Below are 42,230 nucleotides of genomic sequence, written 5' to 3'. Positions count from 1 at the left end.
CKTCCGATTWAGCCACTTTGAGAAATATAATTGAATGCACCGTTTTGCTCTAAAAGAACAAAAGCTTCATCGCTATCGATTTCAACTTTATGGTCAACAAGTGCAGCATAAACAATATCACCACCGACTGGGTCGATTTTGATGTTTAGCTGATCAGTGTTAACTGTAATCAGATTTTGAGTCGCCGGTAATTGAACAGGCATGCTTGAATCAGCATCGGGTACATCGCCTATATTTGACGAAGGTACGTTATTCGTTTGAACAACCGATTGTGTTGCTGTCGGTTGTGGTGCTTTATCGTCTTGCCATGCTTGCCAAAGTAAAAAACTGACAAACAGTAGTGCGATAAGCATTAAATTGCGTTGAGATTCCATAGCCTATTTGTTACACCTGTCATTTTTAGGGGGGACGGGATCACTTCCGCCGGGATGTAAAGGGTGACATTTTAGTATGCGTTTCGCTGCAAGCCAACAACCTTTCGCAGTTCCATGCGTTTTTATTGCATCAATAGCATAAAACGAGCACGTTGGATGAAATCGGCAGCGAGGTCCCAGCATGGGGCTGATAAGAAGTTGGTAACCACGAACTACTTTAATGGCTAACCTTTGTAACGACGACTGAGTTTGCGCCATAACTTCTCTGTTAACTTATGTAATTCTGCATTTTCCATATCGACCACGCCATTTCGAACCAAGACAACAATATCAAGATTTGGGATGTCATGCTGATTTAAACGGAAATTTGTTCTGATTATTCGCTTAATACGGTTACGGTCGCTGGCATTTTTAACAAAACGTTTAGCAACTGTTAATCCAATACGAGGATGTTGTTCTGAATTAGGTATCGCGAGCAGAGTAATTTCAGCAGAAGATGCTTTGATAGGGTTTGAGAATACAGATTTAAATTGCGCGGGAGTTAACAGACGTAACTCCCGCGTAAAAGCATAGCTAGTCACTATGAATATCTACCGATTAAGCAGATAAACGAGCGCGACCTTTTGCACGACGACGTGCAATCACTTTACGGCCGCCTACAGTGGCCATACGTGCGCGGAAGCCGTGAGAACGCTTACGCTTCAGGTTGCTTGGTTGAAAAGTACGTTTACTCATTTTGGCAATCCGTATATTTAGTAGTTAATAAACCTTACATTCTTAAAATAAGAGGTAAGGGCAAAAAAGAGGCCGAATTGTAATCACTTTAATCACTACCGTCAACAAGGAAAGTAGCTATATGCACAATTTTTACCTAATTACTTTTCCGTTAAACTGCAAATATTCACCACAGGATGTGGATAACTCTGTGAATCAACACTACATGTTGTGGATCAAAGGTAGTTTAACCAGATCAAAGCGCGGCTATTATAGATCAAGAGTGATCGGTTAATAAAGCAGGATCTGCGAACAAATACGATTAATTGGATCGTTTTTGATCTTTAAAGATCACAGATATCCACATACAATGATCCGGCTGGGGATAAATATTTTATTATCGATAGCGATCATTGAGATCTAACGATAGAATACCCCTCCTTCAACAAACGATATTAAGGAATATTAAGTGGCGGTTTCACTTTGGCAACAATGTATCGGCAGGCTGCAAGACGAACTTTCTGCGCAGCAATTCAGTATGTGGATCCGTCCGCTACAAGCTGAAATGGATGGCGATACTTTGGTACTTTATGCACCTAATCGTTTTGTACTTGATTGGGTTCGAGATAAGTACATCAATATCATTAATCAATTTTTTACTGAACAGTTAGGTGGAAATGCCCCTAAACTGCGCTTTGATATTGGTAGCCGTCCGTCAGCAGTAAAAACACCTGCGCCAGTTAAGGCAGAAGTTAGACCGACGCAAAGTACTCAAACTAAGCAACGAGTCAGTACTGCATTTAATACTCAAGCTGAGCCGGTTGAGCATGCAAACCATCGCAGTAACATCAATCCGACTTATCAGTTTGATAATTTCGTTGAAGGTAAATCAAACCAATTAGGTAAAGCTGCTGCACTTCAAGTGGCAGAAAATCCTGGCGGTGCTTATAACCCGTTATTTTTATATGGCGGCACCGGTTTAGGTAAAACCCATTTACTTCATGCTGTGGGCAATGGAATTATCAAGAATAATCCCAATGCTAAAGTGGTTTACATGCACTCTGAGCGTTTTGTTCAGGACATGGTTAAAGCACTTCAAAATAATGCAATTGAAGACTTCAAACGTTATTACCGCAGTGTTGATGCGCTTTTTATTGATGACATTCAATTCTTTGCCAATAAAGATCGTTCTCAAGAAGAGTTCTTCCATACCTTTAATGCACTATTAGAGGGTAATCATCAGATCATTTTGACATCGGATAAATACCCGAAAGAAATTGACGGTGTAGAAGATCGTTTAAAATCTCGTTTTGGTTGGGGCCTAACGGTTGCTATTGAGCCACCTGAACTTGAAACCCGCGTGGCAATTTTAATGCGTAAAGCACAAGAGAGCGGCATTAACCTTCCTGATGAAGTGGCGTTCTTTATTGCTAAGCGCTTACGCTCAAATGTGCGCGAGCTTGAAGGTGCATTAAATCGAGTTATTGCAAATGCCAATTTTACTGGCAGGCCGATTACCATTGATTTTGTCCGTGAAGCATTACGTGATTTATTAGCGCTACAAGAAAAATTAGTGACCATTGATAATATTCAAAAGACCGTCGCTGAATACTACAAAATCAAAATGGCAGATATGCTATCTAAGCGTCGTTCTCGTAGTGTTGCGAGACCTCGTCAAGTCGCAATGGCATTATCAAAAGAACTGACAAACCAAAGCTTACCTGAAATTGGGGACGCCTTTGGCGGTCGTGATCATACTACCGTACTACACGCATGCAGAAAAATTGCTCAATTGCGTGAAGAAAGTCATGACATTAAAGAAGATTATGCTAACTTGATACGTACATTATCTTCTTAATATCAGGAAATTGAGACGAATGAAATTTTCAATTGATAGGGATGCCCTATTAAAACCACTTCAATTAGTGTGTGGCGCTGTAGAAAGACGTCATAACTTACCTATTTTATCAAATCTGCTTGTTGAAGTGAGTGAAGACTCACTTAAGTTGACAGGTACGGATTTAGAAGTTGAGCTTGTAGGGCAAGCGCCTATACAAGGTGAAATTGAAGTGGGTAGTACGACTGTTCCAGCTAAAAAGCTTTTAGATATCGTCAAGTCCCTTCCTGAACAAGTCGAAATCAAAATTGAACAACAAGAAAACAAATGGTTATTGCGCTCTGGCCGTAGCCGTTTTTCGTTAGCGACATTACCGTCGTCTGATTATCCAAATGTTGAAGCTTTTCAAGCCGAGATAGAGTTCAGCCTAAAGCAAGGCACACTTAAGTCGATTATTGATTCAACCCAATTCTCAATGGCAAACCAAGATGTACGTTATTACCTCAATGGTTTGTTATTTGAAACATCGGGGACTTCATTAAAAGCGATTGCCACCGATGGACATCGTTTAGCATTGAGCCATCGCGATATTGGTATCGAATTACCAGAAAAACAAGTCATCGTACCGCGTAAAGGTGTGGTTGAAATGTCGCGCTTGTTAGAAAGTGAAGACAAAGAGATTAATATTGCCATTGGTGATAGTGCTATTCGTGCGACAACAGATAATGCAGTATTTACCAGTAAGCTTGTAGATGGCCGTTTCCCTGATTATCGCCGCGTGTTACCTAAAGGTGGTAATAAGATTGTCGTGGCGAGCCGTAATCACTTAAAGCAAGCATTAACCCGTGCTTCTATTCTATCGAATGAGAAGTTTCGTGGTGTTCGTATTCAGCTTGAGCCCGGTTTATTACGCATTACTGCCAATAACCCAGAGCAAGAAGAAGCGGAAGAAATTATCGACGTTGAATACAATTCTGAGAATTTAGAAATTGGTTTCAATGTGAGTTATTTGCTAGATGTATTAAACAACTTAGCCAGTGACGATGTCAGAATCACGCTGATTGATGGAAATTCGAGTGCGTTGATAGAAAACCATGCAGAAGAAGATTCAATGTATGTCGTGATGCCTATGCGTTTATAGAACATATTTTAAAGAGTCGACTTACTGTAACTTCTGCAGTTACAGCGACAAGAAGGTGCTACATTAGGGCACCTTCTTTTGTTTTACCTCTTTGCTGATAGGTTTGAGAAATTACCACTCATGAGCTTAACCCGTCTTAATATTGCCCAGTTTCGAAATATCCTTTCGGCATCATTACAACCTGAGCCAGGTTTAAACCTGATTTATGGTGAAAATGGCAGTGGAAAGACCAGCATATTAGAGGCGATATACTTTTTGGGAATGGGGCGTTCTTTTCGAAGCCATTTATCTCAAAGAGTGATTAATGTTGAACAAGACAGTTTAACCTTGTTTGCCCAGCTGGAAATGGAATCTGGTGAAGCCAAATTAGGCCTACGACGTTTTCGAAATGGTGATATTGACGTTAAATTAAATAGCGACAAAGTGAAGCGTTTATCTGTTTTAGCAGAAACTTTACCTATTCAAGTTATCACCCCAGAAAGTTTTTCTTTGCTATTTGAAGGCCCAAAAGCGCGTCGACAATTTATTGATTGGGGCGCTTTTCATGCAGACGTAAATTTTTATCAAGCATGGGTGAATACGAGAAGAATTTTAAAGCAAAGAAATCAACTTCTTAGAGATGGTTCTTCTTATGCCACAATTCAATTTTGGGATAAGGAATTGGTGCGGTATGCTGAACAAGTTACTTCGATACGAAATCACTATGTAGACTCGTTAAATGAGCTACTTAAGGGTATAATCGAAGAGTTTTTACCACGAGTTGATATTAAGGTTTCTTTTACTCGTGGCTGGGATAGCAAAACGGATTTTGCAGAGTTACTCGAAACTCAATATCACAGAGATTTATCATCGGGAAATACAGGCAGTGGACCACACAAAGCTGATTTAAGATTACGTGTTGGCAACCTCCCTGTGCAGGATGCATTATCCCGAGGACAGTTAAAATTATTAGTCTGTGCACTGCGTATTGCACAAGGCAAATTGCTTCAAGAACAACAAAACAAGCATAGTATTTACCTTGTGGATGATCTTCCATCTGAGTTGGATGCACAACATAGGCAGCTATTGCTAAAACAGTTAACCGAAACCGGTGCACAAATTTTTGTCACAGCGATTGATCCTGTTGCAATAGTCGATTCGCTGGCAAGCCCGCCAAGTAAAATGTTTCATGTGGAACATGGGCAAGTCACGGTAGTTGAATAAAAACGAGAGAGAAATATGTCAGAGAATAGTTATGATTCTTCGAGTATTAAGGTTTTAAAAGGCCTTGATGCAGTTCGTAAGAGACCAGGGATGTACATCGGTGATACAGATGATGGTACGGGTCTTCATCACATGGTATTCGAAGTGGTCGATAACTCTATCGATGAAGCCTTAGCGGGTCACTGTAATGACATTACTATTACCATTCATGCTGACGGCTCAGTGTCTGTTACCGATGATGGTCGTGGTGTTCCAGTTGCTATCCATGAAGAAGAAGGGGTATCAGCTGCAGAAGTTATTATGACCGTACTTCATGCTGGTGGTAAGTTCGATGATAACTCATACAAAGTTTCTGGTGGTTTGCACGGTGTTGGTGTTTCAGTAGTCAACGCGTTATCAGAAAAACTGCAAATGACCATTCGTCGTGATGGCCACATTTATGAGCAGTTTTACACTATGGGTGTGCCAGATGCGCCAATCGCACCAGTAGGTGATACTGATAAAACCGGTACTCATATCCGTTTTTGGCCAAGCCCAGAAACCTTCTCAGATACCTTGTTCCATTTTGATATTCTTGCCAAGCGCGTACGTGAATTATCATTCTTGAACTCTGGTGTGGGTATCCGCTTAGTCGATGAGCGTGACGACCGTAACGAATTCTTTAAATACGATGGTGGTATCAGCGCATTCGTTGATTACCTAAACCGTAACAAAACACCAATCAATAAAGATGTGTTCCATTTCACCCAAGAGCGTGAAGACGGCATTACTGTTGAAGTCGCAATGCAATGGAATGATGGTTATCAAGAAAGCATTTTCTGTTTTACCAACAACATTCCACAACGTGATGGTGGTACTCATTTAGCGGGTTTCCGTGGTGCACTAACGCGTAACTTAAATAACTATATGGAGCGTGAAGGCTTCAATAAAAAAGGCAAAACCAATGCCACGGGTGACGATGCTCGTGAAGGGTTAACTGCTGTTATTTCAGTTAAAGTACCAGATCCTAAGTTCAGCTCACAAACCAAAGACAAACTGGTTTCTAGTGAGGTGAAAGGCGCGGTAGAACAAACAATGGGTGAGCAGTTAAATGATTACCTATTAGAAAACCCTGTTGATGCTAAGTTAATTGTTGGCAAAATTGTTGATGCTGCACGTGCCCGTGAAGCGGCTCGTAAAGCTCGTGAAATGACTCGTCGTAAAGGCGCATTAGATTTAGGTGGTTTGCCAGGTAAACTTGCAGATTGCCAAGAGAAAGACCCTGGTCTTTCTGAAATATACATAGTGGAAGGGGACTCTGCTGGCGGATCAGCCAAGCAGGGACGTAACCGTAAAAACCAAGCGATTCTTCCGCTTAAAGGTAAAATCTTAAACGTTGAAAAAGCACGTTTTGATAAAATGTTATCTTCGCAAGAAGTGGCAACGCTAATTACTGCACTAGGTTGTGGTATCGGTCGTGACGATTACGACCCAGAGAAAACCCGTTACCATAACATTATTATCATGACCGATGCCGACGTCGATGGCTCGCACATTCGTACCTTGCTATTGACCTTCTTCTTCCGTCAAATGCCTGAGTTGATTGAGCGCGGCTATATTTATATTGCACAGCCTCCTTTATTCAAAGTGAAAAAAGGTAAGCAAGAGCAGTACCTAAAAGATGAACCAGCATTAACTGAGTACCTAACTACTCAAGCGTTAGATGGCACACATATTTACCCGACTGCGGGTGCACCAGGTATGACTGGTGAACCTTTAGAGCGTTTAGTGAGCCAATATCGTGAAGTTGAAGCAATCATTGAGCGTTTAGCTAAACGTTACCCTGAGTCTATTACTAATCGTATGATCCATCATCCAGGTGTGAGCAATGAAATGCTATCAGATGAAGGTCAAATGAAGCAGTGGTGTGATGCATTCGTGGCAGACTTAATTGAACTTGAGTCTGACGGTGTTATCTACAGCATTGAGCCAGTATTAGATCCAGAGCGTAAAGCTTATCTACCTAGCTTAACGATTCGTAAGCACGGTATTGATACGAATTACTTGTTTAGTTATGACTTCTTCCAGTCAAACGACTACTCGCTGATTGCCAAGTTAGGTAAAGCGTTGGACGGTATGATTGAAGAAGGCGGTTACATCAAACGTGGTGAGCGTATGAAGGAAGTGGAAACTTTCTTAGAAGCGCTTGAATGGACGATGAGCGAAGCTAAGCGTGGTCTTTATATCCAACGTTATAAAGGATTGGGTGAGATGAACCCTGAGCAATTGTGGGAAACTACAATGGATCCTGAAACCCGTCGTATGTTACGTGTGACCATTGAAGATGCAGTAGGTGCTGACCAACTCTTTACCACTCTAATGGGTGATCAAGTAGAGCCACGTCGTGACTTTATTGAAACGAACGCGTTAAACGTAGCTAACTTAGATGTTTAATCTTAAAACAAGTTAGTTAATTAAAGTGGGCGCCTAATGATAGGTGCCCATTTTTGTTTTATGCTTTATAAAACCAAATATATCAAGTTGTTACCTGTAGTATAGGTATTTCCCATGTTCAAGAAACTGTTTAACAAGATGTTCAATGTTCGCACTAATCAAGAAGTCAGCGAAGCGAAAGCATTGAATCCGCAGCACAATGTTTTATCTAAGGGTAAAACGGTTCAAGCCTCCACTGTAAATACGCAAAAATCTACAGTCAGTAATGTAGCTAACAAAGCGGCTTCGTTGGCGATTACGGTTGACTCTTCAGCGCTGTTTTATAGTTTATTATTTCCTGTTAGCGACCAAGATACTGGCGCAATGGCTAATAACTTAGAGCGCAATGTGCTGGCAAAAATTGAACAAGCTTTCAGTTCGCCACAGCAAATTGCCGAAAAAGTATTAAAGTTGCCGAGCCGTATATCTGAGTTAGATAGAAAGTTGGCTGAGGATGATGTGGATACCAAAGCGCTATTGAACTTGATTGAACAAGATCCATTATTGAGTATTGAAGTTTTAAAACTCTGTAACTCAAGTGCATTTAAGCGCTCAGATAAAGATATTACCAACTTACAACAGGCGGTAGTGCAAATTGGACTTAAGCAGTTACAACTGTTTGTACGCACTAGCTTGATGAAAGAAATGATCAATATAAAGCCTATTTACTTTAGGCGTTTTGGTGCTGAAATTTGGCGTCATTCAATGCAAGTAGCTTTTCTTGCAAATGAGCTTTCAGAGCAAGATAGTGATACCGCCTTTTTCTTGGGCCTATTGCATGATGTTGGCAAAATTGCGATTTTTAAGATGATGATTGAAGCATTTCGTCTAGCTGAACCTGGTGAGCAACCTAGTTCGGTTTTGTTTAAACAAGTGATGACAACTAAGTCTTTAGTATTGAGTGCATTATTAGTGAAGCATTGGGAGGAGTTACCCACTCAGTTCGAACAAGCTTTAGCACAACTTGCAAATACTCATCATCGGCCGACAGATCCAATGGCGTTAGCTGTGTGGCGGGCAAATATTATTAGTGAATGTTCGATGTTAAAACAAGTTGATAAATTAACCGCAGAAGCACTGAGTCAATTATTAGCTCAAGTGGGTATTGATGAGGTAACTTTTGAAAAGCTGCACAAAAAGTTAATAACCCTTTAATTAAAAAATTAATCAGTATTCAAAATTTTGCATAAAAAAACGCGCCTTAAGGCGCGTTTTTAATAAAGCTTACTGGCTTATCAATGTCAGCTAGAGCTGTTACTGAAGTAGCGAAATGTCAGCGGCATGTAAGAACTGGTCACGTAAGCTATTGAGTAGCGCTAAGCGGTTATTCTTCAATGCTTGATCATCAGCCATTACCATTACATCTTCAAAGAAAGTATCAACACTTTCACGAAGGCTTGCTAATAATGCTAATGCTTCTTGATAGTTAGCTGCTGCAAATAAAGGTGCAAGTTGTGGTTGTAACTCGTCTAATTTCTCCGCTAATGCCTTTTCAGCACTTTCAACTAAAAGCCCTGAATCAATAGCTGAAGGGATTTCGCCTTCAACTTTAGCCAAGATGTTAGATACACGCTTATTAGCAGCAGCAAGTGCAGAGGCTTGCTCTAATGTTCTAAAGTGAGCAACGGCTTTAATGCGGCTTTCAAAGTCTGCTGGAGCAGTTGGTTTGCGAGCTAGCACGGCTAAGATGACGTCAACACCCACACCTTGATCTTGATACCAAGCACGGAAACGGCCCATAAAGAACTCAAGAACTTGTTCAGACACTTTATCGTTAGTCAGGTTTTCACCGTGTAATTCTTTTGCTTTAGCAATCAAATCAACTAAATCTAACGGTAAATTGTTTTCTAAACACAGACGCAAAATACCGATAGCAGCACGGCGAAGTGCGAATGGATCAGCAGCGCCTTTTGGTGCTTGGCCAATACCAAAAATACCCACTAAGGTATCTAACTTTTCAGCCAGCGCAACACAGATTGAAATCGGTGCTGTTGGTACAGTATCACCAGAAAACTTAGGCTTATATTGCTCTGCTAACGCAACAGCAACGGCTTCAGTTTCACCATCTAAGCGGGCGTAATGCATGCCCATAGTGCCTTGAAGGTCGGTAAACTCCATTACCATATTGGTCATCAAGTCAGACTTTGACAGTAAACCTGCGCGAGCAGCTTCTTCACTATTTGCACCTATGCTGGTGGCAATGTAACCAGCCATAGCAGAAATACGTTCAACACGGGCTTTAATTGTGCCTAATTGCTTTTGGAAAACAACAGACTCTAAGCTTGCTAAGCGTGTTTCTAATGACTCTTTCTTATCTGTTTCAAAGAAGAATTCAGCATCAGCAAGGCGAGGGCGAACCACTTTTTCGTTGCCGGAAATAATTTGCTGAGGATCTTTTGATTCAATGTTAGTCACGAAGATAAAGTTCGGTAATAACTGACCCGCTTTATCAAATACTGGGAAGTATTTTTGATCGCCCTTCATGGTATAAACCAAGGCTTCAGCTGGCACATCTAAGAACTTTTCTTCAAAGCTTGCAGTTAATACTACAGGCCATTCAACCAATGCTGTGACTTCTTCAAGTAATTCATCTTCAAGCTCTGCAACACCGCCAATTTCTTTGGCTGCAATTTCTGCATTTGCTTTAATGATATCTTTTCGACGTTGGTAATCAGCTAAAACTTTGCCCCGAGTTTCTAATTCAGTTAAGTAGTTGTCTGCATGATCTAGCTCGAAGGTATCAACGCCCATAAAGCGATGGCCACGAACCGTTCGGGCTGATTCAATACCTAATAATTCACCAGCAACTAACTCATCACCTAATAACATGGTTACGGTGTGAACAGGACGGATAAACTGTGTGGTATTGCTACCCCAGCGCATTGGCTTAGGGATAGGTAACTTATCAAGTGACTTTTGCGCCATAGCAGCAATTAAAGACTTAGTTTCAACACCAACCACTTTTGCTTGATGTAATAACCATTCGCCTTTATCTGTTTTAAGGCGGTCAGCTTGCTCGACGGTAATACCGTTACCACGAGCCCAGCCCATAGCGGCTTTAGTTGGGTTACCTTCAGCATCGAATGCTTGTGCAACAGCTGGACCACGTTTTTCTACCACTTTGTCAGCTTGAGCTACAGCTAATTGCTGAATACTAATCGCTAGGCGGCGAGGCGCGGCATACCAAGTGGCATCAGCAAAGGCTAGTTCTGCTTTGGTCAACTCTTCGGTAAAGTTAGCTAAAAAAGATTCAGCCAGTTTACGTAATGCTTTTGGTGGTAACTCTTCAGTACCCACTTCAATGAGTAAGTTTTCAACGTTCATATTTTACCTCTACTTACACATTGGGAAACCAAGCGCTTCGCGTGCTTGGTAATAAGATTCTGCAACACCTTTAGCCATAGTACGAACACGCAAGATATAACGTTGGCGCTCCGTAACTGATATAGCATGGCGAGCATCAAGTAAGTTAAATGCATGAGAGGCTTTCATTACTTGCTCGTAAGCAGGTAATGGTAAAGGCTTTTCAAGTGCTAATAATTTTTGGCAAGCTTTTTCACAATCATCAAATTGCTTAAATAGCACTTCAACATCAGCATGTTCAAAGTTGTAAGTTGATTGCTCAACTTCATTTTGATGGAAAATATCGCCGTACATGACTTTACCCATAGGGCCGTCAGTCCAAACAAGATCATAAACGCTATCAACTTCTTGGATGTACATCGCTAGACGTTCTAAACCATAGGTGATTTCACCCGTTACTGGTTTACACTCTAAGCCACCCACTTGCTGGAAGTAAGTGAATTGCGATACTTCCATACCGTTTAACCAGACTTCCCAACCTAAACCCCAAGCACCTAGTGTTGGCGATTCCCAGTTGTCTTCAACGAAACGTACATCATGTACGCCCATATCTACGCCTAAGGCTTCTAATGAGCCAAGATAAAGCTCTTGAATATTACTTGGAGAAGGCTTTAGCACGACTTGGAATTGGTAGTAATGCTGAAGACGGTTAGGGTTTTCACCGTAACGGCCATCGGTAGGTCGGCGACATGGTTGTACATAAGCACTGCTCATTGGCTCTGGGCCTAATGAACGTAAGAATGTCATTGGGTGAAATGTACCTGCACCCACTTCCATGTCCAATGGTTGAACGATTGCGCAACCTTGCTGCGCCCAGTATTCCTGCAGGGTCATAATGAAGCCCTGGAATGTCTTTACGTCGTGTTTCGTCGTCATGTCCGCTTATCTACTGATTGAGGCTGAAAATAGAAAATGGTTTTGATTATACCTTGTAGATTAATGCAGATGTAGGTTATTTTTTAACGTAGAGATTAAAATTTTAAATGGGCAATACAAATGGATCAGAAACGCTGTGCTTGGTTAAGCAACGACCCGCTTTATATTGATTATCATGATAACGTTTGGGGAAGGCCAGTTTATGATCCCATTGAACTATTTGAGAAGCTTTGTCTTGATGGTCAACAAGCGGGATTGTCTTGGATTACTATTTTAAAAAAGCAACATAATTACCAAGCCTTGTTTGCTAACTTCGACCCTAAAATCATTGCCACATTCGATGAAGCTAAAGTAGAGGAGTTATTACTTAACCCTGGGATTGTTAGAAACCGTTTAAAGGTGAATTCTATCATTCGAAATGCTAAAGCCTATTTGGCTTTTGTGGAACAAGGAAATAACTTTTCTGAATTCCTTTGGGAGTTTGTTGGTGGTAAACCTAAGATAAATCATTTCAAGTCTATGTCAGAAGTGCCTGCACAAACGCCTGAGTCTGAGGCTATGTCTAAAGCACTCAAAAAACTGGGCTTTAATTTTGTTGGACCGACAATTTGTTATGCATTTATGCAAGCTGTAGGTATGGTTAATGACCATTCAACAGACTGTTTTCGTTATGGAAAGTAATATTTATCAGGTTCGATATGTAAATAAAAAGGGATGTTCCACGTGGAACATCCCTTTTTTATACTCAACAAATAGGCTTAATTATTTAGTTGTTTCAAAGAAAAACGGTTTACGCTTAATTTCTTCACCATTTAACTGGTTCATGGTTTCGGCGTTATATAATTTACCGTTTGCCATGGTGTACGTCACTCTGTCAGTGACGCGAATATCAGTTAATGGATCACCATCAATAACAATAATGTCAGCTAATTTTCCTTCTTTAATTGAACCGATTTGATGGTCCATTCCAAAGGTTTTCGCTGGATTAATTGTGGCTGTTTTTAATACATCCATATTGCTCATTCCGCCTTGGGCGAACATCCACATTTCCCAATGTGCTGCTAAACCTTCACGCTGACCATGAGCGCCAATATTTGGATGAATACCAATTTCATTCAGTTCATTTGCAACGCGAGCAACATTAAAGTGGTTGTAATGGGCATCTGGTGCTTTGGTTCTACGCATAGAGCGAGCGTTAAGAATATCACTCGGCACGTACATACTTAAACGAGGATGAGCCCATACGTCAGTTTTGTCATACCAGTAATGCTCACCAGAAATACCACCATAAGCGACAACTAATGTTGGCGTATAGGCAACTTCAGTTTGGCTCCAGAACTGTTTGATATCACTGTAGATTGAACCTGCTGGAAGAGAATGTTCAATTGTCGTATGACCATCGGCAATCATTGATAAGTTGTGTTGCAGTAAGCTACCGCCTTCAGGCACAACCATCATTTCAAGTTCACGCGCAGCTTGGATTACTTGCTGACGTTGGTTACGACGTGGCTGGTTATAACTTTTCACACTAAAAGCACCGACTTTCTTTAAGCGATCTAAATGGAACTTGGCATCATCTAGTGAATCTACATGAGAAGTATACCCAGGTGCATTTGCGCCATACAAAATAGTACCAGTCGAGAATATACGTGGGCCAACGATGTTACCGGCTTTTTGCTGCTCAGAAGCCGCAAATATCTCAGTGGTATCATTTGATGGATCATGAATCGCTGTCACACCAAGCGATAAGCCAGAGTATAACTGCCAGTTTTGTTGAGGTATGATTTCATCATCAGCTTGACCACCATGTGCGTGAGCATCAAATAAACCCGGCATCAAAGTTTTACCTTTAATATCGATAACCTGTGCACCTTTCGGGATGGCTACGCTTGCATCACCGACACTAACAATTTTATTGTCAGTAACGATGACAACACCATTTTCAATGACTTGATCATTTTCCATGGTAATGATTTTTCCGCCAACAAAAGCGACTGTTCCACGTGGAACATCGGCTTTTTCTTTAAAGCCAATTGCTGTGACTGTCGGTTTTACTTCATCATCAGTTTTTGTATATTGAGTATCAACAGCTGCTTGGTATAAATCTGGGCCTAAGGTCCAGTAAAGCTCGTTACTCTTGTTGTTCCAACTTATACTTTCACCTGCGCGTACACTAAGTTGGGTTACTGGTAAATTAGTTGCTTTCGGGCTAATGCGTACAGTTTCACCATGTTTAGCGAATGGAGTTACATATACTCGGAAACGTTCAGAGAAAGCTAAGTGCTCACCATTTGGTGACACTCTAAATTCTGTAGCGTGCTCACTAGTGTAATGGGTACGCTTTTCGAAACCATCTAAGCTAATTGAAGATAGCTCAGGAGTTTCACCGTGATCCATAAAGTATACGCGTGAGTTATCTGCACCAAATTGTGGTTGATAACCATTAGCGGTAATTTTTATATTGTTCTTTTTCTTGACGTCGACTTTATATAACCCTGGCTCTTGTGACCAAGTTCGCGGTGTCATGTAACCGCCTTTAGCTTTGCGGTAAACAACAACTTTGCCATCAGGTGAAAAGGTCGGTTCTACATATTTACCTGGCTCTTTGGTTAATTCTTTACTGCGACCACCTTTGGCGCTAACGATACTAACAGTACCTTGGTCTTGGTCATTCCAAGTGGTAAAGACGATATTTTTACCATCACGTGACCATTGTGGGAAAAGTTCGTTTATATCATCATCAAGTCGAGTTAAACGTTTTTGTTTACCGTCTTCAATATCGCGGATCCAAAGTTTACCTAATGCTTCAAATACCACTTTCTCACCGTTAGGGGATACTTGTGCCATACGCAGCATTTTTACATCAAACTCATCTTGATCAAGGTTTTGAGTAAAACGAACAGAAGGTTGAACATCTAATTCCGTTTTAACAGAGAATGGAATATTTTCTACTTCTTTGTCTTTTACATTTAATTTATTGATTTTACCTTTGGCCCAAAATACGATTTCTTCGTTATCTTGTGTCCAAGACATCGTTGGGTATACACCATGAATAGCCCATGTTTCTTGCATATCACGGTCAAGGTTATCGTAAAGCTTAGTGTGTTTGCCTGATTTCAAATCTAATAAATACAGTGTCGACTGGAAACCATCACGCTTAATATAGGCTAGCTTAGTGCCATCAGGACTTGGTGTAGGTCGGATTGCACCGCCAGTCCCTTCAATTAATACTTCGATATCACCCGTTTGAGTATCGTAGCGTTTAATTTTATAAATTCCTTTTACAGAATCTTTTGAGTAGTGGAATGTTTTACCTGGTGTAGCATCTTGGCTGAAGTAAATATAACGACCATCTGGTGAGTAAGCGGGTTCACCTAAATCTTTTTGATCATTAGGTCTTTCTGTTAGTTTAACGCCTTCACCACCTGCGACATGATACATCCACACTTCACCAGCACCTAGGCTGCGACTTGCTGTAAAGTGTTTACGGGCAACGAGATATTGTGAATCTGGGCTCCAAGCTGGGCTGTTCAATAAACGAAACGTTTCAGAGGTTACAGCTCTTTGATTAGTGCCATCAGCATCCATTACCCATATATTATCACCGCCATTTTCATCAGAGGTAAAGGCAATTGATTTGCCATCTGGGCTATACACTGGCTGCATTTGCCACGCAATTCCCGAGACTATTTTTTTAGCTTCGCCACCGCTGATAGGCATTTGATAAATATCACCCAATAAGTCAAATACAATGGTTTTGCCGTCAGGAGAAACACTGACGTTCATCCAAGTACCTTCAGTAACATCAATTTGAAGTTTTTCTAAAGGCGCATTTGCAGGAGCATTTACTTGCCATTTTTCAGTTTCATCGGATGCGTTAACAGCTAATGAAGCACTCGCTAAGCTAAGCGCAATAGCAGTGTAGAGAGGTTTGATTTTTGAGGTAAACATGCACAGTCCATTTATGATTATCGTTATAGGGTAGAGTTACACTTTTATCAATCTAGTGTTGTTTGCGAGTTATAAAACTGATGATATTTATCGCATAAATTAAGCAAGAACTAAACAGTTTTTCTGTTTCAAATGATGACAGTACAAAAGCTATTTAGATTGTTCAGGATGAATAGAGAAGAGTGTTGATGGTTTAGCTTGCTGTCTAGAAATTGAAGAGGAGTTTTCTGAGTTTGATGAATATTAAATGGCAATTTTAACGGCTATTGATTATCAGCTTTTGTTAAATAGCTTTTGCAAATCGGATTTTTGTTAATAAGTTAGCTTATCGAATACGAACCGTATCTTCTACTTGAATTAGCCCTTCAGTGATAACTTTACAGGTAACACCACCTCGCCATTGGGGTAGCAATGCTTGCTCAAGACCAGGGTGTGCAATTTCCATTTTGGCACAAGGGTCGGTTTCGCCAGTGATAATTAAGCTAACATCATCACCAATTGAAATCACTTTACCGACATCATCAGCGCTAAACTGATAACCGTCGATTAAAATATTAGCTCGTCTCGTTAGCCAGTCTAAATCAGTATTGATTTCCTGACAGGCTTGTTGCCATTGTTCAACTGACATGACTGTGACTTGTCGTTTGCCTGGTCGGCCGAACACATCATTTTCTACACCACGAAGCAGGCTTACATTTGCACAAAAGACAGGATTCATTTTGCCTTTTTTAGCTGTTTTATAAGCAATTGCTTTTAGTGTAGACATGATTAGAGTCCTTTTTTTATCATATATTTATAAGGTGTTTGCTTAGTGTCGCTTGCAATAAGAGTATGATCCATAAATTCACAGAAGCTTGGAATATCTCTGGTTGTTGCTGGGTCATCAGCTGTAATAAGTAAAGTTTCACCTTCAGCCATTTTACGAACTGTTTTACGGATCATCATCACAGGTTCTGGACAACGTAAACCAAGGGCATCTAAATGATGTTCTGCAGTAGAAAATATTTCGCTCATACCAACTCTATATACGACTCACTATCAATAATTGCGCTAATTTTACTCTGGTTAAAACCTGTTGCAAGTGCTGAAACTGAGCTTTATTAGTATTTCGTGAACTAACACAGGATGTTCCACGTGAAACATTTATTTGAATGGGGCACTTTCCAAATAAAAAAGCCGCACTCTTCTAGGTGCGGCTTTCAATGTTAAGCGTTCTATTGAATCGCGATTAGCTTTCAACGCGCTCAAAAATCGTTGCGATGCCTTGGCCTAAGCCAATACACATAGTTGCAAGACCATACTTGGCGTCTTTAGCTTCCATTAAGTTGATCAAGGTAGTAGAAATACGTGTACCTGAACAGCCTAGTGGGTGACCCAATGCAATTGCTCCACCGTTTAAATTCACTTTCTCGTCAACAACATCTGTAAGACCTAGGTCTTTTACACATGGAAGCGACTGAGCTGCGAAAGCTTCGTTTAATTCAATCACGTCCATATCATCAACAGTTAGACCTGCACGTGCTAATGCTTTCTTAGTTGCTGGAACAGGGCCGTAACCCATGATTGCTGCATCACAACCGGCAACAGCCATTGAACGGATGCGAGCACGAATTGGTAGACCTAATGCTTTAGCTTTTTCTTCTTCCATAACTAACATTGCAGAAGCACCGTCAGATAACGCTGAAGAAGTACCAGCAGTCACAGTACCATTAGCAGGGTCGAACGCTGGGCGTAAACCTGATAGTGATTCGAGTGATGTTTCAGGACGAATGACTTCATCGTGAGTCACTTTAATTAATGCACCGTTAGCATCATGACCTTCAATTGGAACGATTTCACTATCAAAGCGACCTTCAACAGTTGCAGCATGGGCACGTTGATGTGAACGTACTGCAAATGCATCTTGTTGTTCACGGGTAATACCGTGCATTTTACCAAGCATTTCAGCGGTTAAGCCCATCATACCTGAGGCTTTAGCGACGTTACTTGCAAGACCTGGGTGGAAATCTACACCATGGTTCATTGGTACATGACCCATATGCTCAACACCACCAACGATAAAGGTATCGCCTTGGCCTGTCATAATGGCGCGGGTTGCCTGATGTAACGCATCCATTGATGAGCCACATAAACGGTTTACCGTAACAGCACCGGCTGTTTTTGGAATGCCTGCTAATAAAGCAGCGTTACGTGCGATATTAAAACCTTGTTCCAATGTTTGCTGCACACAGCCCCAAATAACATCTTCGATGTCATTTGGATCAAGCTTACTGTTGCGGCTTAATAATGATTTCATTAATTCAGCAGAAAGGGTTTCTGCGCGTACATTTCTAAATACTCCAGCCTTAGAGCGGCCCATTGGAGTACGAATGCAGTCGACGATTACAGCGTTTTTCATGATGTTATTCCTTTACTGCTAATTAGGCTGGGTAGTATGTGCCGTTAGTGGCTGCAAGCTCGCGCATTGCATCAGTCACTTGATATAAGCCGCCTAAGTGTGCAAATTTGTCTGCCATTGCAACAAAGTTAGCGACGCCCATAGTATCTAGATAACGGAATACACCGCCTCTAAATGGTGGGAAACCAATACCATAAACTAAGCCCATATCGCCTTCTGCAGGAGAAGCAATAATCCCTTCTTCTAAACAACGCACTGTTTCAATCACCATAGGGATCATACAACGAGCGATAATCTCGTCAGTTTCAAACTCTTTAAGTTCGCCAAACTCTTTACCCAATAATTCATAGCTTGTTGGATCTAAGTCTTTTTTAGGTTTACCACGACGGTCAACAGAGTAAGAGTAGAAACCTTTAGTATTCTTCTGACCAAAGCGTTCACTCTCAAACATGATATCGATAGCATCTTTACCATTTTTACCCATGCGATCTGGGAAGCCTTCAGCCATAACAGCTTGTGCATGGTGACCTGTATCTAGACCAACAACATCAAGTAAATAAGCCGGGCCCATTGGCCAACCGAACTGTTTCTCCATTACTTTATCTACTTTAGCAAAGTCAGCACCATCGGCTAACAAGCCGCTGAAACCAGCAAAGTATGGGAACAATACACGGTTAACAAAGAAGCCTGGACAATCGTTAACAACGATAGGGGTTTTGCCCATTTTACTTGCGTAAGCAACAACTGAAGCGATAGTTTCTTCTGATGAGTCTTCACCACGGATAACTTCAACCAAAGGCATTTTATGCACAGGGTTGAAGAAATGCATGCCACAGAAACGTTCAGGTTTCTTCATGCTCTTAGCTAGTAAGTTAATTGAAATGGTTGAAGTGTTTGACGCGATGATGGCGTCATCAGCCACATGCTGTTCAACTTCAGCAAGGACAGATGCTTTTACTTTTGGATGCTCAACAACGGCTTCAACGACGACGTCAGCATCTTTAACTGGGGCGTAATCTAAAGCTGGAGTGATGTTATTAAGAACCGCTGCCATTTTAGCTGGGGTAGAACGCCCACGTTTTACTTGGGCTGTAAGCAATTTAGCTGCTTCGCCTAGACCTAAATCTAATGCTGGCTGAGCAATGTCTTTCATGACAATTGGCGTGCCTTTACTTGCGCTTTGGTAAGCAATACCGCCGCCCATGATGCCCGCACCTAATACTGCAGCACTGTTCACTTGCTTAGCAAGTTTGCCGGCTTTTTTAGCTTTGCCTTTTACGAATTGGTCGTTTAAGAAAATACCAATCAGTGAAGTCGCAACTTCTGTTTTAGCCAGTTTGATGAAGGCTTGGTTTTCAACTTTAAGCGCTTCAGCGCGAGCTAGTGTTGCAGCTTGTTCAATAACATTCACTGCCATCATTGGAGCAGGGTAATGTTTACCAGCAACTTTAAACACCATGCCTTTAGCTGTAGCAAATGACATCATTGCTTCAACTTTTGGTAAGGTCAGTGGCTTAAGTTTACGGTCTCGACGAGACTGCCAATCAAGTTTTTCAGCGATGGCGTCTTTAAGCATTTGCAGTGCAGCAGCTTCAAGGTTTTCAGGAGCAACGACTGCGTCAATCGCGCCTACTTTTAATGCCGATTCAGGGCGTTGGTCTTTACCTGTGGTGATCCACTCAAGGGCGTTATCTGCACCAATTACACGAGGTAAACGAACTGTACCACCAAAACCTGGAATAAGACCTAACTTGGTTTCTGGTAAACCGATACGAGCATTGGTATCTGCGATACGTAAGTCAGTAGCAAGAATGGCTTCACAACCACCACCAAGTGCAAATCCGTTAACAGCAGAGGCTGTTGGGAAAGGTAAGTCTTCAAGTTTATCAAATACTGCACTCGCTTGTTCAACCCAAGCTAATAGTGTTGCATCGTCTAGTTCGAACAAACCTAGGAATTCAGTAATATCGGCACCAACAATATAGGTACTCTTACCTGATGTTAGTAATAAACCTTGAATGCTAGTGTTTTGCTTGATGCTTTCAAGAGCAGCATCTAATGAAGAGAGAGTTTCTTTATCGAATTTGTTAACTGAGCCAGGTGCATCGAAACACAACTTGGCAATGTTATCCTCTAATAACTCTACTTGAATTGTAGGACTTTGGTAGATCATTGCTTGCTTCCTTTTTGCTAAAAGCGACTTCCACATCACAATTACTGTGTTGTTATTTAGCTTTGATATCTAGCTTTTTATCACAGCAGCGACGGCCATCATTTGACCAGTTGCCAAACAGTGTGCGACGAAATGAGACAAATTACAACACTCAATTTAAACGTACGTTTAAATTTTTATCTGCTAGAGGCATTTTTGCCCTTTGTGATACACTTCACATGTTCTTAAACAAGAAAAATAACATCACAGGGATAGCAAAAATGGATCAGCTAGCTAATTTTTATCATGCGCACATTGCAGAATTAAATCGTCGGGTTGCCGAGATTGTCTCTCGAGAACAACTTGCTGGTTTAGTGATACATTCCGGTCAAGCTCATCGACAGTTTTTAGATGATTTAAGCTACCTGTTTAAAGTTAATCCTCAATTCAAAGCTTGGTTGCCTGTATTGGATAACCCTAATTGTTGGATTGTGGCCAATGGCACTGATAAGCCACAATTAATTTTTTATCGTCCAGTGGATTTTTGGCATAAAGTCAGCGATGAGCCTAGTGACTTTTGGGCTGAACACTTTGATATTAAATTATTAACCAAAGCTGACCGCGTTGCTGAGTTATTACCTAAAAATATTGCAGATTGGGCATATCTAGGTGAGCACCTTGATGTTGCTGAAGTATTAGGGATGACTAGGCGCAATCCTGATTCTGTTTTAAATTATTTGCATTACCACCGAGCCGATAAAACACAATATGAATTAGAGTGTCTTCGCCGTGCTAACCAAATTGCTGTTAAGGGACACCTTGCGGCTAAAAATGCTTTTTATAATGGTGGCAGCGAGTTTGAAATTCAGCAGCAATATTTATCGGCTATTGGTCAAACTGAAAATGAAGTGCCGTATGGCAATATTGTTGCCTTAAATCAAAATGCTGCCATTTTACATTACACAGCGCTTGAGCATCAGATCCCGTCACCACGATTATCTTTTTTGATAGATGCAGGTGCTAACTATAATGGTTATGCGTCTGACATTACCCGTACCTATTCATTTGAGAAAAATCGCTTTTATGAGCTGATTGTTGAAATGAACAAGATGCAGTTAGCGATTGTCGACTTAATGAAGCCAGGGGTTAAATATACCGATCTTCATTTAACCACTCATGTCAAATTAGCTGAATTAATGTTGGAATTTAATCTAGCTACTGGTGATGCTCAAGGTTTGGTTGAGCAGGGTATCACTAGCGTGTTCTTCCCACATGGTTTAGGCCATATGTTGGGGTTACAAGTTCATGATATGGGCGGGTTTTCACGTGATGAGCGTGGCACTCATATTCCAACACCTGATGGGCATCCATTTTTGCGATGCACTCGTGAAATACAAGCTAACCAAGTATTTACGATTGAACCTGGTATTTATATTATTGATTCATTATTAGGCGAGTTAAAAACCGATAAACGCCAATCGCAAGTAAATTGGGATACGGTTAATGAATTACGCCCATTTGGCGGTATTCGTATCGAAGATAATGTTATTGTTCATCAAGATCACAATGAAAATATGACACGAGAACTTGGCCTGATTGACTGAACAATACTTAATTCCTAATCAAACGCTGACGATTGAGGAAGACATTAAACACAGCCGCTTCATTACTGTACTATTTCATTGCAGTAGTGAAGCAGAGCTGAAGTGTGCACTTACTAACATAAAAATAACATATCCAGGTGCTAACCATTATTGTTATGCTTTTGTGGCGTCCGATCCTCAAAATAGTATCGCGATAGGCAGCAGCGATGATGGTGAACCTGCAGGTAGCGCGGGTCGACCTATGTTAGCCACATTACAAGGCTCAAGTATTGGTGAAATTGGTGCGATAGTGGTGCGCTATTTTGGTGGAACTAAACTTGGCGTCGGTGGTTTAGTTCGCGCATATTCTTCTGGAATAAAGTCAGGTTTAACTGAACTGACGACAATCACCAAGTATATACGTTACCCATCATCATTACTGTGCAGTTACCCTCAGCTTAATAATGTGGAATATCTGATAAATCAATTTGATGGCATTATTATCAATAAAAACTTTACTGATATGATAGAAATTGAGTTTGAAATTGCTAAAGCGTTTCATGATGACTTTAATCGTGAACTGGCGACTCAAACTCAAGGTCAACTTAAGGCAAAGTTTAACGTTTGATGGTGGGAAAAAGTATGCCAGAATATAAGGTTATATAACTGTGAAATTTACACGGTCTAAAACCAATGCCATGCAAACTAGTGCAATAATAAATGCAATATAAAACAATTATCAGAATAACCGGCCTGTTGATGGGATTATTTTCTATCACCATGTTGCCGCCAGCATTGGTTGCCATTCTTTATCAAGATGGTGGCGGAACTGCTTTTATTCAGGCATTTTGTGTTAGCTTATTTTTAGGTTTTTTATTGTGGTACCCGAACCGCAGACAAAAAGGCGATTTACGAACCCGTGAAGGCTTTTTGATTGTGGTGCTATTCTGGACCGTTCTAGGCTCCATTGGTGCTTTACCTTTTATTTTCTCCACCGAACCTAATCTCAGCTGGACTGACAGTTTTTTTGAATCCTTTTCTGCATTAACAACCACAGGTGCAACAGTGATTGTTGGCCTCGATGACTTACCTAAAGCTATTTTGTTTTACCGGCATCTACTGCAGTGGATGGGTGGTATGGGTATCATTGTACTTGCTGTAGCGATTTTACCGCTGTTAGGTATTGGTGGAATGCAGCTGTATAAAGCTGAAATTCCCGGCCCAGTGAAAGACAGTAAGATGAAGCCTAGAATTGCCGAAACGGCTAAAGCTCTTTGGTATATTTACCTGTTACTAACAGTCGCCTGTGCAACAGCATTTTATTTTGCAGGAATGGGGGCGTTTGATGCGATTTGTCATTCATTCTCAACCATTGCTATTGGTGGTTTTTCAACCCATGACGCCAGTATTGGCTATTTTGATAGTCCACTGATCAACGTCATTTGTGCGGTATTTTTGCTGATTGCTGCGGTGAACTTTAGTTTGCACTTTGCGGCTTTTAGTTGGCGCGGAATTAACTTTAAAGTGTACTTTCGCGATGCAGAGTTTAAGGCTTTAATTGGTATTCAGCTGGCATTAACAGCGATTTGTTTTGCGACTTTATATAGCTCAGGTATTTACGATACCCCAGAGCAAACCCTCGATTATGCTTTTTTCCAAGTGGTTTCTATTTCAACGACAGCTGGTTTTGGTACTGAAAGTTTTCATTCATGGCCATTATTTTTACCAATCTTACTGATCTTCTCTAGCTTTATTGGTGGTTGTGCTGGTTCTACTGGTGGTGGCATGAAAGTTATCCGCTTTGTATTACTGCTGCTACAAGGCTCGCGCGAGATGAAGCGACTTATTCATCCTAAAGCCATGTATTCTATTCGTATTGGTGGCTCGGCATTACCTGATCGTGTGATTGATGCCGTGTGGGGGTTCTTCTCTGCTTATGCGTTAGTGTTTGTGATTTGTATGGTGCTGTTAATGGCGATGGAGATGGATGCCATAACAGCATTTAGTGCGACTGCGGCAAGTATTAATAACTTGGGCCCTGGTTTAGGTGATGTTGCGAGCAACTATGCCAGTGTGACTGATGGCGCTAAATGGGTCTTAGTACTTGCAATGTTATTTGGTCGTCTCGAAGTGTTTACCTTATTAGTGCTGTTTACACCGACCTTTTGGAAAAACTAACCCAACCAATGTGTTAATGCCTAACTGGGAATGACCATTTACAAGGAATGAATATGTCGAATAATTTAATCATCTATTCAACTGTTGATGGGCAAACATTAGCAATATGTGAAAAGATTAAACAGCAACTAGAGTTAGCTGAACAGCAAGTTACCCTGAGCTCTCTTGAACAAGCAAATAGCTTAGTGTTAGACAGTTTTGATAAAATCTTAATTGGTGCAAGTATTCGTTATGGTAAGCACCGACCTGCGTTATTCGAATTTATTAATCAACATGCCGCGACATTAGATAAAGTGAACAGCGCTTTTTTTACCGTGAATGTGGTGGCCAGAAAGCCAGAAAAGAATACTCCTGAAACTAATCCTTATATGCAAAAGTTTTTAACCTTAACAAGCTGGAAGCCAAAGCTGTTGGGTGTGTTTGCGGGAAAAATTGATTACCCTAAATATCGAACCTTCGATAGAGTCATGATCCGCTTCATTATGTGGATGACCAAAGGGCCTACCGATACCAGTGGCACATACGAATTTACAGATTGGAATAAAGTAGATGAGTTTGCCAACGAATTTAAACAGCTATAAAGGTTGAAACTTTTAGATGGATTTAAAGCTAGGCTTTGAGTGACAGTCAAAGCCAGATAGATAGGTAAGCTGTATAGAACTGTATAACAGCCTTCTTTTATAGGTATTAGATTTAAAGCCGCTACTTAGCGCAATATAAACGATGCAAAATCGAAATCACTTCAGTCACTTCTTCATTCTTTAATGTGTAGTAAACATTTTGCGAGCTTTTACGTGTATTAACTAAATCCTGTGCGCGAATAACTGCAAGGTGTTGAGATAAAGCTGATTGACTCAGTGGCACTTTTTCGTTGAGTTCAGTCACACTGTGTTCTTTGTCGAGTAATAAGCACAAGATCATCAAACGATATGGGTTGGCAATAGCTTTTAACCATCTGGCTGCCATTTCCGCGTTACCTAACATCGAATCTACATCAATATTTTCAGACATCTATCTACCTTACCTGACTATATACATTAAATTTATTACCTAATTGGCATCATACTGCTGGCTTACACAGATCTCAATTTTATCGTTCAAATATATGAGTCATTTCTAATTTGTGATCAAAGAGCACGATTGCAATGGATTTTTTTGCCACAATGATTGCCTACCAGAGCAACCATCGGTGTAAAAATGGCAAAAACATTAGTGATTTATTACTCAAGAGGCGGTCATACGGCGCAAATTAGTCGTGCGATAGCTGAGCAGATTGTCCATAGTGGCCATCAGTGCGATGTGGTCAATATTCTTGATAATAATCATGCTGACATTGATTGGGCTAGTTATGACGCTATTGCGCTAGGTGCTTGTGTTCTTTACGGCTCTTACCATAAGTCAGTATTTGAATTTGTAACTCGCTACCAAGCAGAGTTAAGCAGTAAACCAAACAGCTTCTTTTGCGTTAATGTTGTTGCTCGTAAGCCAGAAAAACGCATTCCTGAGAACAATAAGTATCTGCAAAAGTTCATGGAACTTTCACCTTGGACACCACAAGATGTGAAGATTATTCCTGGTAAAGTAAATTACCCGTCTTGGACATGGTATGACAGCTTAGCCATTCGCTTAATCATGAAAATGACCGATGGACCAACAGACCCCACAAGCGTGATTGATTACACTGACTGGGATGATGTAAAAGTTTACGGCAATCATATTGTCAGCTTAGTTGAAGCTGAAGCAACTAGCTAAAACGCTTTATACAATATGTTCAGCAAAGAAAAAGGTGATGCTTTCAATGCATCACCTTTTTACTTTTTATCAACGAGAGTGGTTAACCGCAGCTGGTTAATATTTCCAAAAATTAGGCGCAAATAACACTGCTACAGTGATAATCTCAAGGCGGCCTAATAACATTCCAAATGCTAAAGCCCATTTAGCTACATCTGGTAAGCTTGAAAAATTCCCAGCAGGGCCAATAACAGGTCCTAATCCCGGTCCCACATTTGTGACTGCAGTAATGGCGCCACTAATGCTCGTTACTGGATCTAACCCCGTTAAAACTAGCGTCACTGCAATCAATAAAATCACGATAAAGAGCAACATAATGAAAGCCACTATCGAACGGATCACATCATTATCTATGGTGCGGTTGTTATAGCGCTTTTTGATTACAGCTTGTGGGTGAACTTGTTGAGTCAATTGCTGATGCATGACTTTAAGTGCTATTTGAAATCTGAAAATTTTAATCCCGCCAGAGGTAGAACCTGAGCAACTACCGACAAACATTAAAAATAAAAAAGTCAGGCTGGCAAATGCGCCCCATGCTTGATAATCCGTTAACCCATAGCCTGTCGTGGTGACAACTGAAACCACATTGAAGCTCGATAATCGTAAAGCATCCAAGTAGGCCATGTCAGATTTTAGCCATAGCCAAGTTCCGAGGCTGATTGAGACAAACACGATGAATTTGATAAAGCCTTTGACTTGTTCATCGTTCCAAACGTTAACCGAGCGTTGCTGAATAGATTGAACGAACATTAATAAAGGTAGGCCGCCAGCTGCCATGAACAATACCCCAATCCAATGGGCAGAAGGAGTAAACGCTGACATGGAGCTATCGGAGGTTGAATAACCGCCAGTTGAAAGGGTGGTCATGGCATGATTAATGGCTTCAAACCAATGCATACCCGATAAATGATAGGCCAGTGCGCACAGGACGGTTAACAACACATAAATCTTAAAAAGGTGCTTAGCCATGTGTTGGGTGCGAGGCGTTGCTTTATCGCTCCAGTCTGAAGATTCTGTTCTAAATAGGCGCATACCACCAACATTTAGAAATGGTAGAATTGCCACTGCCATGACTATAAAGCCGATACCACCTAGCCATTGAAGCAGTGACCGCCAGATTAAAATGCTATGGTCCATGTCATCGAGCCCCGATAACACAGTCGATCCTGTTGTAGTGATCCCTGACATGGTTTCAAAAAAGGCGTCGGTATAGTTAATGCCGTGATAAAGAGTAAAAGGCAGTGCGGCAAAAAAGCTGACGATTAACCATGTGATTGTGGTGAGCAAGAACATGTCACGAATATTGAGGTTAACTTTTTTGGTGCGCCCAGTTTGAATGCATAAAATGGCGACTAAACCACTGAATAAACCGGACATCATAAAGTCGCCAATGGTTTCTTCGTGATAAAAAAGTGCAAAAGCCATTGGCACCAGCATGAAACCGGTGAGAATAGATAGAAATATGCCAACAACAAACAGTAGCGGCTTGAAATTTAGCATGGGTAGCTAAAAGAAAAACGCACTCGGTTGGAACAGTTTTTCGACGTCGCCGATAAACTTCTTATTCACTAAGAATAGAATCACATGATCTCCTTCTTCGATAATGGTTTTATCGTGGCCCATGATCACTTCATCATTTCGCACAATTGCGCCAATAGTCGTCCCTGGTGGAAGTTTGATATCGCTGATTTGTTTACCAACAACTTTAGAGGTTGAAGAGTTTCCGTGTGCAATCGCTTCAATAGCTTCCGCCGCACCGCGTCGTAATGAATATACATTACAAATATCACCTTGGCGTATATGGGTCAGTAATGCAGAAATCGTTGTTTGCTGGGGAGAAATCGCGATATCAATATTGGCTTCTTGAACAATATCGACATAGGCTTCTCGTTGGATCAGCACCATGACCTTTTTGGCGCCCATACGTTTTGCCAGTAGGGCAGACATAATATTAGCTTCGTCATCATTAGTGACAGCAATAAAGACATCGGTTTGATCTATGTGTTCTTCAAGCAGTAATTCTTGGTCTGAGGCGTCACCATTAAAGACGGTGCAGTTCTCGAGCTTTTCAGACAAGCTTTCTGCTCGTTCCAAACTGTGCTCAATTAATTTGACTGAATGATTCTTTTGTAGTCGCTTAGCTAAGCCAAAGCCAATATTACCACCGCCTGCAATCATGATATTTCGGTATGAGTTATCCAGCTTTTGCATTTCACTCATTACAGCTCGAACGTGGCGTGTATCTGCAACGAAAAAGACTTCATCATCGGCTTCGATAATCGTTGTTCCTCGAGGCATAATCGCTTTGCCTTTACGGAAAATAGCTGCGACCCGGGTATCAATATTCGGCATATGCTCACGTAGCGCCGCCAGTGCATTACCGACTAACGGACCACCGTAATAAGCTTTCACTGCAACAAGGCTTAGTTTACCGCGAGCAAACTGTAGTACTTGTAACGCGCCAGGATATTGCACTAAACGCTCAATATAAGAGGTAACCAGTTGTTCTGGTGCGATAAGCTCATCAATAACAAAGCCACCACGGGTTTTGGCATCGCTACCTTTGACTTCAGTGTTGATGAACAGTTTTTCTTGAAGGTCTAAGTAGGCTTCAGAGCGGATACGAGCAATTTTAGTCGGCGTTCCAAATAGACTATAGGCAATATGACATGCTGCCATATTACATTCGTCACTATTGGTCACAGCAATGAGCATGTCAGCATCTTCGGCGCCGGCTTTTTTCAGCGTGCTTGGGTGAGCACCGTGGCCGATAACGGTTTGTAGGTCGAACTTATCTTGTAAATATTTAACCCGAGTACGGTCATTATCTACCAGAGTAATATCGTTGTTCTCACCCACAAGGTTTTCAGCCAGTGTGCCGCCAACTTGTCCTGCGCCTAAAATAATAATCTTCATTGCTGTGCTGGTATCCCTGCTATAACACGCTTAAACCGCTTTAACTAAACGGGCGTAATAAAAGCCATCCATATTGTTTTGACCTGGCAGGATCTGCCAGCCAATATCTTCAGCTGACAATTGCTGGGCAATCGGAATTAATGACGCATCTGGTGTGCGTTGTAAAAACTGTTCTATTTGCTGGCTATTTTCTTGCGGCAAAATAGAGCACGTGGCGTATAGCATGGTGCCGCCTGGCTTTAGCCATTTCCAGCAATGGTCGATAATTTGCTGCTGTAATAAAGCGAGCTCTTCAATATCATTATTTTTGCGTAACCATTTAATATCTGGATGACGACGGATAACACCTGTTGCTGAACACGGCGCATCTAGCAAGATTCGGTCAAACTTATCACCTTGCCACCAGCTATCGATATCTGCTGCATCACCATGAATAACTTGCGCTTTTAAATTTAATCTGTCCAGATTTTGTTGCACTCGCTCTAAACGTTTGGCATCAAAATCTACAGCAACCATTGAGATACTGGGTTCACACTCAATGGTGTGACAAGTTTTACCGCCAGGAGCGGCGCAAGCATCAAGCACTAGCTCATTTGATTGAGGGGCTAAAAGTGTTGCTGCCCACTGAGCTGCACCATCCTGAACCGATGCAGAACCTTCAGCGAATCTAGGTAGTTGCATCACATCTTTTGGCGCGGCTAATAGAATGGCATCATCACTATCACCCGCAGAAGCTTCAATCTCATGTTCAGCAAGCTGGCTTAGATAATTATCGCGAGTTTGAGACAATTGATTGTTGCGAAGCCACATTGGTGGGCGTTGGTGGCTTTGTTCAATAATGTCTGCCCAGTTATCTGGGTAGGCACTCTTAAGGCGCTTAATAAACCAAGCTGGAGTGTTGTACTTTAACGTGTCGTTGTCAGTGTTTAGTGGGGCTTCTTTACGTTGAATATTACGTAATACACCGTTAATGACTTTGACCAGGCCATCAAACTTCATCTGACGACAGGCTTCTGCAGTCTCTGAAATAGCGGCATGTGCAGGAATACGGGTAAAGTACAATTGATAGCATCCAACTAACAACAGTTGATGCAATATACGTTGTTTGGCTTTAAAAGGTTTGCTTAAACAGTCGCTAACACATTTATCTAACTGCGGTAGTTGACGCATGACGCCATAACAAAGCTCAGCAAGTAAGGCTTTGTCTTTACCATTAGTTAGGTGCTGTTGTTGATCGGGTAAGGCAACAGATAACGAGATACCTTTTTCTAATACATTAAAAATAGCTTTGGCTGCTAGTGCTCTAACATTCATTAAGCTTGTGCCTCTTTTTGTTCATCAGCACTCACAAAGCTGGTGCCTTGTGTAAACCATTCTGCGCGAGAATTTAATATATCAGCAACTGGCATCTGCTTTTTACCTGGAAGCTGCATGACTTGTAGCTGCAGGGTGCCGCCGCCAGTGGCAACGGTTACGCCTTGTTTATTACTTTCGATAATTGTGCCAGGCGCTACTTTTGTTTGTTCTGCCGAATAACTCGCTTGCCAAACCTTGATGGTATTACCTTGCAAGGTAAAGTGACTTGCTGGCCAAGGATTAAAAGCACGGATTTCTTGCCACAGCTGTTTAGCACTCTTGGTCCAATCTATTTGCGCTTCTTCTTTCGACAGTTTTTCGGCGTAATTAGCGAGTGCTTCGTCTTGTTTTTCAGGTGTTATTGAACCATCACTGATACCTTGTAGCGCTTCAATAAGTGCTTCAGGACCTTGCTTAGCAAGCTTGCTATATAAAGTGGCCGAAGTATCAGTATCTTCAATTTTCAATGACGTTTTTAATAGCATGTCACCGGTATCTAAACCGATATCCATCTGCATAATGGTTACGCCAGTTTCGCTATCGCCCGCCCATAAAGCGCGTTGAATAGGAGCAGCACCACGCCAGCGAGGTAAAATGGAACCATGAACGTTAATGCACCCTAAACGAGGAGTATCTAATACTATCTTTGGCAGGATTAAGCCGTAAGCGACAACGACCATGATATCGGCATTTAAAGACGCAAGTTCAGCTTGTGCGTCTTCTTTGCGTAATGATGGCGGTTGATAAACAGGAATATCATTAGCGATAGCCAATTGTTTTACCGGGCTTGCCTGTAGCTTCTTGCCTCGACCTGCAGGTCTATCTGGCTGTGAGTAAACAGCAACCACATTGTGTTCTGAGTCGATCAGAGCTTGCAGATGCAGAGCTGCAAAGTCAGGGGTTCCAGCAAAGATAATATTTAACGGTTTCAAATGGAGTCCTATGCTTCTTTGGCTTCTAAACGTGCTTCTTTCTCAAGCTTTTTCTTAATACGGTCACGCTTCATCTTTGAAAGGTAATCGACGAAAAGCTTGCCCTGTAAGTGATCCATTTCGTGTTGAATACAAATTGCAAATAAGTCATCAGCTTCGACGGTGAATTCTTCTCCGTGACGATCTAATGCTTTGAAAGTCACAAATTCAGAGCGGTCAACCTTGGCATAAATACCTGGAACCGATAAACAACCTTCTTCATTAGTGAAATCACCACTTTTGGCAACGATTTCAGGATTAATGAAAATCGTTGGGCGCTCAACATCATCTTGTAAGTCCATCACAATCAATTGCTGGTGGAAGTCCACTTGAGTTGCTGCTAAACCAATGCCTTTTTCTTCGTACATTGTTTCTAACATGTTATCAATTTGGGTTTGTAGTTCGTCGCCGAAATCGGTTACTGGCTTGGCTACAGTACGTAATCTTTCATCTGGAAAGCGTAAAACTTTTAATAATGGCATATATAAACTCTTAACAAGTCTGTCAAATTTCAGCCAGTTAGCTATACTGGCTTAGATAATGGGTTAATTTTAATCCTTACTGACCATCAATAACAGCAAAAGCTCTAATAAAGAGCTAAACACATGGAATGAACCATGAAACGGATATTTTTACTCGCGTTTTTGACACTTAGTACACTGCTGGTTAATGCAGATACATTAACATTAAAATCAGGCCACCCTGATTCTTATATCGTTAAGAAAGGCGATACCCTATGGGATATCTCTGCTTTTTTCTTAGACGACCCTTGGCGCTGGCCTAAATTATGGGGCGCAAACCCACAGATTGCGAATCCACACCTTATTTATCCTGGCGACAGATTAACGCTGGTATTTATCGATGGCCAACCACGTTTGGTATTGAAACAGCATATCAAAAAAGGACCAGAAGGGCGTATTAGTGACAAAGGTGGCCCAATTCCAGCCATTGACCTTGCACTCATTCAACCTTATTTAGTTCAAAACCGTATTGTTGATCCTGAATGGGTTGAAGGTTTACCTATGATTTTAGGCGGAGAAAGCCCTTCTAGGAATCATGTGATGAATGATGTGGTTTATATTAATGCTAATTTACCTGTAGGTGAAAAATTAGCTGTTTATCAAGAGGGCCGTGAGTTTCTCGACAAAGAAACTAGTGACGTTTTAGGGCAAGAAATTATTTTAACTGCCAGTGGTCGTGTCACTGAATCTGGTGATATTTCAAAAGTGCAGCTACTGAGTAATCTTCGAGAGTCTAAAGCAGGTTTTAAAGTTGCTCCGGTTGAAGATGAAGCGCTGATGTCTGCTTACTTTATGCCTAAAGCTGCACCAGAAACGGTTCCTGCTAACGTTATTGCGATTGAAAAAGACATTCGCGAAGTCGGTAAACTGGATATCGTTTACTTAGACAAAGGTGAGCAAGATAATATTGAAACTGGGCATGTATTTGCCATTTATCGCGATGGCGAGCAGATCGTTATTAATGGTGATGGAGTTCCTGTTCCAACACTAGATAGAACTGCTTACGATAGTTTAAAAGCGAAAATTTCTGACGATGAAGTTTTCACTATGCCTGATATTTATCACGGTAAGTTGATGGTGTTTAAAGTGTTTGAAAAGACCAGCATGGCGATCATTGTTGCCAATGAGCACCCTGTGCGAGTTGATGATAAATTAATTACGCCAAAAACGACTGACTTAAGAGGCGAATAAATATCTGAAAAACTGGTCGACTGGCTAGTTGTTTGTGCAGTATCCGGGCTAGGACCCGCTCGGATTCAACAATTGTTAACTCAAATGGATGTTGAGGAATTAAGGCAACGTTTAGAGTTTGAAAAGCAGTCTTTGCCGTTATCGGCAAAGCTGCTGTCTCAATGTCAGGTTGATTTTGACAAAATAGAAGTCGCACTTGAGTGGCTACAGCAATCTTCCCATCACCACATCGTTTGTTTTTCTGATCCCGAATATCCAGCCTTGTTAAAACAAATATCCGATCCGCCCTCAATACTGTTTGTAAAAGGACAAATTGAAAGCTTACTTTTACCATCAATTGGCATGGTCGGTAGTCGCAATGCTTCAGTGGGTGGTTTAAATACTGCGAATGTACTCGCTGCTGAACTCGTTCAATTAGGTTTTTCAATAACCAGCGGCATGGCAACAGGTATTGATGGCGCTGCGCATAAAGCGGCCTTAGGTAATCATGGAGTGACGATTGCGGTGTTAGGCACAGGTGTCGATTATATATACCCTAAAAGGCACAGCAACTTATACCAACAAATTCAACACTCTGGCTGTGTTGTAAGTGAGTACTGGCCTCAAGTTGGCCCTTTTGCAGGGAATTTCCCGAAGCGAAATCGAATTATTAGTGGCCTTTCTCTTGGTAGTATTGTGGTTGAGGCGACTCGTAAGAGTGGCTCACTTATTACTGCTAGATTAGCCATGGAGCAAAACCGCGAAGTGTTTGCTGTGCCGGGGTCTGTGGCTGGTGGATATAGTCAGGGTTGCCATGATTTGTTAAAAAATGGGGCTAAATTAGTAGAGTGTGCTGCGGATGTTGTTGAAGAATTGTCCACATTGACAAGCTTTCACCTTGAAGATGTCGCTAATCGTCACCATATAGAAGATAATACAACAAATTTGCCATTTTCTGCGCTGTTAGCTAGTGTAGGTTATGAGACTACCAGTTTAGATCGGGTAGTCGAGCATAGCGGGAAGTCGATAGATCTGGTGTTAGTAGAAATGCTTGAACTTGAATTACAGGGCTGGGTTGCGCAAGTGCCTGGTGGTTACGTCAGACTAGAGAGGAGATAACCATATGTTTGATATCCTCATGTATCTTTTTGAGAACTATGTCCATAGTGAAGTTGAGCTATTAGTTGACGAAGATGAGCTTACCAAAGAGTTAACCCGTGCGGGTTTTCACCAAGCTGACATTTTAAAAGCCTTATCGTGGCTAGAACGTTTAGCAGATTTACAAGAAAGTGATAAGCCTTACTTGTGCAATCATGCTCAGCAGTCGTTTCGTATTTACACTAAAGATGAAATGGCAAAATTGGATGTTGAAAGCCGAGGCTTTATATTGTTCTTAGAACAAATCCAAGTGCTGACCGTTGAAACCCGTGAAATGATCATTGACCGTGTGATGGCGTTAGACGAAACCTCCTTAATCTTGGAAGATTTAAAATGGGTGGTGTTGATGGTGTTATTTAATGTGCCAGGCAACGAATCAGCTTATGAGCAGATGGAAGACCTTATCTTCGAACAGCCAGATGGCCGTTTACATTCTTAAGGTTTCACTATTTGTGATGAAGTGACTAAAAAGGAGGCTAGGCCTCCTTTTTTGATCTTCATTTTTGCTACTATATTCTTTACAGCATATGAAAGGCTGAGCTTAGTTTCTGTCTTACATTTTAATTGAGAGCAACATGTCTAAAATCGATCAGCAGCTATTTACCGTGCACGAACATGCTTTAGAAAAAGAGTTTGAACTCTGCCCTAAGTGTGGTTGCGAACTCTCGGTTAAAAATAGTAAACATGGTGGCTTTGTCGGGTGTAATAATTACCCCACCTGTGATTTCACTCGACCATTAGTACAACATGAGTCAATTGAAACTCAAGTCATTGAAGGCTCTGAATGTCCCGAATGTGGTAATGAACTGGCGGTTAAGTCAGGGCGTTTCGGTATATTTATCGGCTGCACTCATTATCCTGAATGTAAACATATCGAGAAGCATGATCATGACGCCGAAGCTGAAGTGATAAATTGTCCGCATTGTAAAAAAGGTCAATTAGAGTCTCGTACTAGCCGATACGGTAAAACTTTTTTTGCGTGTAATACTTATCCAAAGTGTAAATATCTCGTCAATTATCCACCTCATAATGAAACCTGCCCAGAATGTAGTTTTGGTATTTTAGTTGAGCGCAAAGGTGCTGCAGGTAGTCGCTTAGAGTGCCCACAAAAATCCTGTAAATATAAACGTCCGCTATAAGCTTTTCATTAGCTTAAGCGTATATCAGTATTTGTTCATATCCATATAGTCTGTATAATTTGCCATTAATTTAATAAGGTTAAAGGGTATTTCATGCAGCGATTGCAACCATCTGAAGTTAATAAGGTGTTTGTTGATGGAGGGGTTATTGCTTATCCAACAGAGGCTGTTTACGGCCTAGGATGCGACCCTGATAACCTTATCGCTATTCAAAAGTTATTGGATATAAAACAAAGACCTTGGCAAAAAGGGCTTATCTTAGTCGCCAGTGATTACCAACAGCTTAAGCCCTATATTGACGAATCCCAATTAACTCAAGAACAGTTAGCTTTTGCTTTTAGCAAATGGCCTGGCCCGTTTACCTTTGTTATGCCAATCAAAACAGGGGTCAGTAAACTGCTATGTGGTGAGTTTGATTCGATAGCTGTGCGTGTGTCAGCGCATCCGGTTGTCAGAGCATTATGTGATAGCGTCAATAAGCCCTTAGTTTCGAGCAGTGCCAACCTAGCAGGTCAAGAGCCTGCAATGTCAGCAACTGAAATCGAGCAGTCTTTTCCTGAAGATGTGAGTGCACTCGTACTTGGTGAGTTAGGCTCACAACGTCAACCTTCAACAATTATCGATGCCCGTAGTGGCAACATACTACGCAATGGACAATAAGGAATTTGATATGGCAATACCAGATGCCACAGTGGTAAAGCAATACCTGTTATCTCTTCAAGCGAGCATTTGTGAAGGTTTAGAGGCTTTGGATGAAAAAGCGAAATTTCAAGCTGAATCATGGGAGCGTGCTGAAGGTGGCGGTGGTACCAGTCGTGTATTAACCAATGGCCAAGTATTTGAGCAAGCCGGTGTGAATTTTTCCCATGTAATGGGAGCTGCTATGCCGGCATCTGCGACAGCTCATAGACCTGAGTTGGCTGGACGTAGTTTTGAAGCAATGGGAGTGTCGTTAGTCATTCACCCTAAAAACCCATTTATCCCGACAACCCATGCAAACGTTCGATTTTTTATTGCTCGTAAAGAGGGAGCCGATCCTGTTTGGTGGTTTGGTGGTGGCTTTGATTTAACGCCTTATTACCCTTTTGAAGAAGATGTTATATCTTGGCACCAAACTGCAGCAGACATTTGTGCGCCGTTCGGTGAAGATGTTTACCCGAAATATAAAAAGTGGTGCGATGAATACTTCTTCCTGCCACATCGAAATGAAACTCGTGGTGTTGGTGGCTTGTTCTTTGATGATCTCAATGAGCATGGTTTTGAGAAAAGTTTCGACTTTATGAAAGCTGTGGGAAGTGGTTTCCTAACTGCATATTCGCCAATTGTTGAGCGTAATAAAGATCTCGAATACAACGATGATGAACGTCAGTTCCAGTTATACCGTCGTGGCCGTTATGTTGAGTTTAATCTGGTTTATGACCGAGGCACTTTGTTCGGTCTACAAACCGGAGGGCGCACCGAATCTATCTTGATGTCGATGCCACCTTTGGTACGCTGGGAATATGGTTTTACGCCCGAAGAAGATTCTCAAGAGGCAGAATTATACGAGCGCTACCTTAAACCACAAGATTGGTTACAGCTAGAGAGCTAGTCTTTGTAGGGGATTAAACAATAGCTGTACTAAGTAAATGATGTCTATGCCATCATCATTGGTACGCTGGGAATAGGGTTTTACGCCTTTACGCGAGAACAAGATTCTCAAGAGGCAGAATTATACGAGCGTTACCTTAAACCACAAGATTGGTTACAGCTAGAGAGCTAGTCTTTGTAGGGGATTAACAATAGCTGTAATAAGTAAATGGTGTCGATGCCATCATCATTTGTACGCTGGGAATATGGTTTTACGCCTTTACGCGAGAACAAGATTCTCAAGAATCTGAATTATACGAGCGCTACCTTAAACCACAAGATTGGTTACAGTTAAATAACTAGTCTTTATTGCGCATGTTGTTGGCAAGTGTTGATATGGCCTGAAAAATCACTCGTTGATGTTCAGGCTTTTTTATTACTTTGATGATGGCTTGCTCCATGCAAGTGAGCCACTGATCGACCATTGATTGATCAATCGCAAACGGCATATGTCTTGCTCGAAGCGCTGGGTGACCATACTTTTGTTGATATAGTTGTGGACCACCTAACCAGCCACTTAAAAACTCAAACAATTTCTGTTCGGAATCTCCAATAGGCGAGCGGTGAATGGCGAGTAAAGGCACAGTATCTTTACGTTTTTGCATCTGTTTATAAAATTCTTTTGCCAATAAACGGATAGTTTTCTCACCACCAATTAATTCATAGGCATTTGACTGAGTTTCATCACGGTCATCATAGTTTGTATTGTCAGTTTCCTTGATAGCAAATAATTTTCTTAACCACTTCATTTATTACAGCACTCGCTTATTAGAAATCTAGCGAGATTATAACGATATTTTTGATGACGGGTAATAGAGCGGCAGTGTATTGGATTATTGAGTTTGTTAATGTATTGCTACAAATCAATTGAATGCTTAGCTGTATTTAAGCTGATAACTTGGTTAAATTAACAAAGAAACATCAATAATAATAAAAGGGAGTATAGGTAATGGCCAAATTTGCGCCGTCTTTGGTGGTGATCGCTGTATCCACTGCATTGTTGGGGTGCAATCAAACCCAACAACAAGATCCTCAAGTAACAATCAATAAGAATCCTTATCCGAGTACTTATCAAGTATTACCGCGCACGACGACATTACTTACTAATGCCACAGTACTGACAGGTACTGGTGAAAAGATAGAAAGTGCAGATGTATTGATGCTAGATGGTAAAATTAAAGCGGTTGGTACCAACTTGTCAGCTGATTTGGTTAAAGATGCACTGGTTATTGATGCGACTGGTCAATGGATTACCCCAGGCATTATTGATGTTCACTCTCACTTAGGGGTTTATCCAAGCCCGGGTGCTGATGCACATAATGATGGTAATGAAGTAACAAACCCGAATACTGCTGAAGTTTGGGCTGAACATAGCGTTTGGCCACAAGATCCTGCGTTTAATCGAGCTAGAGAGGGTGGAGTTACTACGCTCCAGATTTTACCCGGTTCTGCCAATTTAATTGGTGGCCGTGGTGTGACTTTAAAAAACACCCCGTCAACAACCATGCAAGCAATGAAGTTTCCTGACGCGCCATATGGTCTAAAAATGGCTTGTGGTGAGAACCCTAAAGGGGCTTATGGTAGAGGGCAAAAAGTTGCCCCTATGACTCGAATGGGCAACATGGCGGGTTATCGTCAAGCCTTTATTGAGGCAACTGAATATAAACGAGCTTGGGATAAATATGAAGCTGACTATGCCTTAGGCTTAAATGCTAAAGCACCTGATCGTGATTTAACCAAAGATACTTTAAAAGCGGTATTAGAAGGCGAAATCCTCATTCATAACCATTGCTACAAGGCTGAAGAAATGGCGATGATGGTGGACTTAGGTAAAGAGTTTAACTACCACTCAGGTACATTCCATCACGCAATCGAAGCTTACAAAATAGCTGACTTGTTAGCTGAAAATGGTAACTGCGCAGCAATGTGGCCTGATTGGTGGGGCTTTAAAATGGAAGCCAATGATATGATCGTTGAAAATGTTGCAATGGTTGATGCGGTCAAAAATTCATGCGCTGTTGTCCATTCTGATTCGAGCACAACAATACAACGCCTAAACCAAGAAACGGCCAAAATCATGTATAGCGCCAATCAAAATGGTTTTGAGTTAACTGAAGAACATGTCATTAGTTGGATCACTTCTAACGCTGCTAAGTCTTTGGGGATTGCTGATAAAACGGGCTCACTGGAAGTTGGCAAAAATGCCGATGTAGTGATTTGGAACAGTAACCCGTTTAGCATTTATGCTCAGGCAGACAAAGTGTATATCGATGGCGCTAAAGTCTTTGATAGAAATGACGACGCTTACCGCGCTAAAAGTGACTTTATGTTAGGTCAACAATAAGGAGCAAGACATTGAAACATTTTAATTACTCTCTCGTTGCTATCTCAATGCTTGCTGGGTTGCTACCTTCTTTAGCGCAAGCTGAAACATTGGCTGTAACTAATGCCAAAATATATACCTCAACAGAGCAAGGGGTATTAACTAACGCCTCAGTCATCATTGAAGATGGAAAAATCATTCAGCTGAATCCAGAGGTTGTTAATGCCGATACGATTATTGATGCTAAAGGCGGTATTTTAACTCCAGGCTTTATTGGTGCGATGAATTCTCTAGGCTTAGTTGAAGTCGGCCAAGAAAAAATGACTCGAGACACAAATGACAAAGCCGCGGATATGACTTTCGATCCAAGTTTGGCATTTAACCCTAAAAGTGTCGCTATTCCATTTGCTAGAAAAGGTGGCATTACCCGTAATGTCGTAGCGCCAGGTGGTGGCGAAACAATATTTTCAGGTCAGACAATAGAAGTCACGCTTACTGGTGATTGGGACAGCGTTGTTGCTACAGAGCAAGCATTGTTTGTCTCGCTTGGTGCTAAGCATGATGGTTCGCGTATTATCGGAATGCAAAACTTAATTAATAAGTTAGAGGAGCGGGAAAAGGCACTCGCCAAAGCCGAAAGTAAAACCTCGGACAAAGACGATGCAAAAGAGCCAACAAAAGAAGAACTCATCATCAATGCTGTGCTCAAAGGTGATAAGCCACTCATAGCCTATGCAGATCGCGGTAGCGATATTATGCAACTGATTAAACTCAAACAACGCTTTAAACTCGATTTAGTGTTGCTTGAGGCTGCTGATGCAGTCACTTTGGCTGATGAATTAGCGCAGGCAAATATTACCGTTGTTATGGATGCGATGCGAAGTCTTCCTGAAAGTTTTGATTCTTTGCATAATTCTCTGGATAACGCAGGTAAATTAAGTAAAGCTGGCGTCAAAGTCGTGTTAGCTACACCTGGCGATGCACATGGTAACTACGCATTACGTTATAGTGCAGGCAATGCGGTAGCCAACGGTATGACTTACGATGATGCCATGGCCGCGATTACCAGTAATGTTGCTGATACTTTTAACCTTAACGCAGGGCGTATAGCAGTTGGCATGCCAGCAGATATTGTACTTTGGAGCGGTGACCCGTTCGAATACAGTAGCCATATTGAAAAAATGTGGATTGGTGGTGAAGAGCAAAGCACTCAAAGCCGCCAAGATGAATTGCGCGATCGTTATATGACTAAATCCTCAATGCCTCAGGCCTATACCAATAAATAGGAGAGCATGAGTTAACCCAAGCTATAAATGAAAGAGAGAATATTGATGACCGATAAGTATGCTGTATTTGGCAATCCAATCGCACAGAGTAAATCGCCATACATCCATACCGAGTTTGCTAAACAAACTCAGCAAGTGATGAGCTATCAAGCGATTCTTGCACCTGTTGATCAATTCTCTCAATCATTAATGGCGTTTTTTGCTGGTGGCGGTAAAGGGGCAAATGTTACCGCCCCTTTTAAAGAGCAAGCCTTTGCTGCGTGCGATGAACTAAGTGAATTAGCTAAATTGGCTGGTGCGGTTAACACCCTAATATATTTACCAGATGGCCGCATCCGTGGAGATAATACTGATGGCATAGGCTTAGTTACTGATGTTATTCAGCACTTTGGTGATATTTCTGGTAAGCATCTACTTCTTATCGGTGCTGGTGGTGCAGCAAGAGGTTGCATTAAACCTTTATTGCAGGCTGGCGTAAAACTAACAGTTTGTAATCGTACCTTTAGTAAAGCGCAACACCTTGCAGAACTCTTTACTGAATTCGGCGATGTTATCGCAACACCAATAGATGAACTAACTAGCTCATTTGACCTTGTAATCAATTCAACCTCTGCAGGTTTAGCTGGCGAATTAATAAGTTTACCTGAAAGTATCATTTCAACTCATACCCAATGTTATGACATGTCCTACGGCGCAGAAGTCACACTATTTAATCAATGGGCATTATCACAAGGGGCGAGTGAAGTGGTTGATGGATTAGGAATGTTAGTGGGTCAAGCTGCCCAGAGCTTCAATATTTGGCGTGGTGTGATGCCGTCAACAACCGCCGTGCACCAAGTATTGCGTTCGCAATTGTCATAAGGGTTAGTCTAAATGAATCAGAGTATTATTTTTACAGATATTATTGAGTGGGATGAAGCTACAAAAAAACTTTCCTTGATAGCTCAAGTCCAAGGCATGAATGTGACATGCTTGATTGACACTTCAAGGTTAGAAAAGCTGGCATCATTAACTATTCAAAATGAAAAAGAAGCGTTAGCAGCGTTTGAGCAAGTAAGATTTGATATAGAAGATATAGCGGAAGCGCTCATCGAATCAGAATCTTTCGATGAGCACGGGTTTATTCACGTTTGATGATGTAATTTAGCTAGATTGCTGTAGGTCTACTAAATACTCATTTTTCAATCTGACATAGTTATCAGCTGATTGTGGCAAGAACGCTAATTCTTTTTCAGTTAATGGGCGCACTTGCTTACAAGGACTACCAACATATAAAAAGCCACTTTGTAATACTTTACCTGGTGGCACAAGCGAACCCGCTCCCAGAATCACATCATCTTCAATGATGGCACCATCTAAAATGATAGCGCCCATTCCAACAAGAATACGATTTCCCACAGTGCAACCATGAAGCATTGCTTTATGGCCGATTGTCACATCATCTCCAATGATTAAAGGATTACCTTCAGGATTCGCTGGAGATTTACGAGTGACATGAAGGACTGAACCATCTTGAACATTACTACGCTTTCCTATGCGGATGATATTAACGTCACCGCGTGCAGCTACCATTGGCCAAATGCTGGCATCATGATCTAAAGCGATGTCACCAACAATTACCGCTGCACTATCTACATAAACATTATCAGCTAATTGTGGGTGAATTCCTTGATAAGAACGAATTGAGCTAAACATATAAAATCCCTGATTTGTTTAATTAGCCTAAGT

At 41.4% G+C, this 42,230-nt stretch carries 40 protein-coding genes; 21 read left to right on the top strand and 19 right to left on the bottom strand.

Annotated features, from left to right (window positions below):
- The 4 genes from yidC to rpmH form a co-directional block, all read right to left on the bottom strand.
- A partial coding sequence (gene yidC, locus FNZ24_RS15760; RefSeq protein ID WP_153915689.1) for a membrane protein insertase YidC occupies nucleotides 1–374 on the bottom strand: 374 nt, incomplete at its 3' end.
- Nucleotides 375–377: 3 nt separating this feature from the next.
- Nucleotides 378–632 (bottom strand): membrane protein insertion efficiency factor YidD, encoded by a 255-nt coding sequence (yidD, locus tag FNZ24_RS15755; protein WP_153915688.1) that lies wholly within the window; start codon nucleotides 630–632, stop codon nucleotides 378–380.
- The gene (rnpA, locus tag FNZ24_RS15750) at nucleotides 599–955 is read right to left on the bottom strand and encodes a ribonuclease P protein component (RefSeq protein WP_153915687.1); all 357 of its coding nucleotides are present in this window, start codon (nucleotides 953–955) and stop codon (nucleotides 599–601) included. Before rnpA ends, yidD begins: the two co-directional genes overlap by 34 nt.
- A gap of 16 nt (nucleotides 956–971) precedes the next feature.
- Nucleotides 972–1,109 carry a 50S ribosomal protein L34 gene (gene rpmH, locus FNZ24_RS15745; protein ID WP_011867659.1) on the bottom strand — a complete coding sequence of 46 codons (138 nt, stop codon included), beginning with the start codon at nucleotides 1,107–1,109 and terminating at the stop codon, nucleotides 972–974.
- 448 nt (nucleotides 1,110–1,557) lie between these two features.
- Here rpmH and dnaA point away from each other — a divergent pair, with 448 nt between their 5' ends.
- The 5 genes from dnaA to FNZ24_RS15720 all read left to right on the top strand — a co-directional run bounded on the left by dnaA (nucleotide 1,558) and on the right by FNZ24_RS15720 (nucleotide 8,896).
- Nucleotides 1,558–2,946: a chromosomal replication initiator protein DnaA gene (dnaA, locus tag FNZ24_RS15740; protein ID WP_153915686.1), complete on the top strand. Its 1,389-nt coding sequence runs from the start codon at nucleotides 1,558–1,560 to the stop codon at nucleotides 2,944–2,946.
- A gap of 19 nt (nucleotides 2,947–2,965) precedes the next feature.
- Complete coding sequence (dnaN, locus tag FNZ24_RS15735; RefSeq protein WP_153915685.1) at nucleotides 2,966–4,066, top strand: DNA polymerase III subunit beta; 1,101 nt, start codon at nucleotides 2,966–2,968, stop codon at nucleotides 4,064–4,066.
- Nucleotides 4,067–4,186: 120 nt separating this feature from the next.
- On the top strand, nucleotides 4,187–5,269 hold the full coding sequence (recF, locus tag FNZ24_RS15730; RefSeq protein ID WP_153915684.1) for a DNA replication/repair protein RecF: 1,083 nt from the start codon (nucleotides 4,187–4,189) through the stop codon (nucleotides 5,267–5,269).
- Between the two features lie 15 nt (nucleotides 5,270–5,284).
- Nucleotides 5,285–7,702 (top strand): DNA topoisomerase (ATP-hydrolyzing) subunit B, encoded by a 2,418-nt coding sequence (gene gyrB / locus FNZ24_RS15725; protein ID WP_153915683.1) that lies wholly within the window; start codon nucleotides 5,285–5,287, stop codon nucleotides 7,700–7,702.
- A gap of 114 nt (nucleotides 7,703–7,816) precedes the next feature.
- Nucleotides 7,817–8,896, top strand: a complete 1,080-nt coding sequence (locus FNZ24_RS15720) for an HDOD domain-containing protein (protein WP_153915682.1) — start codon at nucleotides 7,817–7,819, stop codon at nucleotides 8,894–8,896.
- 99 nt (nucleotides 8,897–8,995) lie between these two features.
- Here the strand turns inward: FNZ24_RS15720 and glyS are convergent, their stop codons facing one another.
- Both glyS and glyQ read right to left on the bottom strand, forming a co-directional pair.
- Nucleotides 8,996–11,065, bottom strand: coding sequence for a glycine--tRNA ligase subunit beta (gene glyS, locus FNZ24_RS15715; protein ID WP_153915681.1), 2,070 nt, complete (start codon nucleotides 11,063–11,065; stop codon nucleotides 8,996–8,998).
- A gap of 9 nt (nucleotides 11,066–11,074) precedes the next feature.
- Nucleotides 11,075–11,980 (bottom strand): glycine--tRNA ligase subunit alpha, encoded by a 906-nt coding sequence (glyQ, locus tag FNZ24_RS15710; RefSeq protein WP_153915680.1) that lies wholly within the window; start codon nucleotides 11,978–11,980, stop codon nucleotides 11,075–11,077.
- A gap of 120 nt (nucleotides 11,981–12,100) precedes the next feature.
- On the opposite strand from glyQ, the gene FNZ24_RS15705 reads away from it, so the two are divergent.
- The gene (locus FNZ24_RS15705) at nucleotides 12,101–12,661 is read left to right on the top strand and encodes a DNA-3-methyladenine glycosylase I (protein ID WP_153915679.1); all 561 of its coding nucleotides are present in this window, start codon (nucleotides 12,101–12,103) and stop codon (nucleotides 12,659–12,661) included.
- Between the two features lie 81 nt (nucleotides 12,662–12,742).
- Here the strand turns inward: FNZ24_RS15705 and FNZ24_RS15700 are convergent, their stop codons facing one another.
- From FNZ24_RS15700 to fadB, 5 genes are all read right to left on the bottom strand, one after another.
- On the bottom strand, nucleotides 12,743–15,931 hold the full coding sequence (locus FNZ24_RS15700; RefSeq protein ID WP_153915678.1) for an amidohydrolase family protein: 3,189 nt from the start codon (nucleotides 15,929–15,931) through the stop codon (nucleotides 12,743–12,745).
- A gap of 325 nt (nucleotides 15,932–16,256) precedes the next feature.
- Nucleotides 16,257–16,697 carry an MOSC domain-containing protein gene (locus FNZ24_RS15695; RefSeq protein WP_153915677.1) on the bottom strand — a complete coding sequence of 147 codons (441 nt, stop codon included), beginning with the start codon at nucleotides 16,695–16,697 and terminating at the stop codon, nucleotides 16,257–16,259.
- 2 nt (nucleotides 16,698–16,699) lie between these two features.
- Nucleotides 16,700–16,945: a sulfurtransferase TusA gene (gene tusA / locus FNZ24_RS15690; protein WP_153915676.1), complete on the bottom strand. Its 246-nt coding sequence runs from the start codon at nucleotides 16,943–16,945 to the stop codon at nucleotides 16,700–16,702.
- Nucleotides 16,946–17,159: 214 nt separating this feature from the next.
- Complete coding sequence (gene fadA / locus FNZ24_RS15685; protein WP_153915675.1) at nucleotides 17,160–18,329, bottom strand: acetyl-CoA C-acyltransferase FadA; 1,170 nt, start codon at nucleotides 18,327–18,329, stop codon at nucleotides 17,160–17,162.
- 22 nt (nucleotides 18,330–18,351) lie between these two features.
- On the bottom strand, nucleotides 18,352–20,502 hold the full coding sequence (gene fadB / locus FNZ24_RS15680) for a fatty acid oxidation complex subunit alpha FadB (protein WP_153915674.1): 2,151 nt from the start codon (nucleotides 20,500–20,502) through the stop codon (nucleotides 18,352–18,354).
- Nucleotides 20,503–20,762: 260 nt separating this feature from the next.
- Here fadB and pepQ point away from each other — a divergent pair, with 260 nt between their 5' ends.
- The 4 genes from pepQ to hemG (FNZ24_RS15660) all read left to right on the top strand — a co-directional run bounded on the left by pepQ (nucleotide 20,763) and on the right by hemG (FNZ24_RS15660) (nucleotide 24,823).
- The gene (pepQ, locus tag FNZ24_RS15675) at nucleotides 20,763–22,085 is read left to right on the top strand and encodes a Xaa-Pro dipeptidase (protein ID WP_153915673.1); all 1,323 of its coding nucleotides are present in this window, start codon (nucleotides 20,763–20,765) and stop codon (nucleotides 22,083–22,085) included.
- Nucleotides 22,078–22,692, top strand: coding sequence for a YigZ family protein (locus tag FNZ24_RS15670; protein ID WP_153915672.1), 615 nt, complete (start codon nucleotides 22,078–22,080; stop codon nucleotides 22,690–22,692). Before pepQ ends, FNZ24_RS15670 begins: the two co-directional genes overlap by 8 nt.
- 92 nt (nucleotides 22,693–22,784) lie before the next feature.
- Complete coding sequence (locus FNZ24_RS15665) at nucleotides 22,785–24,242, top strand: TrkH family potassium uptake protein (protein ID WP_153915671.1); 1,458 nt, start codon at nucleotides 22,785–22,787, stop codon at nucleotides 24,240–24,242.
- A gap of 53 nt (nucleotides 24,243–24,295) precedes the next feature.
- The gene (hemG, locus tag FNZ24_RS15660; RefSeq protein WP_153915670.1) at nucleotides 24,296–24,823 is read left to right on the top strand and encodes a menaquinone-dependent protoporphyrinogen IX dehydrogenase; all 528 of its coding nucleotides are present in this window, start codon (nucleotides 24,296–24,298) and stop codon (nucleotides 24,821–24,823) included.
- A gap of 121 nt (nucleotides 24,824–24,944) precedes the next feature.
- Here hemG (FNZ24_RS15660) and FNZ24_RS15655 read toward each other — a convergent pair whose 3' ends face one another.
- Nucleotides 24,945–25,253, bottom strand: coding sequence for an ArsR/SmtB family transcription factor (locus tag FNZ24_RS15655; RefSeq protein ID WP_153915669.1), 309 nt, complete (start codon nucleotides 25,251–25,253; stop codon nucleotides 24,945–24,947).
- A gap of 186 nt (nucleotides 25,254–25,439) precedes the next feature.
- Between FNZ24_RS15655 and hemG (FNZ24_RS15650) the strand changes: the two genes are divergently transcribed.
- Nucleotides 25,440–25,994 (top strand): menaquinone-dependent protoporphyrinogen IX dehydrogenase, encoded by a 555-nt coding sequence (gene hemG, locus FNZ24_RS15650; protein WP_153915668.1) that lies wholly within the window; start codon nucleotides 25,440–25,442, stop codon nucleotides 25,992–25,994.
- Nucleotides 25,995–26,090: 96 nt separating this feature from the next.
- On the opposite strand, the gene FNZ24_RS15645 is transcribed toward hemG (FNZ24_RS15650), so the two are convergent.
- From FNZ24_RS15645 to def, 5 genes are read right to left on the bottom strand one after another with little or no spacing between them, the layout of a single operon-like run.
- Nucleotides 26,091–27,533, bottom strand: coding sequence for a TrkH family potassium uptake protein (locus FNZ24_RS15645; RefSeq protein ID WP_153915667.1), 1,443 nt, complete (start codon nucleotides 27,531–27,533; stop codon nucleotides 26,091–26,093).
- Between the two features lie 6 nt (nucleotides 27,534–27,539).
- The gene (trkA, locus tag FNZ24_RS15640; RefSeq protein WP_153915666.1) at nucleotides 27,540–28,949 is read right to left on the bottom strand and encodes a Trk system potassium transporter TrkA; all 1,410 of its coding nucleotides are present in this window, start codon (nucleotides 28,947–28,949) and stop codon (nucleotides 27,540–27,542) included.
- A gap of 30 nt (nucleotides 28,950–28,979) precedes the next feature.
- Nucleotides 28,980–30,263, bottom strand: a complete 1,284-nt coding sequence (gene rsmB / locus FNZ24_RS15635) for a 16S rRNA (cytosine(967)-C(5))-methyltransferase RsmB (protein ID WP_153915665.1) — start codon at nucleotides 30,261–30,263, stop codon at nucleotides 28,980–28,982.
- Entirely contained in the window at nucleotides 30,263–31,237 is a 975-nt protein-coding gene (fmt, locus tag FNZ24_RS15630; RefSeq protein WP_153915664.1) for a methionyl-tRNA formyltransferase, read from the bottom strand. The genes rsmB and fmt overlap by 1 nt, the downstream gene beginning before the upstream one ends.
- A gap of 8 nt (nucleotides 31,238–31,245) precedes the next feature.
- Nucleotides 31,246–31,758, bottom strand: a complete 513-nt coding sequence (gene def, locus FNZ24_RS15625) for a peptide deformylase (RefSeq protein ID WP_153915663.1) — start codon at nucleotides 31,756–31,758, stop codon at nucleotides 31,246–31,248.
- A gap of 135 nt (nucleotides 31,759–31,893) precedes the next feature.
- On the opposite strand from def, the gene FNZ24_RS15620 reads away from it, so the two are divergent.
- The 6 genes from FNZ24_RS15620 (at nucleotide 31,894) to hemF (ending at nucleotide 36,855) form a co-directional block, all read left to right on the top strand.
- Nucleotides 31,894–32,988: a LysM peptidoglycan-binding domain-containing protein gene (locus tag FNZ24_RS15620; RefSeq protein ID WP_194945076.1), complete on the top strand. Its 1,095-nt coding sequence runs from the start codon at nucleotides 31,894–31,896 to the stop codon at nucleotides 32,986–32,988.
- A gap of 84 nt (nucleotides 32,989–33,072) precedes the next feature.
- A complete protein-coding gene (gene dprA, locus FNZ24_RS15615; protein WP_153915691.1) occupies nucleotides 33,073–34,086 on the top strand; it encodes a DNA-processing protein DprA in 1,014 nt (337 codons plus the stop codon).
- Nucleotides 34,087–34,090: 4 nt separating this feature from the next.
- A complete protein-coding gene (locus FNZ24_RS15610) occupies nucleotides 34,091–34,564 on the top strand; it encodes a DUF494 family protein (RefSeq protein ID WP_153915662.1) in 474 nt (157 codons plus the stop codon).
- 136 nt (nucleotides 34,565–34,700) lie between these two features.
- Complete coding sequence (locus FNZ24_RS15605; protein ID WP_153915661.1) at nucleotides 34,701–35,264, top strand: type I DNA topoisomerase; 564 nt, start codon at nucleotides 34,701–34,703, stop codon at nucleotides 35,262–35,264.
- Nucleotides 35,265–35,357: 93 nt separating this feature from the next.
- Complete coding sequence (locus tag FNZ24_RS15600) at nucleotides 35,358–35,924, top strand: L-threonylcarbamoyladenylate synthase (protein WP_153915660.1); 567 nt, start codon at nucleotides 35,358–35,360, stop codon at nucleotides 35,922–35,924.
- Between the two features lie 10 nt (nucleotides 35,925–35,934).
- Entirely contained in the window at nucleotides 35,935–36,855 is a 921-nt protein-coding gene (gene hemF, locus FNZ24_RS15595) for an oxygen-dependent coproporphyrinogen oxidase (RefSeq protein WP_153915659.1), read from the top strand.
- Between the two features lie 337 nt (nucleotides 36,856–37,192).
- On the opposite strand, the gene FNZ24_RS15590 is transcribed toward hemF, so the two are convergent.
- A complete protein-coding gene (locus FNZ24_RS15590; protein WP_153915658.1) occupies nucleotides 37,193–37,642 on the bottom strand; it encodes a group II truncated hemoglobin in 450 nt (149 codons plus the stop codon).
- A gap of 200 nt (nucleotides 37,643–37,842) precedes the next feature.
- Here FNZ24_RS15590 and FNZ24_RS15585 point away from each other — a divergent pair, with 200 nt between their 5' ends.
- The 4 genes from FNZ24_RS15585 to FNZ24_RS15570 are packed head-to-tail and all read left to right on the top strand — an operon-like array spanning nucleotide 37,843 to nucleotide 41,636.
- Nucleotides 37,843–39,237, top strand: a complete 1,395-nt coding sequence (locus FNZ24_RS15585; protein WP_153915657.1) for an amidohydrolase — start codon at nucleotides 37,843–37,845, stop codon at nucleotides 39,235–39,237.
- Between the two features lie 47 nt (nucleotides 39,238–39,284).
- Complete coding sequence (locus FNZ24_RS15580) at nucleotides 39,285–40,502, top strand: amidohydrolase family protein (RefSeq protein ID WP_153915690.1); 1,218 nt, start codon at nucleotides 39,285–39,287, stop codon at nucleotides 40,500–40,502.
- A gap of 45 nt (nucleotides 40,503–40,547) precedes the next feature.
- The gene (gene aroE, locus FNZ24_RS15575; protein ID WP_153915656.1) at nucleotides 40,548–41,363 is read left to right on the top strand and encodes a shikimate dehydrogenase; all 816 of its coding nucleotides are present in this window, start codon (nucleotides 40,548–40,550) and stop codon (nucleotides 41,361–41,363) included.
- Between the two features lie 12 nt (nucleotides 41,364–41,375).
- A complete protein-coding gene (locus FNZ24_RS15570; protein WP_153915655.1) occupies nucleotides 41,376–41,636 on the top strand; it encodes a DUF1488 domain-containing protein in 261 nt (86 codons plus the stop codon).
- A gap of 9 nt (nucleotides 41,637–41,645) precedes the next feature.
- On the opposite strand, the gene FNZ24_RS15565 is transcribed toward FNZ24_RS15570, so the two are convergent.
- Nucleotides 41,646–42,197, bottom strand: coding sequence for a gamma carbonic anhydrase family protein (locus tag FNZ24_RS15565; protein ID WP_153915654.1), 552 nt, complete (start codon nucleotides 42,195–42,197; stop codon nucleotides 41,646–41,648).
- Nucleotides 42,198–42,230 lie beyond the last annotated feature (33 nt).

Origin of the sequence: Shewanella sp. TC10 (assembly GCF_009663145.1) — a bacterium.
Lineage (GTDB): Bacteria > Pseudomonadota > Gammaproteobacteria > Enterobacterales > Shewanellaceae > Shewanella.
The sequence above is the reverse complement of the archived record's forward strand: the minus strand, read 5'-3'. Positions and strand labels throughout refer to the sequence as shown.

What these genes read in the sequence shown, in the direction of transcription:
- FNZ24_RS15590 (WP_153915658.1), bottom strand. Translation starts at nt 37,642, where the DNA reads ATGAAGTGGTTAAGAAAATTATTTGCTATCAAGGAAACTGACAATACA.
- glyQ (WP_153915680.1), bottom strand. Translation starts at nt 11,980, where the DNA reads ATGACGACGAAACACGACGTAAAGACATTCCAGGGCTTCATTATGACC.
- FNZ24_RS15565 (WP_153915654.1), bottom strand. Translation starts at nt 42,197, where the DNA reads ATGTTTAGCTCAATTCGTTCTTATCAAGGAATTCACCCACAATTAGCT.
- pepQ (WP_153915673.1), top strand. Translation starts at nt 20,763, where the DNA reads ATGGATCAGCTAGCTAATTTTTATCATGCGCACATTGCAGAATTAAAT.
- hemF (WP_153915659.1), top strand. Translation starts at nt 35,935, where the DNA reads ATGGCAATACCAGATGCCACAGTGGTAAAGCAATACCTGTTATCTCTT.
- tusA (WP_153915676.1), bottom strand. Translation starts at nt 16,945, where the DNA reads ATGAGCGAAATATTTTCTACTGCAGAACATCATTTAGATGCCCTTGGT.
- FNZ24_RS15700 (WP_153915678.1), bottom strand. Translation starts at nt 15,931, where the DNA reads ATGTTTACCTCAAAAATCAAACCTCTCTACACTGCTATTGCGCTTAGC.
- FNZ24_RS15605 (WP_153915661.1), top strand. Translation starts at nt 34,701, where the DNA reads ATGTCTAAAATCGATCAGCAGCTATTTACCGTGCACGAACATGCTTTA.
- FNZ24_RS15620 (WP_194945076.1), top strand. Translation starts at nt 31,894, where the DNA reads ATGAAACGGATATTTTTACTCGCGTTTTTGACACTTAGTACACTGCTG.
- glyS (WP_153915681.1), bottom strand. Translation starts at nt 11,065, where the DNA reads ATGAACGTTGAAAACTTACTCATTGAAGTGGGTACTGAAGAGTTACCA.
- FNZ24_RS15665 (WP_153915671.1), top strand. Translation starts at nt 22,785, where the DNA reads ATGCAATATAAAACAATTATCAGAATAACCGGCCTGTTGATGGGATTA.
- def (WP_153915663.1), bottom strand. Translation starts at nt 31,758, where the DNA reads ATGCCATTATTAAAAGTTTTACGCTTTCCAGATGAAAGATTACGTACT.
- FNZ24_RS15705 (WP_153915679.1), top strand. Translation starts at nt 12,101, where the DNA reads ATGGATCAGAAACGCTGTGCTTGGTTAAGCAACGACCCGCTTTATATT.
- gyrB (WP_153915683.1), top strand. Translation starts at nt 5,285, where the DNA reads ATGTCAGAGAATAGTTATGATTCTTCGAGTATTAAGGTTTTAAAAGGC.
- rpmH (WP_011867659.1), bottom strand. Translation starts at nt 1,109, where the DNA reads ATGAGTAAACGTACTTTTCAACCAAGCAACCTGAAGCGTAAGCGTTCT.
- dprA (WP_153915691.1), top strand. Translation starts at nt 33,073, where the DNA reads ATGGATGTTGAGGAATTAAGGCAACGTTTAGAGTTTGAAAAGCAGTCT.
- hemG (WP_153915670.1), top strand. Translation starts at nt 24,296, where the DNA reads ATGTCGAATAATTTAATCATCTATTCAACTGTTGATGGGCAAACATTA.
- recF (WP_153915684.1), top strand. Translation starts at nt 4,187, where the DNA reads ATGAGCTTAACCCGTCTTAATATTGCCCAGTTTCGAAATATCCTTTCG.
- FNZ24_RS15610 (WP_153915662.1), top strand. Translation starts at nt 34,091, where the DNA reads ATGTTTGATATCCTCATGTATCTTTTTGAGAACTATGTCCATAGTGAA.
- FNZ24_RS15585 (WP_153915657.1), top strand. Translation starts at nt 37,843, where the DNA reads ATGGCCAAATTTGCGCCGTCTTTGGTGGTGATCGCTGTATCCACTGCA.
- FNZ24_RS15600 (WP_153915660.1), top strand. Translation starts at nt 35,358, where the DNA reads ATGCAGCGATTGCAACCATCTGAAGTTAATAAGGTGTTTGTTGATGGA.
- fadB (WP_153915674.1), bottom strand. Translation starts at nt 20,502, where the DNA reads ATGATCTACCAAAGTCCTACAATTCAAGTAGAGTTATTAGAGGATAAC.
- FNZ24_RS15655 (WP_153915669.1), bottom strand. Translation starts at nt 25,253, where the DNA reads ATGTCTGAAAATATTGATGTAGATTCGATGTTAGGTAACGCGGAAATG.
- yidD (WP_153915688.1), bottom strand. Translation starts at nt 632, where the DNA reads ATGGCGCAAACTCAGTCGTCGTTACAAAGGTTAGCCATTAAAGTAGTT.
- aroE (WP_153915656.1), top strand. Translation starts at nt 40,548, where the DNA reads ATGACCGATAAGTATGCTGTATTTGGCAATCCAATCGCACAGAGTAAA.
- trkA (WP_153915666.1), bottom strand. Translation starts at nt 28,949, where the DNA reads ATGAAGATTATTATTTTAGGCGCAGGACAAGTTGGCGGCACACTGGCT.
- dnaN (WP_153915685.1), top strand. Translation starts at nt 2,966, where the DNA reads ATGAAATTTTCAATTGATAGGGATGCCCTATTAAAACCACTTCAATTA.
- FNZ24_RS15580 (WP_153915690.1), top strand. Translation starts at nt 39,285, where the DNA reads ATGCTTGCTGGGTTGCTACCTTCTTTAGCGCAAGCTGAAACATTGGCT.
- FNZ24_RS15720 (WP_153915682.1), top strand. Translation starts at nt 7,817, where the DNA reads ATGTTCAAGAAACTGTTTAACAAGATGTTCAATGTTCGCACTAATCAA.
- FNZ24_RS15695 (WP_153915677.1), bottom strand. Translation starts at nt 16,697, where the DNA reads ATGTCTACACTAAAAGCAATTGCTTATAAAACAGCTAAAAAAGGCAAA.
- FNZ24_RS15645 (WP_153915667.1), bottom strand. Translation starts at nt 27,533, where the DNA reads ATGCTAAATTTCAAGCCGCTACTGTTTGTTGTTGGCATATTTCTATCT.
- FNZ24_RS15570 (WP_153915655.1), top strand. Translation starts at nt 41,376, where the DNA reads ATGAATCAGAGTATTATTTTTACAGATATTATTGAGTGGGATGAAGCT.
- hemG (WP_153915668.1), top strand. Translation starts at nt 25,440, where the DNA reads ATGGCAAAAACATTAGTGATTTATTACTCAAGAGGCGGTCATACGGCG.
- rsmB (WP_153915665.1), bottom strand. Translation starts at nt 30,263, where the DNA reads ATGAATGTTAGAGCACTAGCAGCCAAAGCTATTTTTAATGTATTAGAA.
- fadA (WP_153915675.1), bottom strand. Translation starts at nt 18,329, where the DNA reads ATGAAAAACGCTGTAATCGTCGACTGCATTCGTACTCCAATGGGCCGC.